A 55,397-nucleotide genomic window follows, 5' to 3' on the forward strand; every position below is an offset into this window, starting at 1 on the left:
CCACCCGCCGCGTCACCGACCTGGGCCACGGATCCACGATCTCCGATGATCCGGCCGCGCGCCTGCTGGCCGCCCTGGTCGCCGACGTCGACGTGGACGCACCGCCGCTGCCCGCCCCGGCCCGCATCTCGCGCGCAGGCGCGAAGACGTCGGGGCGTCCGGTCGTCCGGGCGTTCGTCACGTTCGGCGCGGTGACGGTCATGCTGACGACGGCGGGCGCCGCCGTCGCCGGCGGCGGGGGTGATCGCGCGCCGAAGGCCCATGCGCACTCGGCACGTCTCGAGGTGTCAGAACGCTCCAAGCCCCGTCTCGAGGCGATCGTCCGGGCGTTCCCCGGCGGGCCGCGCCCTCAGCCCGCCGCCGACAGGACGCCCGAGGCGAACCCCTCACCGCGGCCCTCCCCGACGAAGACGTCCGAGGCGCCGGCGACCCCGTCTTCGGGACCGACCAAGAAGGGGAGCGGCCTCGGGGGGCCCCGCGGGTCCCGTGGACCGCGTGCGGGGCACTCCGCAGATCCGTCGCCGACGCTGTCCCCGACCGCGCCGGCCGATCTCTCACCGACTCCGTCCACGCCCTCCGCCACGTCGAAGCCGCCGGACGAGACGTTCGTCACGCCTTCCGACCGGTCGCGGCGGCGCACCTCGGCGAGGAAGGGACGGTCTCGCGATGCCGGAAGCTAGGGCGTGTCTGGCTCAGCTCGACTGGCCTCAGCTCGACTGGCCTTCCTCGCTGTCGATGACGCCGTCGACGTAGCCGCGGGCGTACTCCCAGCTGACGTAGTCCTCCGGCGCGGCTGCGATGGCGGGCTCGTGGACCCGGGGCAGCCCCTCGTCGAGCAGGTGGCGCAGGTTGCCGTGCAGGAGATCCCAGTCGATGTGGTGAGCCCTGCCGCAGTCGCCGCAGTCGACGGTCAGACCCTTGATGCCGAGGGGTTCGAGCAGGGCGCGGAAGACCTCCAGGTCCGCGAGGTCGGCCAGCACGTCCTCCCGCTCGGTCGTGCTCAGCGGAGCGGTCTCGTCGCTCGGATCGCCGAGCGCGGCGGCCGGGTCTTCGGGATCGTTCGCGAAGGGATCGAGCGGAGCGTCATCGTGCACAAACCCACGCTACCCGAGTATCGGCCGCCGATTCGTTCCTTGTCGCGACCCTTCGCGGCCGTTCGCCGGCCCCGACTAGGATGGGGGCAACGCTCCGCTGATCAGGCCCGACACCGCGACCCTTACCGGATGATGCCCATGAGTTCCGCGCCCGAGTCCGCCAAGTTCGCCCCGCAGGGCCTCACGTACGACGACGTGCTGCTCGTGCCCGCGTACTCCGATCTCGCGCCGGGTGACGCCGACACGACGACGCGCCTGTCGCGGTCGATCACGCTGCGCATCCCCCTCGTGTCCGCCGCCATGGACACCGTCACCGAGGCGCGGATGGCCGTCGCCATGGCTCGCCAGGGCGGGCTCGGCGTGCTCCACCGCAACCTGCCGATCGACGAGCAGGCCCAGCAGGTCGATCTGGTCAAGCGCTCCGAGGCCGGCATGGTCAACAACCCGGTGACCTGCTCGCCGGACGACACCCTCGCCGACGTCGAGGGGCTCTGCGCCCACTATCGGATCTCCGGTGTGCCGGTCACCGACGCAGACGGCGTCCTCGTCGGCATCGTCACCAACCGGGACATGCGGTTCGAGACCAATACCGCGCGCCCGGTCCGCGAGGTCATGACCAAGATGCCGCTGGTCACCGCGCCGGTCGGGGTGTCCCGCGACGAGGCGTTCGCGCTGCTGCGCGCGAACAAGGTGGAGAAGCTCCCGCTCGTCGACGGCGCCGGGCGCCTGCGCGGCCTGATCACGGTCAAGGACTTCACCAAGAGCGAGCAGTACCCCTTCGCCACCAAGGACGCCGCCGGGCGGCTCGTGGTCGGGGCGGGCGTCGGCGTGGGCGAGGAGGCCGAGCTGCGCGCGAAGGCGCTGGTCGAGGCCGGTGTCGACGTCCTGGTGGTGGACACCGCGCACGGACACTCGCGCGGCATGATGGAAATGGTCGCCAAGCTGAAGGCCAACAGCGGCGCCGACGTCATCGCGGGCAACATCGCGACGAGGGCCGGCGCGCAGGCGCTGGTCGACGCCGGCGCGGACGGGGTCAAGGTCGGGGTCGGCCCCGGCTCCATCTGCACGACGCGGGTGGTCGCCGGCGTCGGGGCGCCGCAGGTCACCGCCATCTACGAGGCGGCGCTGGCGTGCCGCGCCGCGGGTGTTCCGGTGATCGGCGACGGCGGCCTGCAGTACTCCGGCGACATCGCCAAGGCGATCGCCGCGGGCGCCGACACGGTGATGCTGGGGTCGCTTCTCGCGGGCTGTGAGGAGAGCCCCGGCGAGCTGATCTTCATCAACGGCAAGCAGTACAAGACCTACCGGGGCATGGGCTCGCTCGGCGCGATGAAGAACCGCGAGCGCGGCGGGTCGTTCAGCAAGGACCGCTACTCCCAGGAAGATGTCGCCGGCGAGGACAAGCTGATCCCCGAGGGCATCGAGGGCCAGGTGCCCTACCGCGGGCCGGTCGCGGCCGTCGCCCACCAGCTCATCGGCGGGCTGCGCCAGGCGATGTGGTACGCCGGCTCGCGCACCATCGGCGACCTGCAGGAGAACGGCGTGCTCATGCCGATCACCGGGGCGGGCCTGCGGGAGAGCCACCCGCACGACATCCAGATGACCGTCGAGGCGCCCAACTACCAGGTCCGCTGAGAGTTTTCCCGGCCGTGCCCCGTCGTTGTCACGGCCGAAGCATGGGAGAGGACGTACATGGCTGAGGTCGAGATCGGGCGGGGCAAGAGCGGCCGTCGGGCGTACGCGCTCGACGAGATCGGCATCGTCCCGTCGCGGCGCACCCGTGACCCGGAGGAGGTCAGCGTCGCGTGGCAGATCGACGCCTACCGTTTCGAGATGCCGCTGGTCGTCGCCCCGATGGACAGCGTGGTCAGCCCGGCGACGGCGATCGCCATCGGGCGGCTCGGCGGCCTGGCCGTGCTCGACCTCGAGGGGCTGTGGACCCGCTACGAGAACCCCGAGCCGCTGCTGGCCGAGATCGCCTCGCTCGACGACGCGGCGGCGACGCGGCGGCTGCAGGAGCTGTACGCCGAGCCGATCAAGGAGGAGCTGATCGGGCGGCGCATCGAGGAGATCCGTGACGCGGGGGTGACGGTGGCGGCGCGGCTGTCGCCCCAGCGCACCGCCCAGTACCACAAGGCGGTCATCGACGCCGGGGTCGACCTGTTCGTCATCCGCGGCACCACGGTCAGCGCCGAGCACGTCTCCGGGCGGGCCGAGCCACTCAACCTCAAGCAGTTCATCTACGACCTCGACGTCCCGGTGATCGTCGGTGGCTGCGCGACCTACACCGCGGCCCTGCACCTCATGCGCACCGGCGCGGCCGGGGTCCTCGTCGGGTTCGGCGGCGGCTCGGGCCACACGACCCGTACGGTCCTCGGCGTGGCGGTGCCGATGGCGACGGCCGTCTCCGACGTCGCGGCGGCCCGGCGCGACTACCTCGACGAGTCCGGCGGCCGGTACGTCCACGTCATCGCCGACGGCGGCATGCGGCAGTCCGGCGACATCGCCAAGGCGCTCGCGGTCGGTGCCGACGCGGTCCTGGTCGGTTCGCCGTTCGCCCGCTCGACGGAGTCGCCCGGCCGGGGCTACCACTGGGGCAGCGAGGCGCACCACGAGGAGCTGCCGCGCGGCAAACGCGTCGAGCTGGGCTCGATCGGCACGCTCGAGCAGATCCTGTACGGCCCGTCCAACGTCGCCGACGGCTCGATGAACCTCATCGGCGCGCTCCGGCGCGCCATGGCCACCGCAGGCTACTCCGACCTGAAGGAGTTCCAGCGCGTCCAGGTCGTGGTGGCGCCCCACTGACGCCCTCCGTCCTTTTTAACGCGCTCCGCCGCTGGGTAAGCGTTTTGTGACGGACGGGATAGCGACGTAGCGTGGTCAGCGCAGACGTCCAAGGGAGTGCGCCATGGCGGTTGAGGAGCCTGAGAACGAGGTGAACCGGTCGCGTCTCGGTCCGGTCGAGCGCGCGGCCGCGCTGGACCGGCTCGGGGGCGGTGAGGAGTTCGACGTCGTCGTGGTCGGCGGCGGCATCGTCGGCGCCGGCGTGGCGCTCGACGCCGTGACACGGGGCCTGACCGTGGCCCTGGTGGAGGCCCGCGACTTCGCCTCCGGGACGTCGTCCCGGTCGTCCAAGCTGATCCACGGCGGGTTGCGCTACCTCGAGCACCGCGACTTCGAGCTGGTCCGTGAGGCGCTCACCGAGCGCGGGCTGCTGCTCGGCCGCATCGCGCCGCACCTCGTCCGGCCCGTGCCGTTCCTGTTCCCGATGACCCACCACGTGTGGGAGCGCGCCTACATCGGGGCCGGCGTGGCGTTGTACGACGCGATGTCCCTCTCCGTGGGGCAGGACCGCGGCGTGCCCCACCACCGGCACCTGACGCGTACGCAGGCGCTGCGCATCGCGCCGTCGCTGAAGCGTGACGCCTTCGTCGGCGCGATCCAGTACTGGGACGCCCAGGTCGACGACGCCCGCTACGTGACGACCGTGCTGCGCACCGCGGCGGCCTACGGCGCCCAGATCGTCTCGCGGGTCCAGGCCGTCGGCTTCCTGCGGGAGGGCGAGCGGGTGACCGGCGTACGGGTCCGGGACCTGGAATCCGAGCAGGACATCGAGGTGCGCGCCAAGCAGGTCGTCAACGCGACCGGCGTGTGGACCGACGACATCCAGGAGCTCGTCGGCGGGCGCGGCCAGATCCACGTCAAGGCGTCCAAGGGCGTGCACCTGGTGGTGCCCAAGGACCGCATCCACTCCTCCAGCGGTGTGATCCTGCGCACGGAGAAGTCCGTGCTCTTCGTCATCCCGTGGGGGCGGCACTGGATCATCGGCACCACCGACACGGCCTGGGACCTGGACAAGGACCACCCGGCCGCGTCCAAGGCCGACATCGACTACGTCCTCGAACACGTCAACGCCGTGCTCAACACGCCCCTCACCCACGACGACGTGGAAGGCGTGTACGCCGGGCTGCGCCCGCTCCTGTCCGGGGAGTCGGAGGAGACCTCGAAGCTGTCCCGTGAGCACGTGGTCGCGCACCCGGTGCCCGGCCTGGTGGTCGTCGCGGGCGGGAAGTACACCACATACCGGGTCATGGCCAAGGACGCCGTGGACGCGGTCGCGCACGGGCTGGACGGCAAGGTGCCGGCGTCCTGCACCGACCAGATCGCGCTGGTGGGCGGCAACGGCTTCCAGGCGCTCTGGAACGCCCGCCACCGCCTGGCCGAGTCCTCAGGGCTGCACGTCGCGCGCATCGAGCACCTGCTGCGGCGCTACGGCACGCTGACGGAGGACCTGCTCGCCCTCATCGAGGAGCGCCCGGACCTCGGGCGCCCGCTGGAGGGCGCGGAGGACTACCTGCGCGCGGAGATCGTTTACGCCGGGAGCCACGAGGGGGCCCGGCATCTCAACGACGTGTTGACCCGGCGGACGCGGATCTCGATCGAGACGTGGGACCGCGGGGTCGGCGCGGCGCGGGAGACCGCCGAACTCCTCGCGCCGGAACTCGGCTGGTCCCCGGAGCAGACCGAGCGGGAGATCGAGTACTACCACAAGCGCGTCGAGGCGGAGCGTGACTCCCAGGCGCAGGTGGACGACCAGGAGGCGGACGCGACCCGTCGCGGGGCTCCGGAGATCGTCCCGACCGCCTCTCCCTGAGGCTTTCCGGAATGTGAGCACTAACTAGGCGGCCGGTTCCGGCCGCCTAGTTCTCGTCGAATACCCCTTTTTGTCGATATTTGCTCCAAGAAACTCCTGTATCGTTTGCGGGCTAAAGCCGCTAATTCCCGCATAATGGACAGGAGTTCGTGTGGCGAAGTCGCTGACGCGCACGGTTGGAGTACTCGCGACCGGTCTGCTGGTCGCCGGCGTCGCGACGGAGGGAGACGCCGCGACGCCCGCCTCCGGGCGCGCCGCCGCCGCCGTACGCGCGGCCGGGTCCGGCATCGACGCTCAGGCGCTCAGCGAGCGCGAGCTGCTCGGCGACCAGGCCGCCCGGCGGAAGGCCATCGTACGGACCGGCCCCATCTTCAACGCCCCGACCGGGGGCAAGACCAAGCAGCACGCGATCGCGACCCAGATCGCCCAGCTGATCTCCGGCGCTCCCAAGGGCGCGGTCATCTACGTGGCGATGTACCACTTCTCGACGCAGGACCTGGCCAAGCAGCTCGCCAAGGCGAAGAAGCGCAAGGTCAACGTGCGTGTGGTGCTGGACTACGAGTCGTCGCGCTACAAGGCGTACAAGACGCTGAAGAAGGCGCTCGGCACCAACCGCAGGAAGTCCTCCTGGGTGACCCTGTGCGCCAAGGGCCGCGGCTGCATCGGGCCGCGGTTCAACCACAACAAGTTCTTCCTTTTCTCCACTACCCGGCGGGCCAAGAAGGTCGTGCTGCAGACCTCGGCCAACGCGACGTACAACTCGCGCGATCTGCAGTGGAACGACGCGCTCACGCTGAAGAGCGCGGGGGTGTACGCGGCGTACCGGCGGTACTTCTACGGCCTCGCCAAGCAGCACCACACCGGCAATTACCACCGGATCGTGCACACCGGGAAGTACACGCTGGACTTCTTCCCCTGGTCGTCGGGCGACCCGGTCAGCCAGTCCCTGGACAAGGTCTCGTGCGCCGGGGGTACCCGCATCCGGCTGGTCATGGGCCACTTCACCTGGCGGCCGATCGCGCAGCGGCTGTGGCGACTGGACAACGCGGGGTGCCGGGTCCAGGTGGTGTTCGGCCACGTGGGCCAGGGAGTCCTGCACGACCTGACGAAGTCCGGCGGTAAGCACGGCGGCCCCGAGCTGCGGTACCTGCCGGAGAACGGCCACGCCTACGAGCACTCCAAGTACCTGCTGATCGACGGCCGGTACCGGGGCAAGAAGCAGAAGATCGTCTCCACCGGCAGCAGCAACTACACCGACCCCGGTTTCCACGGCCACGACGAGACGTTGCTCACCGTCACCGACGCCGCCCTAGAGAAGCAGTACGTGGCGAACTTCGGCACGGTGTTCGGCCACGGCAAGGCGATCAAGTCCGCCGACGCCCGGTCCGTGGCGCCCGGCGTCGTCGAGCCGGACAACGCCGACGACACCTCCGAGAACGACAGCTGACGCGGGCCGCCGGGGGCACGCGCGTGCCCCCGGCGGCGGCCGCTCGGGGCCGAGCGACCGTCATCCTCCGTCGTCGCCGAACGGCCCGGGGCGCTCGGCGCCGGACGACGGTCCCAAAAGGAGGCCGACGCCGGAGCCGTACAGCTCGGCAGGCACCCGCTCGGGGTCGAGCAGGTGCTGCAGCGCCAGCCCGAACTCGATCGCCATGGCGAGTGAGGCACGGTCCTCGGGCGACATCTCCGAAGAGCCGGTCGCCAGGTCGGCGGCGAGCTCCTCCCGGCGGGCGTGGTACCAGTCGGCGATCCGCCAGCCCGCCGAGAAGTCGCGCATCCCGAAGAGCCACAGCTCGACCAGCAGGAGCGCCCGCATCCGGGTCTCCTCGTCGGACAGCCGCTCGGCGTAGTGCCGGCCGACGTCGGCGAACCGCTCGTCCGGCGCGCGGTCGGAGTCGTGCAGGGCGGGACAGGAGCCGAGGCCGGGCTCGGCCTGGGTGTAGCGCTCGAGCAGCGCGAGGACCAGGTCGGACTTGCTGGCGAAGTTCGAGTAGACGGCGCCCTTCGTGAGCCCGGCCTGGGCGGCGATCTCGTCGAGCGAGGCTCCGCGGATCCCGCGCTCGGCCCACAGCCGCTCCGCCGCGTCGAGAAGAGCGGCCCGCGTCTGGGCGCGTCGCTCCTGGCGGGGTGTGCGGGCCTCGTCCTTGACAGCGGACTCGTGCGGGTTGGAGATCATTCTGCCCCCTCGTCGTGGTCCATCCGGGCCTGCCTCTCCGGAATACACCGTGGACCGCAATCCGAGCCAGCAAATGCAGAACAAGGTGACTCTGGAACGTGCCGAAATGGCATTGAGGACAGGTACCAACGCGTTGACCACGCAAGTAAGCAATTACCGGACAGTAGCCATGAGGACGTCTCACGTCTTAGAGTGCCCTTCATGAACGCACCCGCAGCGGCGTCCACCGGCACGCGCGTCACCGTTCCGGACATCGCCCCCGAGGTGGTCGAGCGGCTCACCTCCCGCGTCGCGTCCAGCGGCGCGACGGTGCGGATCGCCGCGCCGTTCACCGGAGGGCCGCTCGCCGCACTGCCCGTCTCGACCGGGGCGGACGTCACCGCCGCGTACGCGCGCGCCCGCACCGCCCAGGAGTCGTGGGCGCGGCTGTCACCGGCCCGGCGCGCCGAGCCGTTCCTGCGATTCCACGACGCGATCCTCGACCGCCGGGCGGAGATCCTCGACCTGGTCCAGCTGGAGACAGGCAAGGCGCGCCGGCACGCCTTCGAAGAGGTCGTCGACGCCGCGGGATGCACGCTCTACCACGCGCGGCGGGCCCCGGGGCTGCTGCGGCCGCGCCGCCGGCAGGGCGTCATGCCCGGCGCCACCCGCGTCATCGAGCTCCGCCACCCCAAAGGCGTGGTCGGGGTCATCTCGCCGTGGAACTACCCCCTCGCACTCGGCCTGACCGACGCCGTGCCCGCCCTGCTCGCCGGGAACGCGGTGGTGCACAAGCCGGACACCCAGACCGCGCTGTCCAGCCTGTGGGCGCTCGACCTGCTCGTCGAGTGCGGGCTGCCCGAAGACCTCTGGCAGGTCGTGATCGGCGACCCGGCGGACATCGGCGATCCCCTGATCGAGAGCGCCGACTACGTCGCGTTCACCGGCTCGACCCGGGGCGGGAGGGCCATCGCGGACAAGGCCGCGCACCGCCTGATCGGCTACTCGCTCGAACTCGGCGGCAAGAACCCCATGGTCGTGCTGGACGACGCCGACGTCGAGCACGCCGCCCACGGCGCCATCCGCGCCTGCTTCACCAACGCCGGCCAGCTGTGCATCTCGATCGAACGCCTCTACGTGCACGAGAAGATCTACGACCGGTTCGCCGAACGCCTCGTCCACCGCGTCAAGAACATGCGGCTGGGCGCGGGGTTCGACGCCGACATGGGGTCGCTCACCTCCGAGCGCCAGCTCGACACCGTCGCCCGGCACGTCCAGGACGCGGTGGCCAAGGGCGCGAAGGTCCTCGCCGGCGGGCGGCCGCGGCCCGGCGTCGGACCGTACGTCTATGAGCCCACAGTCCTGGAGGGCGTCACCGACGCGATGGAGCTCTGCGCGGACGAGACCTTCGGCCCGGTCGTCGCGCTCTACCCGTTCTCCTCCGACGACGAGGCGGTGCGCCTCGCCAACGGCACGCCGTACGGGCTCAACGCCAGCGTCTGGACCGGCGACATCGCGCGGGGCCGCCGTGTCGCCGCGCGGATCAAGGCCGGCACCGTCAACATCAACGAGGGGTACGCCGCCGCGTACGGTTCCTACGACGCGCCTATGGGCGGTATGAAGGACTCCGGGGTGGGCCGCCGGCACGGCGCGGAGGGGCTTCTCCGCTACACCGAGGCCCAGACGATCGCCAGCCAGCACGGATTCGGGTTCGAACCGGTCCTCGGCATGTCGTACGAGACGTACGCCGCCGTGATCGCCGGTGGCCAGAAGCTGCTGAAACGCCTTCGCCTCAGGTAGGAGCGCACGCGATGGACTACGACGTCCTGGTGATCGGATCGGGTTTCGGCGGCAGCGTCACCGCCCTTCGTCTCACCGAGAAGGGCTACCGCGTCGCGGTGCTGGAGGCCGGCCGCCGCTTCGACGATCCCGACGGCGCCCCCGGCGAACGCCATCGCGACCTGCCGAAGACGTCCTGGCGCGCGCACCGGTACCTCTGGGCGCCCGCCCTCGGGATGACCGGGGTCCAGCGCATCCACCTGCTGCGCGGCCAGCGTGACTCCCGCGTCCTCGTGCTCGCCGGCGCCGGGGTCGGCGGCGGTTCGCTCGTCTACGCCAACACGCTGTACGAGCCGCCGCAGCCGTTCTTCGACGACCCGCAGTGGCGGCACATCGCCGACTGGAAGGCCGAGCTCGCGCCGTTCTACGCGCAGGCCAAGCGGATGCTGGGCGTCCGCCCGAACCCGACCATGACCCCCGCCGACCGGGCGGTCAAACGGGTGGCCGACCGCATGGGCCGGGGCGACACCTTCCACCTCACCCCGGTGGGCGTCCTGTTCGGCGAGGAGGCGGGAAAGCCGGTCGACGACCCGTACTTCGGCGGCGCCGGACCGCGCCGCGCGACGTGCACCGAGTGCGGATCATGCATGACCGGCTGCCGGGTCGGCGCCAAGAACATGCTCACCGAGAACTACCTCTACCTGGCCGAACACGCCGGCGCGAAGATCATTTCCATGGCGACCGTCACCGCCGTACGCCCCCGCCCCGGGGGCGGGTACGAGGTCACGCTCACCCGCACCGGCCGCCGCGGCGCCCGCTGGCGGCGCACCCTCACCGCCGAGCACGTCGTCGTCGCGGCGGGCACGTACGGCACCCAGCGGCTGCTGCACCGCATGAAGGTCACCGGCACGCTGCCCCACCTGTCGGACCGTCTCGGCGTGCGCACCCGGACCAACTCCGAGGCCATCCTCGGCGTCGAGCGGTTCCGCAGCCGGGGAGAGGACCACTCGCGCGGACTGGCGATCACGTCGTCGTTCCACCCGGACGAGCGCACCCACATCGAGCCGACCCGCTACGGCCCCGGCTCGAACGCCATGGGCGCCCTCCGCTCCCTCCTCATCGACGGCGGCGGGCGCGTGCCCCGCTGGGCGAGGTTCCTCGGCGAGCTGGCCACCCACCCCTGGGACCTGGTCCGCCTGCCGAACCTGCGCAACTGGTCACGTCGGACGATCATCGCGCTGGTCATGCAGACCAACGACAACTCGATCACCGTCGAGCCGTCGCCGTCCGGGCGCGGGCTGCGCGCCCGGCGCGGCCACGGCGAGCCCAACCCCACCTGGATCCCCCAGGCGCACCGGGCGGTCCGCATGCTGGCCGAGGAGATGGGCGGCTTCCCGGGCGGCACCTGGCTCGATCTGTTCGACATCCCGACCACCGCGCACTTCATCGGCGGCTGCGCGATCGGGGACTCACCGGAGGAGGGCGTGATCGACCCCTACCACCGCGCGTACGGCCACCCGGGCCTGCACATCGTGGACGGCTCCACGGTCTCGGCCAACCTCGGTGTGAATCCGTCGCTCACCATCACCGCCCAGGCCGAACGCGCCATGGCCTTCTGGCCCAACCGCGGTGAGCAGGACCCCCGCCCGGCGCTCGGCACGCCGTACACGCGCCTCACCCCGGTCGCGCCGAAGAACCCGGCCGTCCCCGCCGACGCCCCCGCCGCCCTCCACCTCCCCATCACCCCGGCCTGACGACGGCCGGAGGTCCGTCAGTTCGGATAATGGTGGATCTCGGCCAGATGGCCGGCCGCCCCGGCGAACTTCGCATCGTCGGTGAGCAGCGGCAGGTGCAGGGCTTCGGCGAGCGCGACGTACATCGCGTCGTAAGCCGTCAGGTTGTTCCGAAGCTCCAGGACCCGTGGCTGGAGGGGCCGCATGGGATAGCGGGTGATGCTCAGGTCGGCGTAGTCGGTGAGCATCTGCCGTGCCCGTTCGGCGGTGATCCGGACCTCGGGCTTACTGGTGATCGTGAAACCGCGCACGACGCTGGACACCTCCGCGTCGATGGGAGCCGGAGCGTGTACCCGTCGGGCCAGGCGTCGACGCAGAAGATCGTCGCCCTCGAGATTGGCCAGCAACCGGATGATGATCGAGCAATCGACGACGAACGTCATCGGCGACCGTCATCCATGAAGTCCCGTACATCGTCCAGGCTGTACTTGATCGGCGGCCGGGTGGAGATCCGATCCATGACCTCTTCGATCGAAGGGACGGAGGCCGCCTCCGCCATGAGGTCACGCAGATAGGCGGCGAGCGACTGCCCTCGGACCTCCGCACGCTGCTTGAGCTTGGCGATGACATCGTCGGGGACGTCGCGTACCTGGACCACGGTTCCCATGTCTCGAGCCTAGCGCCTCTGCATGCAGTAAGCATGCAGAAATAAGAGACGGGCATTCGGCCTCAGACTGGTCCGAATTACCCCAAAAACGATCTCCTCTGCGCGACGTGCCCGAATGACGACATTCGGGAAGGCTGCCTACTGTGAAGTGATGGTCACCTCGCGAAGTCGACACAGGTGGAGGTGTACGGACGATGCCGGTCTCGGCCGATCTGGACAAGCTGCTGGACAAGGAATACGAGAACACCGACCTCAAGGGGCTGATGAACGCTCCGGTGGAGGCCATCGCCGGAATCAGCGACAGCGATGCGGAGGCGCTGAAGAAGGCGTTCAACGTCAAGACCATCGGTGACCTGGGCCACAACAAGTACATCCAGGCCGCAACGGCCATCACCCGTCTGGCCGACGCCACCAAGTAGCCGCGCCGGGCGGCTTTGCCGTCACCGTTGCCTCTTTGCCGCCGCCCTGGACGCCGGATTGCGCTGTCTGCCTTTTTGGCACGTCAACGGCGGCGGCGAACATCTTATCGATCTTGTCGCCTGACGGTCAGGACCGGTAGGCGGTCAGGAGGGTGTCGCGGTCGGGGAGGTGGCGGACGGCTTCGCGGATGGTAATGCCGGAGATGCGGTCCGTCCGGTCGCGGACCCACGCGGTCACCCAGTCCGGGTCCTTCTTGGAGAGCTCGCGCAGGACCCACCCCAGAGCCTTGCGGATGAAGAACTCCCGCTCCTCGATCAGCGCGTCGCCGTACGTGGACAGCCGGGCCAGGTCGCCGTCGCCGGCGCGGATGCCCGGGAGCAGGGCGAGGAGCGCGGTGCGCCGGATCCAGAAGTTCTCGTCGGCCGACCAGAGGTCGAGTGTGGTGGCGAGCGGCGGATGGCGGGCGACGAGGGCGCCGACCACCTTGATGGCGATGGCGTCGACGTACGCCCACGTGCGTGACTCACGGATCATGTGCTCGGCGACCGTGAGGTCCTCCGCCTCCAGCAGGGGCGTGTTCCGGATCAGGACCTCGACGGCGGCCATCCGGCATTCGTGGACGGGCCTGCGCCAGAGTTCGTGGGTGAGGGCGAGGGTCTGCTCGCGGCCCAGCCCGGGCGCGGCGCGGACGGCGATCTTGCGGATCACCGGGATCGGGACGCCGACGTGCTGCAGATCGCTCTTCAGGTAGCGCTTCTCCTGCTCGGCGCGGGCAGGATCGGCCAGAGTGCGCAGCTCGGCGGTGATGGTGTCCACGGCGTCCACCCGGTCAGTATGGTCCGCGGACACGACGAAGCGGGCGGCGAACGCCGCCCGCTTCGTCGTGTCGGGGTGGATCAGCCGCGGTAGGCGGTCCACTCCTGCTGCATCCGGACGCCCTGTCCGGCGGTGAACTGGGTCATGCAGGTGTCGTAGGAGTAGTCCATGAAGTTGTGGATCGGGTCCTTGCCCGGTGCGGTGCAGCTGTCCTTGCCGGTCGGGCACTTGTAGGCCGGCTCGGACTCGTACGGGGTGTCGTCGACGTAGTCGCCGGGCTTCTGGCAGCCGCCCTCGAACGTGTGGTAGAGCCCGAGCCAGTGCCCGGTCTCGTGCGTCGCGGACTGGCCGAGGTTGTAGTGCGTGATGGAGCCGCCGGGGATCGTGGCGTAGTGGATCACGACGCCGTCCATCGCGGGCTTGCTCTTGTACTGCCAGGGGAAGGTCGCCCAGCCGAGCAGACCGTCGGACAGCGCGCCGCTGTAGATGTTGAGCGTCCCGGCGCCGCCCTTGCGCAGCTTGGTCTTGAGCGTCTTCTCGTACGTGTCGGGCGCGTTGAACCACTTGGTGTTGGTGGTCCAGTCGCGCCCTTTCAGGACGAAGGAGAAGCCGGTCTTCGACCCGCCGTACGCCTTGTTCATGACGGCGATCTGCTGGTCGATGCGCTTACGGCTGATGTCGCCCTTCTTGCCCTTTCCGGCGCGGATGACGTGGAAGTACACCGGGACCTGGTGGGGAGTGGTGGCCTGGATCGACGGCCGGCGGGCGAGGATCGACTTGAGCTCGCGGTCCAGGGCGGCGGCCTGAGCGGGCGAGACGTCGTTCTTGTCGCGCTTGTGAACGCCCGCCGAAGCGGTGCGCGCGGAGGCGGACGGAGTCGTGCACGAGGACACGGCTGCGGCCGTTCCGGGGGTGGTGGTCTTCGCGGCGGCGCCGGTGATCGGCAGCAGGGCGAGGGTGACGGTCGTGAGTCCGGTCAGCGCTGCGGCTGAACGCATATGGGGGGCCTCCTGGCAGGGGGACGGAGGAAAAGCGGGGGAGTCCGAAATACTGCCAAATAAAGATCTCAAAGGGGTGAAAACGCGCCGGAGTGATCACGGCGTGTCGGTGTCCCCCGGCCATCGGTGCCGGGTCGGATCCGACGGCCGCGGCGTTCACGCAGGCAGGAGGCCCCTAGACTGGGGACGATCCGACTTCCGAAAGGCGTTCTCGGTGTCCGTCGAGTCAGTCGAGCAGTCCTTCGACACGGTCCTCGTTGTCGATTTCGGCGCGCAGTACGCGCAGCTCATCGCCCGTCGCGTGCGCGAGTGCCACGTGTTCAGCGAGATCGTGCCCTCGACCATGCCGGTCGAGGAGATGCTGGCCAAACGGCCAAAGGCGATCATCCTGTCCGGTGGCCCCGCGTCGGTGTACGAACCCGGCGCGCCCCCCGTGCCGACCGGCCTCTTCGAGGCCGGAGTGCCCACGCTGGGCATCTGCTACGGCTTCCAGGCCATGGCCAAGGAGCTCGGCGGCACGGTCGCCAACTCCGACATCGCCGAGTACGGCGCGACGCCGCTCAAGGTCCTCGACCAGGGCACGCTCCTGGCGGGTCTGCCCACCGACCAGTCGGTGTGGATGTCGCACCGCGTCACGTGCAGCGTCCCCCCGACCGGCTTCGTGGTGACGGCCAGCACCGAGAGCGCACCGGTCGCCGCCATGGAGGACACCGCCCGCGGACTCTACGGCGTGCAGTTCCACCCCGAGGTCATGCACACCCGGCACGGCCTGGAGGTGCTCAAGCACTTCCTGACCGCCGCGGGCTGCCGGCCGTCCTGGACGATGGTCAACATCGCCGAGGAGTCCATCGAGGCCGTACGCGCCCAGGTCGGTGACAAGCGGGCGATCTGCGCGCTGTCCGGGGGCGTCGACTCGGCGGTGGCCGGGGCACTCGTGCAGCGCGCCATCGGCTCGCGGCTGACCTGTGTCTTCGTCGACCACGGGCTGCTGCGCAAGGGCGAGGCCGAGCAGGTCGAGAAGGACTTCGTGGCCGCCACCGGTGTCGACCTGAAGGTCGTCGACGCGGCCGAGCGGTTCCTCGGGGCGCTCGAGGGCGTCACCGACCCGGAGACCAAGCGCAAGATCATCGGCCGGGAGTTCATCCGCGTCTTCGAGGAGGCGGCCCGCGAGATCGTCGAGGAGCACGGCGAGGCCGTCGAGTTCCTCGTGCAGGGCACGCTCTACCCCGACGTCGTCGAGTCCGGTGGCGGCACCGGCGCGGCCAACATCAAGTCCCACCACAACGTCGGCGGGCTCCCCGAAGATCTTCAGTTCTCGCTCGTGGAGCCGCTGCGCACCCTGTTCAAGGACGAGGTGCGGCGGCTGGGCGAGGAGCTGGGCCTGCCGGCGGAGATCGTGTGGCGCCAGCCGTTCCCCGGCCCCGGCCTGGGCATCCGGATCATCGGGTCCGTCACGCGGGAGCGCCTCGAGGTGCTGCGCGAGGCCGACGCGATCGCCCGCGAGGAGCTCACGCGCGCCGGCCTCGACCGCGACATCTGGCAGTTCCCCGTCGTGCTGCTCGCCGACGTTCGTTCGGTGGGGGTGCAGGGAGACGGCCGCACGTACGGCCATCCCGTCGTGCTGCGCCCGGTGACCAGCGAGGACGCCATGACGGCCGACTGGGCGCGGCTGCCGTACGACGTGCTGCAGAGGATCTCCACGCGGATCACGAACGAGGTCCGTGAGATCAACCGCGTGGTGGTCGACATCACCAGCAAGCCGCCCGGCACCATCGAGTGGGAGTGACGGCCGGGCCCCGTGCCCGGCCTAGGCGGCGCGCCCGGCTCCCGCGAGCCGCGCCCGCCGCCGGTCGGCCCTCGACCTGCGGCTCGCGGCGGGTCACGCCGGGCTGAGCACGCCCTCGGCATCGAGCGTGGCGGCGACCGCGTTGACGACGGCGGCGATGCGCAGGCCCTCGGATCCCGAGCCCTGCGGCGCAGAGCACCGTAGCGCCGCGTCGGAACGGTGTCCCGCTCGGGCGGGGCGTTTCTGGTTGTCGATGTGCTCCTTGATGACGGCGAGGGGCGCCGTCGCGCGAAGCGGCGATATAGGCGGCCGGCCATAAGTGGTCGCCGCACCGGCACGTGCGGGCGTGGTCGGAGACCACGTACGCGTGCAGGGTGTGTGGACGGTACTTCTTCTCTCGCGAATGATCGGGGAGCGACTTCCAGCGATGTGACACAAAGCGATGCTATGGTCACGTCTTGTGAAGGTTGTTGTGCAGGTAAAGCTCTTGCCGGCGCCCGAGCAGGTGGCGGCGCTGAAACACACCCTGCGTACGGTCAATGAGGCTGCGTGCTGGGTATCTGGTGTGGCGTTCGCCCGGGGTGTTCCGCGTGAGTACGAATTGCGCAAGCACACCTATGCCGAGCTCAGGGAATGTGGTCTGGGTGCGCAGGTGGCGCAGCATGTGATCAAGAAGGTGCGGGACGCCTACACCACGCTGCACGCCAACCTGCGTGCCGGCAATCTCGGCAAGGAGGGGTCCAAGCGCCGGATCAAGGCGGAGTCCAAGCCGATCACCTTCCGGTCTCAGGCGGCACACCCGTATGACGATCGGTGTCTCAGCTGGCAGTACGACGCCCAGACGGTGAGCATCTGGACAATGGCTGGCCGGTTGAAGGGAGTGCGGTTCGCCTGCTCACCGAACGCGCTCAAGCAGCTCACCGCGCACCGTAAGGGCGAGAGTGATCTGGTCGAACGCGATGGCGTGTTCTACCTCATCGCAACGTGTGAGGTCCCCGAGGCCCAGACCGGTGAGCCGGACGGGTTCATCGGGGTGGACTTGGGCATCGTCAACATCGCCACCACCTCCACCGGCCACAAGGCCGCCGGGCGCAACCTGAACCGCTACCGCAGGCGGCAGCTCGCCTTGCGGGCCAAGCTCCAGAAGAAGGGCACCAAGTCCGCCAAACGGCTGTTGAAGAAACAGCGCCGGAAGGAATCGCGGCGGGCCAAAGACATCAACCACTGTGTTTCCAAGACGATCGTGACCGAGGCTGAACGCACCGGGCGCGGCATCTCCCTCGAACAGCTGACGGGGATCCGTGAACGGGTACGGCTCCGCAAGCCCCAACGGGTCGCCCTGCACTCCTGGGCCTTCGCCCAGCTCGCAGACTTCATCGTCTACAAGGCACGCCGGGCCGGTGTCCCTGTCGTGTTCGTCGACCCGGCGTACTCCTCCAAGGAATGCGCCGGGTGCGGGCACATCGACCGGCTCAACCGGGTGTCTCAAGCTGTGTTCACCTGCCGGGGCTGCGGCGTCGTTGCGCACGCGGACCGGAACGCTTCCCGCGTCCTGGCCCGAAGAGGCCAGAACGCGTGGGATGCGGGGCGGAAGTCACACGTCCCGGCCACCAGCCCACACGGCTGAGTGGCCAAGACGCGGCAGACCACCTCACAGCCAGTGAGGCTCTAGCCGCAAGCTCGGTCCTTCAGGACCCTTCAGGACCGAGAAGCTGACAGTGTCGATACCGCTCATGCTCCATTGCTCCGACGTCACGACGACGGCCGGCCGTGGCACCGGCGGCCGGCCGGATGATCCGTCGATCAGACGCCCGCCATCAGCTTCTTGGCGTCGAGCGTGGACTCGCCCTTGTTCCAGTTGCAGGGGCAGAGCTCGGTGGACTGCAGCGCGTCGAGGACCCGCAGGACCTCCTTGACGCTGCGGCCGACCGAACCCGCGGTCACCATCGTGAACTGGATCTCGTTGTTCGGGTCGACGATGAACGTCGCGCGCTGGGCCACGCCCTCGTCCGTGAGGACGCCGAGCGCCGTCGACAGCTCACGCCTGACGTCCGACAGCATCGGGAACGGCAGCTCGCGCAGGTCCGGGTGGTCCTTGCGCCACGCGAAGTGGACGAACTCCGAGTCGACCGAGACACCCAGCACCTGGGCGTCGCGGTCGGCGAACTCGTCGTTGAGCCGGCCGAACTCCGCGATCTCCGTCGGACAGACGAAGGTGAAGTCCTTGGGCCAGAAGAAGACGACGCGCCACTTGCCCCCGTAGGACTTGTGGTCGCTCTGCTCGAACGCGTTGTCGGCGTCGAGCGAGACGCACGCGGTGAGGTCGTACTCCGGAAAGTGGTCACCGACCGTGAGCACTCGTAGGCCTCCTTGCCAGACGGGTGTGGTTTCATCCCCAGGGCGCCGTAGGCATCGCTGATCGGCGAAAACGGTTCGCCCGGAGGATCTCGATAGGAGATTACTATCGGAATCCAGCTGTCGCCCAGCTTCGGCGTTTCTCGCCCCGGCGGAACACCTGCACTTCGGGAGGCTGCGGCGGCGCTCCGCGCCGTACCGCCAAATAGGCATCACCTATCGCCCAGCGAGTCACAGAGCGGACGATTTCGCAGCTTACTCGGGGGCCGTCCCGGCGGGCAGCGCGGCGCTCGTCGTCGTCCTCGGCATCGGTATAGCGGTGCGCAGCCTCGGAGCGTTCTGATGACCGGCGTCGGCGCAAAAGCGTACGATCCGGGCAGTGCGAGCGGGGAGTGCCCAGTGCCATTGCTGCGAAGACCCGGGGCGGCGTCGCGTGAGCGCACGTCCGAGCTCGACCGGCTGCTCGGCCGGGTCGCCGCCGGCGACACGGCGGCGTTCGAGCGGATGTACGACGAGGTCGCGGGGGCGGTGTACGGCCTGATCCTCCGCGTCGTCCGCGACGCCGCCCACGCCGAGGAGGTCGCTCAGGAGGTGCTGATCGAGGTCTGGCGTTCGGCGCCCCGGTACGACCCCTCACGCGGCGGCGCCATGGCCTGGATCATGACGATGGCGCACCGCCGTGCCGTCGACCGGGTGCGCTCCGAGCAGGCGGCGAGCGACCGCGCGGACCGCGCCGGGCGGCGCGAGATCACTCCGGCCCACGACGAGGTCGCCGAGAACGTCGAGAAACGCCTGGAGCACGAGCGGGTCCGCCGCTGCCTCGACACGCTCACGCCCCTGCAGCGCGAGTCCATCACCCTGGCCTACTACGAGGGATACTCCTACCGGGAGGTCGCCGACATGGTCGCCACTCCGCTCGGAACGGTGAAGACCCGGATGCGCGACGGCCTCATCCGCCTGCGGAACTGCCTGGGGGTCGCGTGATGAGCGATGACCTCCACCTGCTCGCCGCCGCCTACGCTCTCGACGCGGTGGCCGACGAGGACGAGCGGCGGCTCTTCGAAGCGCATCTGACGGGGTGCGCGTCCTGCGCCGCCGAGGTGCGCGGCTTCCGGACGACCGCGGTCCGGCTCGGCGCCGCCGCCGTGCGCACTCCGCCGCCGGGGCTGCGCGAGCGCGTGCTGGCCGAGATCCGCGAGGTGCCGCAGGCGTCTCCCGCGACGGCCGGAGCCGACGTGATCCCGCTGCGGTCCCGACGGCCCGGGAGGACGCGGTTCGCCGTCGCCCTCACGGCCGCGTGCCTCGTGGTCGCGGCCGTCTCGGTCGGGGTGGCACTGAACGCGCAGCGATCGGACCGGCCCGGGCCCGCGGATCGCACCGTGGCCGCGGTGCTCTCCGCGCCCGACGCCCGTACCGTGACCGGATCGGTCACCTCCGGCGGCACCGTCACCGTGGTGTTCTCCCGGTCCCGGGGCAGGGCGGTCCTCACGTCCTCCGGGTTGCGCTCGCTGCCGACGGAGAAGACGTACGAGATGTGGCTCATCGGCCCCCATGGCGTTCGCGCCGGGGGACTGGTCCGGCCCGGCGCCGACGGCCGCGTCCGCACGCTCGTGGCGGGCGTCCTGGCGGACGCGAACAAGGTCGGGCTGACCGTCGAGCCCGCCGCCGGCTCCCGGCAGCCGACCACCAGGCCCATCGCGCTCCTGGGCATCTGAGGGCGGTCGGCCGCGCGCCGGGAGCGGCCGGGGCCAGGGGCTGTTTCATGAGTCCGCTGCCGGCCGCGCTACGAGACCACGCCCTATCGGCGCCGCCGGATGAGGCGCCACAGGGTCAGCAGCAGGGCCAGGCCGACGATCAGGGGTGCGGCCCGCTTCAGGACGGACGGCCCGGCGACCTGCAGCAGGTCGATGGGCTCGGCCTCCGGCCTGCGGGACGGCGCGCCGGTGGCGGTCGCCCGCGCGGGCTCGGCCGGGGCGGCGGAAACCCCCCGCTCGGCGTCGCTCTCCTCCTTGGCGGCGGCCTGCCCGGACGGGAATCCCGTCCCGCGACCGTTCTGCGCGGGGACGCCGGTCGTGTCCTCGCCCGTACCGGGGGTGCCGCCGGTCTCGTCCCGGTCGGCGACCGCCTCCTCGGCCGTGGCGGCACCGGCGGCGTCCGTCGCGGCCCTGGCCTCGGCAGGAGCCTCGGTCCCCTCCGTCACGAGGGGCTCGGCACCGGTCGGCGCCTCGGCGCCCGCGGTCTTCTCGGCTCCCTCGGCGAGCTCGGCGGCGAGGTTGTCGGCGAACCGGCCGATCAGCTTGCCGCCGACCTCGCCGAGGATGCCCCGCCCGAACTGCGCCGGACGACCGGTGACGTTCAGCTTGGTGTGGACGGTGACACGCGTCCGGCCGTCCTCGTCGAACAGTTGTGCCTGGACCGTGGCGGAGGCGGTGCCCGGCCCTCGCGCCTCCTTGCCGGAGGCCTCGATCGTCACCGTACGATCGCTTTCGTCCCGGGACGCGATGCGGGCCGTGCCCCGGTAGGTGATGGTCATCGCGCCGAGACGCACCTTGAGGCGGCCGGTGAACTCGTCGGCGTCGGCCGCGTCCAGCGTCGCTCCGGGCATGCAGGGCGCGATGCGCTCCACGTCGAGCAGCACCCGCCACGCCTGGTCCACCGGCACCGGAACGGTGAACTCGTGGTCGAGTTCCATGCCTTGCCTCCTCGCGATCGGTGGTCTGCGGGTGACATTACGGCCGTGTTCGCCGCATACGCCAGCGAATAGGGCGAGACCGTCGTGATCACCGGTCCGGCGGACCCGTCGCTCCGCTCACCCGGGCGCGTTCCGGTGCATACCCGGGGTGAGCGGGGCGAACCTGCTGAGCGAACAGCGGATCAGTGCGTCGAGGTCCTAATGCTCATCCAACGACGCAGGCCAAGGGCACCCAGCCCTTGATGCCGCGGTAGTTGATGAGGTCCCACCTGTTGTCATTCTTCCAGCCGCAGAGCGAATAGTTTCCCGCGATGGTGACGATTGCACAGGGGTGGACCCTCTTCGCGCGCTTCCCCTTCGGAAGCAGGCCGAGGTATGTGCTCTTCACGTGTGCGGTCTTGCGGATCTTCACGCTCTCGTGCGCCTTCACCGTTTTCCGGGGAAACTCACACGCGACAGACGCGGTGCCGGAAGCCGGGTGGTTCGGCGTAACGGCTGCGGCTGAGGTGGCACCACCCGCGAGCAGGATTCCGGTGATGGCTGCGGCCGATGCCAAGCTCTTGTACCTCAAAAGACCTCCATGACTGAAGTGGTATTTCGGCCAGACCATATGAGTCTGTAGCGGTCAGACGCAATCGATCCCGACACGGTTCCAGCCGATATCCTGGTCGCCACCGACGAACCCACCAAAGCCGCGCACGCGGCGGCCACTACCGGCGACGCTGGGGCAAACACCTACCGCGCAATATCAGACGCCTGCGGCCGTCGCGAGGGCGCGGGCGGTCAGCACCTGCGCGAGATGCCGCCGGTACTCCGCGGACCCGTGCAGGTCGCTCGGCGGATTCGTGCCGTCGGGAGCGTCCCGGGCCGCGCTCTGGAACGCCTCGCGGGAGGCCGGGCCGTCCGCGACGGCCGTCTCCACGGCGTACGCCCGTACGGGCGTCGACCCCATGTTCGTCAGGCCGATCCGCGCGTGGGCGATCTCGCCGTCCGTGCGCCGGACGAGGCACGCGACCCCGACCACGGCCCACGCCTGCGCCGTACGGTGGAACTTCTCGTAGTGGAACCCCCAGCCGGTGTACGTCTTCGGCAGGCGTACCCCCAGAAGGATCTCGTCCGGCTCCAGCGCCGACGTCAGGTAGTCGGCGAAGAAATCACGGGCCGGGATCTCCCGGGCCGACGTCACGAACAGCCCGTCCATCGTGAGCACCACCGCCGGCAGGTCGCCCGCCGGGTCGGCGTGCGCGAGCGAGCCGCCGAAGGTCCCCCGGTGCCGGACGGCGGGGTCGGCGACGGTGGAGGTGGCCGCGGCGAGGAGCGGCGCGTGGGCCTGGACCAGCGGATCGCGCATCACCTCGTAGTGCGTGGCCATGGCCCCGACGACGATGGAGTCGCCGTCGTCGCGCACGCCGCGCAGCTCCGGCAGGCCGGAGACGTCGATGAGCACCTCGGGGTAGGCGAGGCGCAGGCGCAGGAGCGGCATCAGGCTCTGCCCGCCTGCCAGCACCTTGCCCTCCTCGTCCGCCTCACGCAGGGCCGTGACGGCGTCGTTCAGCGTGGACGGCCGCACGTAGTCGAACGGCGCCGGGATCATGCCGCACCTCCCGCCGAGCCGAGGCCGCCGCCCGCTCCGGGCTCGGGTGAGCCGCCGGGCGGTGCCTGTCCGCTCTGGGCCGCGCGCAGGGCCCGCCAGACGCGCTCCGGCGTGCACGGCATCGGCACGTCGTCCACGCCGTACGGGCGCAGCGCGTCGACGATCGCGTTGACCACGGCCGGCGTCGAGGCGATCGTCCCGGCCTCGCCGACGCCCTTGACGCCCAGCGGGTTGGTGGTCGCCGGTGTCTCCGTACGGTCGGTGGTGAACGTCGGCAGGTCGGCCGCCGAGGGCACCAGATAGTCGGCCATCGTGGTGGTGGTCAGGTTGCCGTCGGCGTCGTACACCGCCTCCTCGTACAGCGCCTGCGCGATGCCCTGAGCGAGGCCGCCGTGCACCTGCCCCTCGACGATCAGCGGGTTGACGACCTTCCCGACGTCGTCGACGGCGACGTACGAGCGGATCTTGACGAATCCGGTCTCGGTGTCGACCTCGACCGCGCACAGGTGCGTGCCGTGGGGGAAGGAGAAGTTCTCCGGGTCGTGGGTGGCCTCGGAGTCCAGGGACGGCTCGAACCCTTCGGGCAGGTCATGGGCGGCGAAGGCGGCGAGCGCGACCTCCTGCAGCGTACGGGCCTGGCCGGGCACGCCCTTGACCGAGAACGACCCGCCGGAGAACTCGAGGTCGCCTTCGTCGGCCTCCAGCAGGTGCGCGGCCATCCGCCGGGCCTTGTCGACGACCTTGTCGCAGGCGTTGTAGAGCGCGACCCCGCCGACCGCGAGCGAGCGCGAGCCGTAGGTGTCCATGCCCTTCGGTGAGACGCTCGTGTCGCCGTGCAGGACCCGGACGTCCTCGAAGGGCACGCCGAGCCGGTCCGCGGCGATCTGCGCCCACGCGGTCTCGTGCCCCTGGCCGTGCGCGGACGACCCGGTCACCACCTCCACCTTGCCCGAGGGCAGGACCCGTACGGACGCGTGCTCCCAGCCGCCGGCGCCGTACGACAGGGAACCGAGGACCCGCGAGGGCGCCAGCCCGCACATCTCGGTGAAGGTGGACACGCCGATGCCGAGCTGGACGGGGTCGCCCCGGTCGCGCCGGTCGGCCTGTTCGGCGCGCAGCTTGTCGTAGTCGAACAGCCGCATCGCCTTCTCGGTGGCCGCCTCGTAGTTGCCGGAGTCGTACGTCAGCCCGGAGATCGTGTCGTACGGGAACTCCTCGTGCGCGATCCAGTTGCGCCGGCGTACCTCCAGCGGGTCCAGGCCGAGCTCGGCGGCCAGCTCGTCCATCATCCGCTCGATGCCGAAGGTCGCCTCGGGCCGGCCCGCACCCCGGTACGCGTCGGTCGGCGTCTTGTTCGTGAACACGCCGGTGCAGCGGAAGGAGTACGCGTCCATCTTGTAGATGCCGTTGAACATGAACGCGCCGAGCAGGGGGATGCCGGGGGTGACGAGCATCAGGTAGGCGCCCATGTCGGCGAGCAGGTCGACCTTCAGCCCGCGGATCCGGCCGTCGCGGTCGGCGGCGAGGGACAGGCGCTGGATCTGGTCGCGGCCGTGGTGCACGGCCATGTTGCCCTCGCTGCGCGACTCGGTCCACTTGACCGGGCGGCCGAGGCGCCTGGCCAGCAGCAGGCAGACGACCTCCTCGCCGTACACCTGCAGTTTCGAGCCGAACCCGCCGCCGACGTCGGGCGCGATGACCCGCAGCCGGTGCTCGGGGATGCCGGTGACCGTGGCGAGCATCAGCCGCAGGATGTGGGGGATCTGTGTGGCCGACCACAGGGTGTACTCGTCGCCGACGGCCGAGCAGACGACGGCGCGGGGCTCCATCGCGGTCGGGATCAGGCGTTGCTGGACGTACCGGCGCTCGATCACGACGGGCGCGTCCCGGAACGCCGCGTCCGGTTCGCCCGCCTCGAAGACCCAGGTATAGCTCGTGTTCGTGCCCTTGTCGGCGTGGACGAGGCCGGTGCCCTCCTCGATCGCGCGTTCCATGTCGACGACGGCCGGCAGCGGCTCGTAGTCGATGTCGATGGCCTCCAGCGCGTCGACGGCGGCGTACCGGTCCCGGGCGACGACGGCGGCCACCGGCTCGCCGACGTAACGGACCTCGTCGACCGCCACGGGCGGGTGGTCGGGCAGCACCATGTCCTCGGTGACCGGCCATGCGCAGGGCAGACTGCCCTGTTCGCCGGCGAGGTCGGCCCCGGTGACGACGGCGATCACGCCCGGCCGCCTGCGGGCGTCCTCGGCGTCGATCCGGGTGATCCGGGCGTGGCTGATCGGGCTGCGCAGGAACGCCACGTGCAGCAGGCCGGGCAGCTGGATGTTGTCGGTCCAGGTGGTCCGCCCGGTGATCAGCCGGGCGTCCTCCGTGCGCAGGCGGGCCCGGCCGACCTCCGCCGTCGCGTCCGGTGTGCTCGGCGTGACCTGCTCGGCGACCGCCTCCGGAGCGATCTCACTCATGCGGCCTCCTTCGTCGGAGGAGTGACCGGGCGCACTGTGCTTTCGATCCGCTCGCTCGGCTCGTTCATGCGGCCTCCTTCGTCGGAGGAGTGACCAGGCGCGCCGTGTTTTCGATTCGCTCGTTTCGCTCGCTCATGAGCGCGCCTCCTCCGGCCGCTCGGCCTGCCGCATGCCGTCCGCGGCCCGGCGGACGGCGCGGACGATGTTCTGGTAGCCGGTGCAGCGGCACAGGTTGCCCTCGAGCCCGGCGCGGATCTCCTCGTCGGACGGATCGGCGTTGTCCCGCAGCAGGTCGAGCGCGGCCATGATCATGCCGGGGGTGCAGTAGCCGCACTGCAGCGCGTGCTCCTCATGGAACGCCCGCTGCATCGGATGCAGGTCCTGTCCGTCGCCCAGGCCCTCGACGGTGGTGATCTCGTGGCCGTCCGCCTGTACGGCGAGGACGGAGCAGCTCTTGACGCTGAGGCCGTCCATTAGGACGGTGCAGGCCCCGCAGTTGGACGTGTCGCAGCCGATGGGGGTGCCCACCTTGCCCAGCCGGTCGCGGAGGTAGTGCGTGAGCAAGAGGCGCGCCTCGACCTCGTCCTCGTATCTGACGCCGTCGACGTCCACCGACACATGCGGCATTCGTCCTCCCAGGTCTGTTTCGGATATGGGTGGTCCGCGGGAGGGTCCGAGCGCCGTCGTGCGGCCCGTGACCGGCGCGCTCTCCTCAGTGAGGGGCGTCGTCGGCCGGGCCCGGCCGCTCAGGGCCGTCGGCCCGCACTCGTCCGGGCGGCGGCGCTCGACGCGCCGCCGCCGATCGGGCACCGGACCCCGTCCCGCGGGCGTCAGTCCTGGTTGAACTGGTGGTGGGTGTTCACCTTGTGGCTGCGCCGGGCGCCCTCACGGTGCCTGCGGCGGATCTTGGCGGCGGCTCGTCTGATGCGTTTCGCACGGCTACGCGACATCGCTGGCTCCAGTGGCAGGAGGCGTGTTTTTCAACGTAAGCCCGGAATGACGGGTTAGGCCAGAGGGGTGACAAAACCTGGACACGGGGTTGACCGTGCCTCGGCACCCAAGTGATGTTCGTGGCGGCGTCCTCGGCGGGCACCGCCACGAACATCACGGGCGGACATGCCCGCCGCGCGGGACGCGTCCGCCCCGTCAGTAGCGCTCGTGGGGGACCTCTCCCACGATCACGATGACCGAGTTCGCACTGCGGGCTGACGACCTCGCCGACCCGGTCGGTGGGCTTCACACTGCTCGCGGACGCCTCGTCTTCCGTGAAGCCGCCCCCGTCCCCGAGGGACGTGCTGCGGCGGTAGCCGGCGACGGACAGATGGTGCTGACGCAGCAGCGCCATCACCTCCGCCAGCGTGTGCCCCTCGATCCGGGCGCCCTGAAGGGCCTCTCCCTTGGCCGTCACATCACCCCGGCCGCCGTCCCGGTCGTAGACCTCGCCGGGCCTGGCCCTGCGGCCGAGCAGCACTTTGATCGGGATCCGCGGGTTGGTCGTGGAGATCTGCAGGCCGAGTGGGCATTCGTGCGGCGCGGTGTAGCACTTGACGGGGTAGTCGTCGACGCTCGTGTCGCCCCCGTCGTCCTTCGGTCCCTTCGGGGAATCACCGACCGATACCCCGAGGAGCCGTCCCGCCAGCGACGGTGAGGCCGGCACGACCGACAGGTCGACGGTCAGCCCGGCCTTCCGGAGCTCCTTGGCGTACTCCCGGCGATCGGCGAAGGCGTCGTTGACGAGGACCGTGTAGACCTTGCCCCGGTGCTGGATGGCCAGAACCGCACTGACGTTCCGGGTCTTCGGGTCGTGCCGGCTCGGGTCGTGCGGGCCGCCCAGGCCGATCCCGATGACGGCGCCGATCGCCAGGGCGGCCGCCGTCGCGCTCAGGACCAGGCGCCGTGGAAATCGGCGCGCGGGCGCCGTCCGGCCGGTGGCCGCGGTGACCTGATCGAGCAGCGCTCGCGCGGCCGGGCGATGGCGGGCCCCGGCCAGGTCGCCGTCCCGTACGCGGGCGAGCCGGCCGACCAGTTCGTCGATGTCGTTCACAGCGACCTCCCCTCGGTCAGCGGGGCGGTCGCACCGGACCGTCCCGGTGGAACCTCCACACCGGCGTCCGCCAGCGTGCGTGCCAGGCGCTTGCGCGCACGGTGCAGCCGGACGTGCACGGCGCCCCGCGAGCAGCCGAGGACCCGCGCGATCTCGCCGTGGTCCAGGTCTTCCCACAGCACCAGCGACAGCGTTCACGGTCGCGGTCGGACAGCGTCCGGAACGCCTGCCCGACGGCCCGCAGGTCCGGCCGGTCCTCCGGGGACGGCACCGCGCCGTACAACTGCGCGAGCTCCTCATGGAGCGGGAGGTTCCGCGCCCGGCGGCGCTGCTCGCCTCGCCGATGGTTGGCCAGGACCTTCCGCGCCACGGCGTACAGCCAGAGCCGCGCCTCATCACCGGCCGGCAGCTTGTCGATCTTCCGCCAGGCGATCGTGTACGTCTCGGCCACCGCGTCGGCGGCGTCCTCGGGGGAGTCGCACCGGCGCGTGGCGTAGCCCAGGATCGTTCGTACGTGTCCATGTAGACGGCCTCGAACCGGGCCCGTCGGTCATCTGCCACGGGGGACCCTCACGTCGGCCTCCTTCGCTGGTCGGGATGTGATCACCCCTTCCATGTCGGGAGCGCCGCCGGCCTTACACCTCGGGGTCACGGCCTGCACCGCGGCGGTCGTCCGCGTGTCGTGACGGCGGCTCGCGGGACACGACCGCCGGATTCAGGCTGCTCGGCGGGTCGGCACGTGGCAGCTGATCATTGACACGGTGATCTGGTCTGTCAGGATCCTCCCTGGCACCCCGGAGTCGAACAACCCACCGGCGCGGAGCACCCAGGCGGTGAACCGCGATCCTGAGGCTGTTCCGGCCCGGACCAGCAGGAGGCGGCCTCCAACGGGCTTTCGCGGAAGGATTCCGGATCGTCTAAAACGCTGGCATTGTGTTCCTTCGTCGCGTTTGAACGGGGGGAGGGATTTTGACCAGTGTCGAGGAGCGGGTCGCCGATGATCCGGGCCCGGTGGTGGTGGACGGGGACGGACCCGGCCGCCTGAGCCGTGGCCTGGGGTTCGCCCGCCGGCACCGCGTCTTCCTCGCCGTCCTAGTCCCCGCGGTGGCGCTGCGCCTGATCACGATGCTCGGCTATCGCGGCGCGCTGTGGTTCCCCGACTCCTACGACTACGTCAGCGGGGCGGTATCCCTCACGCCCAACCTCATCCGCCCCAGCGGCTACTCCCTCTTCCTCTGGCTGCTGTCCCCGTTCCACAGCCTGACCCTCGTCGTGCTCGTGCAGCACGCGATGGGCGTCGCGGTCGGCGTCATGGTGTACGCGCTGCTGCGCCACCGCTTCGGGCTGCCCGCCTGGGCGGCGTCCGCCGCGGCGGTCCCCGCGCTGTTCGACGCCTTCGGCATCCAGCTCGAACACCTCATCCTGTCCGACTCGCTGTTCACCTTCCTGGTGACGCTGGCGGTGACCCTCGCCCTGTGGCGGAGGGCGCCGAGCACCCGGCGGACGGCCGCCGTCTGCCTGCTCGTCGGTCTCGCCGCGGTCACCCGCTCGGTGGGACTCCCGGTGCTCGTCCTGGTCCTGGCCTGGCTGGCCGTACGCCGGGCCGGTCTGCGCGCCATCGCCGCCGGACTGGTGGCCGGGCTGCTGCCCGTCGTGCTGTACGCCGGGTGGTTCTCCTCGCGTACGCACCAGTTCGGGCTCACGTACAGCACAGGGATCTTCCTCTACAGCAGGACCATCCCGTTCGCCGACTGCCGGAAGATCAAGCCACCGGTCGACGAGCTGCCGCTGTGCATCGACACGCCTCCGGCGAAGCGCGGGCGGTCGCAGTTCTACATCTGGGGCCGGACCTCGCCGTTCCACCGGCTCGGCGCGCGCAAGTTCACGCCCGACATCGAGGGCCGGGCGGGCGACTTCGCCAAGCGGGCGATCATCGCCCAGCCGGGCGACTACGCCGAGACGGTGGCCTCCGACCTGCTGCGGACGTTCCGCTGGCACCACCCGCCGTTCCCGGAGCCCACCACCTACGGCTACTACCTCTTCCAGGTCCACCCGCCGCAGCCGCCGCCCGTCGCGGTGGCGAGGATGCGGCCGTACGACCCGGGACACCTGAATACGAAGGTCGTCCGGCCGTACGCCGGGATCATGCGGGCCTACCAGCGCTACTTCTTCCTGCGCGGCACGATGTTCGGCCTGATCCTCCTCGTGGGGCTGGGCGCGCTGCTGCGCCGGCGGTGGGAGGCGCTGCTGCCCTGGACCGTGGCGGTCGCCGCCATCGTCGTGCCGCCGACCACCGCCGAGTTCGACTACCGCTACGTCATCCCCGCGGTCCCCGCCGCCTGCATCGCCGCCGCCCTCGCCCTCACCCGGCGAGACGGCGACACGGATGACGCCAACCGGAGCGACGGGTCCTCGTGGTGTGATGTGCCGACCAGAGTCGGCGGTGGTCGAACGACTCGGCCATCGCTCGGCATCCAACCAAGGATGCCCCGGCGGCGGAGGCGGCATGAGCCGGGTCAGACGGGTCCACTATGCGACGAGTGCAGGTCAGTGGAGCTCGTAGCGCATCTCGTAGTCGCCCACCTTCAGGCCGGCCGTGACACCCGTGACGTGGGCGTAACGAGCGCCCCCGTCTGCTGGTGCACGTCGGTCTGGACCTTGGTGATCGCATCCTTGGCGCTGTCGGTCTAGACGCGCGCGGGCCAACATGGCAACGGCTCGGGCGACTACCTGGCCCCCGACACGCAGCGCGCGCCGGGGGCCAGTGACTTGGCTAGCTGGGCTGCTCGTCCTCGTCGGGGATCTCCTCGGTGAAGATCTCGACCAGGTTGCCGCCTACGTTGTAGGAGGCCTCGAGGGTCCTGTCCTCGCCGCTGGTGGAGGGCTCGTTACTGGACATTTTTGCCCCTTTTCGGTTCGCCTAGTTTTTGTCCCTGCCACGAATGGCGGGGACGGTCCGGTCTCTGATGGCCGAAACCGAGTAGGACTGTCCAACGCTGCGGAGATCCGGCAAGTAATGATGGTCCGCAAGACGGAACCGGATCGCATGCAAGTCGTCGCCGCACACACCCAGACCGGGACTGTACGGTCAACGGTTTGCGCCGTGAGGCGCTGTGATTCGTGTGCGGGTGTGAGACCCGCGGGGACGGCGCGGGTCCGGCAAACGAGACGGGAAGGTGGACGCGAAGAACCAGCGGTGTAAAGCCCCTCAAGACCTCCGTCAGCTCAAACCCGGTGGATGCGGGCTGGATCGCGGTGCGCATCGCCCGTAAGGGTGGAAGCTCTTGCTACTTCTTCCTGCGTGGCACGGTGTTCGGCCTGATCCTCCTCGTGGGGCTGGGCGCGCTGGTGCGCCGGCGGTGGGAGGCGCTGCTGCCCTGGACCGTGGCGGTCGCCGCCATCGTCGTGCCCCCGACCACCGCCGAGTTCGACTACCGCTACGTCATCCCCGCGGTCCCCGCCGCCTGCGTCGCCGCCGCTCTCGCCTTCACCCGCCGCGACCCCGCCGAAGGGGCACCGGCCGCCGCAGCCGCGTCGGCCGACGGTGGCCCGCCATGCCGGGACGGGAAGGCAGAGGCGTAGGCCGTCCCGGTCGTACGCGGGTCCCGGGGCTGACTGGAGAGGCGTAGGCGCTCCTGGCCGCAGCACGTGGTCCCGCCTGCACACAAACGACCTATCGATCTTCCATTCGCCCAGGAACCTGTGATCGTCGACTCGCATTTGTGTGCGGACGGACCTCCGCACCGCCCGTGGTCACCTCGGACGATCACGCTGCGGCGGTCGGCCGAGCGAAATGCTCGGCGAAGGGTCGGCGTGTCCGGCGGTCTGACGTGTTTTGTCGGTGCCTATCGCAACGGTTGCCGAGCGTTCGGTACGCCTGCCGTCCGCTCACCCGGCGCCAACCGCGAGAGGGCGTCGCGGCCCCCGGCCGATTCGTGTGGCCACTGCCGGGGGACGCGGCACATCTAGGGCTCCGCCCGGTCGGGGCGGAACTGCCGGTCGTAGAGCTCGATGCTCTTGCGCGCGGCCTCGGGATACCGCCGTACGAGCCGGTCGAGCTGCGTCAGCTCGACGGCCTGGGACACTCCCTGCGAACCGATCGAGTCCAGGGTCGCGAGGAATTCGTTGACCGAGCGCATGAGCTCGTCCGGCGAGGTCATTTCCGAGGTGGGAGTGGAACGGAGACGACCTTCTTGATCAGCTCCACGGCCTTTTCGATCTCTTCCGCGCCGCAGATCGGCTTGTCCCAGGACCACCACCAGCAGAGCCTTTCGTTGTGGTCCGGTTTCGCCGTGACGATCTCGGCGAGGTGATTGCTGGTCCCCGGAGCGTGAACGTAGACCCGTGTCGGTCCCTGCTGCTGGGCGTCCAGCCCGGCCTGCTGGCAGGCGATGGTGAGTTTTCCGGCGAGTTCGTGAACGTCTTCGGCGGTGTTGATGGTCATTGTGACTCCCTGTTGTCGTTCGACTCCACAGATTGACTGAGAAGTCGTACGCTGGGAGCCCCCAACGCGTGGAGCACGAGGAGACAAGAGGCACGTCCCGCGTTTGTACGGAAGGTGTACGGCCAATGTCGGGAAACCACATGACGGCGCGGCAGTTCGTCGGCAGGGAGATCCGCCACGCCCGCGAATCCAAGCAGCTCACCCGTGCCGAACTGGCGAAGACCTTCCCGGTATCCGAATCCCTCGTCGCATCCTGGGAAACCGGACGTCTTATCCCGAAAACGGAATATATTCCTCACCTAACGGGCATTTTGGGCCTACCGGATGTAATCCTGCGTATACTCGATGATCTGGTCAGTAGGGAGGTCGCACCGGAGTGGCTCGACAAGTGGACCAGAGTGGAATGCGAAGCCACGACGTTGCTCTGGTACGAGTCGACGGTCATTCCCGGACTCCTGCAGACGGAGGAGTACGCGCGTGCGGTGCTCCGCCTCGGGAAGCCGTCTCCCCTTGATCTTGAGGGGCAGGTGAGTACACGGCTGGCAAGGCAGAAGGCTCTGACGCGCGAAGATCCCCCGCTCTACCACGCCGTACTCGACGAGGCGGTGATCAGGCGGCCGGTAGGCAGTCCGAAGACGATGCGTGATCAATTAATTCGGCTGGTCGAGCTCTCGGAACGAGACGAGGTCATCATTCAGGTGATCCCCTTCGAGGTCGGGGCGCACGCTGGATTCGCCGGACCGATCGTTCTCGCGAGTATCAACGGCGCCGAGGTCGCGTATGTGGACAATGCGCTCCGCGGGGAAGTGGTAGAAAAACCGGAAGACGTCGCGGCGATCCGGCGACTCTGGCAGATGCTGAGCGCCAAGGCGCTGCATGAAGACGCATCGATCGAGCTCATCACGAAGGCAGCACACGAATGGGTAACCTGAGCTGGCGCAAGTCGACGCGAAGCAGTAACAACGGTGGCGCTTGCGTCGAGGTCGCCGTTGCCGAGAAGAGCAGCGAGTAGTAAACCCCCCTGACGTCCCCCGTCCTTGCTTACCGGAGCCAAGGGCGGGGGACTCTTTGTGTCGCAGGTTCAGCGCCGGCGGACGAGGAGGGGCTGGGCGACGGTTCCGAGTTGGCCGTCGGGGTCCGACAGGGTGGCGTGGGTGAGGCCGAGGCCGTCGTCGGACAGGTCGGTGCGGCAGTCCAGGTGCACCCAGTCGCCATCCGGGTGGCGCAGCAGGGTGGTCGTCATTGTGGGCGGGATGGACAGCCACTGCTGGAGAGGAAGAGTCGCCGACAGGCCGTTGGCGGAGTCGGCGACGATCAGCGTGCGGGCCAGGCCGGTCAGCTTCTGTCCCGCGATCAACGGGAGGCGGACGCGGGTCCAGGCCTGCGCCCGGCCGAGGGTGTCGTAGCCGCCCTGCGTGTAGCGCCATTCGATGGCCTGCCCGTAGCCCCAGTCGGTCAGGCCGTGGAAGTAGTCCTGCTCGGCCCGGGCCGGCGGCAGCGGAGGCGGTGCGACCTGCTCGGTCTGTGCGGGAGGAGTCGGCCCCGTCGCGATGTGCCAGGCGCGGGCGGTGACCGCCACCCGCCCGTCGACGATCATGTGTGCCTCGGTGAGGCGGACCTGCCGGCCGGGCCGCAGCGGGGTGACCTCGATGCGGGCGCGGCGGCGCGGGATGGGGGCGAGGAAGTCCACCGAGATCCGGGCCATCCGCATGCCGGGCGCGACCGTGGCATCGATGGTGTGAGCCAGCAGCGCGGTGGGGGGCCCGCCATGCTGCGCGTCGCGGTCCCAGGGGCTTTCGGTGGCGCGCGTCGGCTCATAGACGTCGTCGTCGGCAGGCAGGTAGAAGGCCTCGGGCTGATCGCTCATGGAACGCTCCTCGGGCAGGGGACTGCGTCGTGCCGAACCCCCGACATCCCTCGCCTTCGGTGTGGCGGGTCGTCTCGAGGTGAGCGTAACGCTCGGCAAAACGCCGATTCGCATGGCGTCTTGAGGTGATCCGTCCCGGTTTGTCGGTGCGGTTGCCGAGCCTTCCGCACGCGCCGGCGAGGCCGTTCAGCCGCACCACCGGGGGTGCGCTCCCTCGATGGGCGGCCGGTCGCGCGCTGGGGCGCGATTCGTCGCGGAAGCAGACGGAACGCTCGGTGAAGGAACGATCCGCGAAATGATCCTGGGCGCTGTGTCCCGGCCTCGCCCTGCGATTGCCGAGCATTCCGCTCGCCGGCGGGTCGGCGCGTCCGGTGGGAAACCTGAGGTCGCTTTTCCGCCAGCGGTCGGCGGCGCCGTGCGGCAAGGTCATCCTCGGTCGATGCCGCGAAGATCGAGGACGGGGAGCATGCACAAGGTCGCCGAGCTGAAGGTGCTCTACTTCGGGACTCCGGTGGTCCTGATCGGCTCACGGAACGAGGACGGCTCCGCCAATCTCGCGCCGATGTCGTCCGCGTGGTGGCTGGGTGACCGCTGCATGCTGGGTCTCGGCAACAGCGGACAGACGACGGCGAATCTCCGGCGTGAGCGTGAGTGCGTGCTGAACCTCGCGTCCTCGGTGATGGTCGACGCGGTCGACCGGCTCGCGCTGCTCACCGGGAAGCCCGAGGTCCCGGAATACAAGCGACGGCAGGGTTACCGCCATGAGCGGGACAAGTTCGGGGTGGCGGAGCTGACCGAGCAGCCCGCCGATCTGGTGCTGGCACCGCGCGTCGCCGAGTGCCCGATCCAGCTGGAGTGCGTGGTCGAGGCGATCCACCCGTTCGAGGGTCCGGATCTCAATGCGACGGCGTTCCACGTGAGGGTCGTCCGCAGCCACATCGAGGAAGAGCTGATCATCCCGGGGACGCACTACGTCGACCCGCTGCGGTGGGATCCGCTGATCATGAAGTTCTGCGAGTTCTTCGGCGGCGGGGAGAACATCCACCCGTCGCGGCTCGCCGAGGGCTGGAACATGCCCCACCGGTCCGAGCGCGCCCTCGGCTGAGCGGCGGCAGCGTTGACTTTGGGATTATCGCCGTTCGCAGGGCCTTCCAAAGGGCGATAGTCCCAAAGTCAACGGCCGCGCGGGAGCACCGGACCGGCTGGGCCTCTCGGCCAGAGCGGGATGGGGGAAGTGCGGCGCGGCGTCGACCTGCGCCTCCGCCGTCCGGCGCAGTCGAGTTCCTTCCGCCGCACCTCGCGTGTCCGACGAGGCGGCGGCGGCGCGGCCACCGCGACCGTCTCGCCCCGGTGCGGCACCGGTCACCGCAGGTGGGCGGAAGCTTCGAGCCACGGGCCCTCGACCGACAAAGGCGTCGTCGTTGACTCTTTGCCGCCGCCGTGGACGTGCAGGTGACCGAATCGCCCGGGTTGGGACGTCAACAGCGACGGCAAGCACTCAGATGCGTTGCCCCACGCCGCCCGCGCCGCCGCCGAAACCGTCCGGGGTCCGTCACCGTCCGGGGCCCGTCACGGTCGGGGGTCCGTCACGGTCGGGGGTCCGTCACGGTCGGGGGTCCGTCACGGTCGGGGGTCCGTCGCCGTCCGGCGTCTGTTCGCCGCGCGCGTTCGCCGTTCGGTGTTCGGGACGGCGCGTGCGGTTGACGGCGCGTGCCGGGCGCCTGCACACTGGATTCCATGCCAGCGCGCCGGATCCCGACCGCCCTCGTGGCCTCTCGCCACGCGGTCGCCGCGCTGTGCCCTTCGTGTTGTTGTCGCTGACCCCGCTCAGACCGACTGTCAGCCTGCGGCATGCGCCGCGCCACGAAGGACTTCTCGGTGAATCTCTCCGTCATCCCGGATCTGACCATGCAGGGCGACGACAGCCCGTACTCCGCCGGTCCGACCGTCACGATCGGCCGCCTGGCCGGGCTCGTCCGTGAGCTCGCCGCACGCCCCGGCGACTGGTGGGACCTCGCCCGCTTCGACGGCGTGCCCGTACGGCTGCCGGGCGAGCAGGCGATCTGGCTGTCCGCGTGGCCTCCCGGGCATCGCGCCGCTCCCGCCGCCGATGTGCTCGCGGTTCTCGCCGGGGAGCTGTCCGAACGGACGATCACCGACCAGGGTGTCGCGGAGCGCGCGCTGCGGGCGAACCGCATCCGCGTGTACGGCGGCGGGCACCCCCGTGAGCTGGTGAACCCGGGCCCGGCGTACGCGCTCAGCCTGCACGCGACCGTCAGATGAGCGTTCGGTGAACACCGCGTCCGACCCGCTGCAACCCCGATATTCCGGCCTTAACGTCATGTTCCATGTCCCGCGTCCTTTCCTGGGTGATGCTGGGGGTGAGCATCGTCGCGATGGGCGCGGCGATGGTGCTCGGCACCTCGGCGGCCGTGCCGTACTTCGGACCGACCTGGCCGTTCCTGACGTTCGGGGGATCCCCGTCCTCGGCGACGGTCACGACCCTGACGTGGATCGCGGCGGTGAGCGCCGGAGCCGGAGTGCTGTCCGGGCTGTACGCCCTGCGCGGGGGCGCGTGGGTGAGCCCGCGCCGGCTGCTCGTCGCCGGGGCGGTCGTCGCCTGCGTCTACGCGCTGCTCCCGCCCACCGGCTCCGTCGACATGATGAACTACGCCATCTACGGGCGGATCACCGACCTGGGCCGGGACCCGTACGTCACGACGCCGCTGCGGCTCGCCCACACCGGTGACCCGGTCGGCCTGCTGCTGCCGAGCGGCTGGCAGCGGGTCCCCACCGTGTACGGGCCGGTCATGACGGCCATCCAGTGGTTCGCCGCGCACCTCGGCGGCAACTCGATGGCGCGGATCATCTTCGTCCTCAAGTGGGCCAACGCGGCGGCGTTCATCGGGACCGGGATCATCCTCGACCGGATGACCGGCCCCGACCCGGTCCGCCGGCTCCGTGCGTGCCTGCTGTGGACGGCCAACCCGCTCATCCTGTTCTGGATGGTCGGCAGCGGCCACGCGGACGCCTTCGCGGTGTTCTTCCTCGTCGCCGCGCTGTACGCGGCGCGGCGCTCGGCGTTCGCGGGCGGGCTGCTCGGCGGGGCGGCGGTCGCCGTGAAGGCGTCGTTCCTCTTCCCCGCCGCGGGGCTGGTGATCGCCGCCTGGCTGTCCCCGGCGAGGTACCGGCGCGCGGTGGCGACCGTGGTCGGTCTCCTCCTGGTCGCCGGTGGCGGCTACCTGCTGGCCGGGCCGGCGGCGCTCCACTCGCTCAATGCCCGGCTCGGCCGGAAGAAGGACCGGTACCTGCCGGTCCCGCAGTTCATCCTGACCCACCACGGCCTGTACATGGTGTGGATGGCCGCGCTCGCGGTCGCGCTGACGGCGTTCCTGTGGTGGCGGTCGGGCCTGCCCTTCGCGCTGTGGCGGCGGCCGTCCCCGGAGACGCAGCGGCTGCCGCTCGACGTGCTGCCCGTGGCCGTGCTGGCGTTCGGCACCACGCTGGTCTCGCCGCTGCAGTACCCCTGGTACGACGCCATGCTGCTGCCGATGCTGGCCCTGCTGCCGTACCGCCGGATGGACTGGACGGTCATCGTCCGCGGCGTCATGCTCGGGGTGTTCACCCTCCCCGGCGTGCGTGTGAACGGGTACCAGCACCTCGGTGTGCGCTGGGCCAACCTGATCTGGCTCGCCGTGTTCGTCCTCGTCGTGTGGCGCGGGACCCGGCGCACCGCCGCCGACCCGCCCGCCCTCGCGGGGACGCCCGGCAAGCCCGCACCGATCTCGTCGCCCGGGCCGCCCTCGTCCGCATCGTCTCCCGCCCCGGCCGCCTGAGCCACCCGGCGCGCCCTCCCTCGGCGGCCGGCCGGTGTCCCGCCGGCTCGAAAGACGCCGGAGACCCAGGGCAGTCCGCCCCGGGTCTCGCCACCATGGCAAGGCGTGCCACAGCGTTCCGCGCCGAGTGTCCCGGGCGGGCGCCGGGCGTGCCACGGCGCGCGGCGATGCTCTACGGGCGGGGGGTGTAGTAGGCGGTCTGGCCGGTGAAGATCCAGTACGACCCCTTGCCGTCGCCCGCGACGTCGTGGCCGATGTGACCATGACCCCAGTACCTGCGCTTCTTCACGGGCTTCAGGGTCAGCTTGCAGTGGTACTCGACGTAGTCACGGTGACGAGTGATCTGCGCGCGGACCGCTTTGGTGATGTCGCACTCGTGCTTCGTGCCGCCGCCATTCCAGTTGACGAAGACTCCGATGACCACCTTCGCCGGCGCGCTGCGGGTCCTGTTGCGACTGTTGCACTTCGTGCCGCTCTTCACGTTGCACAGCAGGAGGTACCCGCTCATCTCCCCGGTGAGGTGGGCACCGTCGCCGTCCACGTCGATGCACGTCTCCGCGTTCACCCAGAGGGGGTCGGGGCCCTTCGGCACCGGGATGGTCTTCGACTTGGCGGTGCCGCACGGCGTCCAGGCGCCGGCCGCGGGGAGACCGTCGCGAGGCCGCCCAGCAGCATGGCCGCCGTCGCACCCGTCACTCCGATTCGCTTGGCGAGATTCATTCGATGTTCCTTCGGGCAGGGGGCGGCCACCTTCCCGCGTTCCACGGCGCGCGGGAAAGAGGCTGCGGCCTCAATCGCCGATGGGCCTGGAGACCCATCCGGCCGAGGCCTTCCGCACGCCGGGAGCACCGATCCGCGCAGCCGGAGTACGCGTCCATTCGCCGAGTCGCCCCGGCCGGGACTCGCGTCGTACGCGGCGGGCGTCGCTCACAGGTCGCGGTGCCGGGAACGGAACACCCGGCGCAGCACGGCGACGACCACGAGGGCCCCGAGCACGCCCCGGACCACCGATGGGGCGGCTGACCATCCCCCGGCGAGGTAGCCCCAGGCGATCCCGAGGAAGACGACCGCCGCCACCAGCGACGACGGGTCGAACCTATGCCGGAACACGGGCGACCTCCATGTCGCCGACCGTGCTGCGCAGGCGCAGCGCGATGACCGGAGCCGCGCCCGCCGGAGGCACCTCCGGGTCGAGGACGCGGTTCACGCGGGCACGCGGGCCGCTGGTGATCTGACGGTCCACGGTGATGTCGCCGAGGAACGCCTGGGCGTCCAGTTCGACCCGTGCCGTCGCGGGCAGCCTGACCGTGAGCACCCCCAGCCTCACGGTCGCGGTGACGCGCAGGCGCTGCCCGGGAACGAGTGGCACCGAGGTCAGGTCGACGGTGCCCTCGCCGATGAGGACCTTGTGCGACTGCTCGGCCTGGGACACGTCGGCGGGCCGCCAGGCCGTGGCGTGCGTCCGGCGCGCGATGGCCGGGTCCCCGGCGATCGAGGTCGATGCGAGGGCGAGAGACATGATCGCTCCAACGGTGATCAGCTTGCGGTCCCGGCCGAACCAGGAGCCGACGAAGAGGCCGGCCGCGACCACGACGAGTGCGCCGGCGATGATGATCTGGAGGCGGCCGAGGTCCGGTCGCCGGTCACCGGCGGCGTACAGCACGCTCGCCACCAGGACCGCGGTCACCAGGGTGCACACCGTCAGGTACGACCTGCGCCGGGGTGTGACGATCGGCGAAGGCGTCGGCGGCGAGGGGGGAGGCGGTTCCGCTTCGAGCGGTTCCGTGCGCGCCAGACGAGCAAGATCGATCATACCGTCGGGTGCCCGATAGGGCGGCGGCGCGGGGGCCGCAGGGGGAGTCCACGACGACAGGGGCCGGCCCTTGGCCCGCTCCGGCAGGCCGCGGGCGAGCCCCACGAGGTCGACACCGCGGGAACGGGCGGCGAACAGCACGAGCACGAACACGACGACCGCCGCGAGCGCGTTCGGCGAACCCCAGTCGCCCACGGTGCCGAGCAGCGTGCCCGCGCCCAGCGCCGCGCCGAGCAGCGCCAGCGCGGTGTCGCCGTCGAACAGCCGATGGCCGAGCCGCTCGATCTTCGAAGGACCGCCGTCGGGCGCGGCCATGAGCAGGAACGCGCCGATGTACAGCAGGACGCCGACCCCCGTGGTGAGGACGAGCAGCGCGAACCCGAGGCGAAAGACCACCGGGTCGATCCGCGTGTAGCGCGCCAGTCCGGCACACACCCCCGTGATGAGCCGGCCCTCCTGCGAGCGGGTCAGCCGCCGCGGCGGCGCGCCGCTGTCCTCCGTCATGGGGACATCGTCGCGAATCGCGTCCCCGGCCACCATCCGGGAGACCCCTGACCCGTCCCTGAGGAATGCTCAGGGGACGGCCCCGATGCGATCCGGCACGGAACGTGTGACGATCGGCGTGTGCCCGAAAACCCCGGTGAGGACGGCGATGGCCCCCCGCGCCTCGAACGACGCGCCGACGGACGGATCGTCGGTGGCGTCTGCCGTGGCCTGGCCGAACACCTGGGGATCGACCTCGTTGTCGTCCGCGTGGCGTTCACGGTGCTCGTCGCGGCCGGCGTGGGCGTCATCGCCTACGTGGCGCTGTGGCTGCTCGTCCCCCAGCGGATCGAGACCCGGGCGCGCCGCGACTGGCCACAGATGCTCGCGTACGGCGTGCTCGTCTGCGCGCTGTCCGCGTTCACCCTGAGCTCGGCCACGGAACGCCAGGCCCTGTGGCCCGTGGTGGCCGGCGGCGTCGGCGTCGGCCTCATCTGGCAGCAGGCCGATCCCGAACGCCGGCGGCGCTGGGTCCGCAACACCCGCTCCCTGTGGATCCGCAGCGTCGTCGGCGCCGCCCTCGTCATCGCGGGACTGGCCGCGTTCCTCATCCAGAACATCGCGCACGTCGGGCAGGTGCTGCTGGGCTCGACCATCGTCCTCGCCGGGGTCGGCGTCATCGTGACGCCCTGGCTGCTGCGCATGTGGCACGACCTCGACGACGAGCGCCGGGAGCGGATCCGATCACAAGAGAGGGCCGAAGTGGCCGCACACGTACACGACTCGGTGCTGCACACGCTCACGCTGATCCAGCGCAACGCGCACGACCCGAAAGAGGTCCAGCGGCTGGCACGCGCCCAGGAACGCGACCTTCGTGCGTGGCTGTACCAGCCGAAGGCCGACGCCGAGCAGGCGCTCGCCGCCGCCGTACGAAAGGTCTCCGCCGAGGTGGAGGACCGTCACGGCGTGCCCATCGAGGTCGTGTGCGTCGGCGACTGCCCGCTGGACGAGCGGCTCGGCGCGATGCTGCAGGCCGCGCGGGAGGCCATGGTCAACGCCGCGAAGTACGCGGGGAGCGAGAACGAGCCGCCCTCCGTCTCGGTCTACGCCGAGGTGGACGGAGACGATGTGATGATCTTCGTACGGGACCGGGGACGGGGATTCGACCTCGACGCCGTCCCGGCGGACCGCATGGGCCTCCGGCAGTCCATCATCGGACGGATGGAGCGCAACGGCGGCAAAGCCGAGATCCGTACGGCTCCGGGCGAGGGCACCGAAGTGAGACTGGAGCTGAAACGCATATGAGGAGTGAGACTGGAGTTGAAACGCACATGAGGAGTGAGACTGGAGTTGAAACGATGACCCGTGTGGTGCTGGTCGATGACCACCAGATGTTCCGCACCGGCGTGAAGGCGGAGCTCGGCGACTCGGTGGAGATCGTCGGCGAGGCGGGCGACGTCGACGAGGCCGTCGCGGTGATCACGGCGACCCGGCCCGACGTCGTGCTGCTCGATGTCCACCTGCCCGGCGGCGGTGGCGTCGAGGTGCTCCGCCGGGTGCTCGGCGGCGCGGCCCGGCCGCGCGGCGGTGAGCCGCCCGCGCGCGCCGCCGACCGTACGGGGGCCGCTCCGGCGCGGACCGCCACGGGATCGGCGCCGAGCGGCGCCCGGGCGGAGGCCGTGCCCGCGAGGAGCGGCGACCGTGCGGCCTCCGGGCGGAACGACGCGGCCGAGGGCCGGGGCGGCGGCGCACCGGAGACGCGGTTCCTCGCGCTGTCGGTGTCCGACGCGGCCGAGGACGTCATCGGCGTCATCCGCGGCGGTGCCCGCGGCTACGTCACCAAGACGATCTCGGGCCCGGAGCTGACCAGCGCGATCGGCCGGGTGGCCGAGGGTGACGCCGTCTTCTCACCCCGGCTCGCGGGGTTCGTGCTCGACGCCTTCGCCGCGACCGACGCGCCGCCCATCGATCCTGAGCTGGACCAGCTCACCCAGCGCGAACGCGAGGTGCTCCGGCTGATCGCCCGGGGCTACGCGTACAAGGAGATCGCCAAGGAGCTGTTCATCTCGGTCAAGACCGTCGAGACCCACGTGTCGTCGGTCCTGCGCAAGCTCCAGCTGTCGAACCGCCACGAACTGTCCCGCTGGGCCGCCGCCCGCCGCCTCGTCTGACCAGGCCCTAAGGGGCGACCTCGCGGAGCTCGCCGCTCTTGACGTCGAAGACGAAGCCGCGGACGGAGTCCTTGTGCGGGATGAACGGGTCGGACGTGATCCGCGCGATTGACTCGCGCACGTCCTCGTCCAGGTCGGTGAACGCCTCGACCGCCCAGTCGGGCTCGATGCCGGTGTCGGCCTTGAGCTGCGCGCGGAACTCCTCATCGGTGATGTTGAGCAGGCCGCACCCGGTGTGGTGGATCAGCATGATCTCCCTGGTGCCGAGCGATCGCTGACTGATCGCCACCGAACGGATCACGTCGGCGGTGACCACGCCGCCCGCGTTCCGGACGATGTGCGCGTCACCGATCTCCAAGCCGAGCATGCTGAACAGGTCGAGCCGGGCGTCCATGCACGCCACGACGGTCAGGTGCCGTTCCGGCGCCGCCGACAGACCGCCGGTCGCGAAGTGGTCGGGGTAGCGCCGGGCATTCGCCAAGAGTGCGTCGGTGACGGACATATGATCACTCCTCGGTTCATATCGCTCGCCACATTCCATCACGAAGCACGTTTCCTGAATTTACCGCCCACTGTCCACATGCGACACCGCGCCGGCCGGCTCAGTCGGTGACCGGCACGCGTACGACGACGTCGGAGGCGTGGAAGGAGTGGCCGGGCACCGGCGCCGACAGGGCACCCTTTGTGATCGCATGACTACTGCGCTCTACTGCGTACGTAGGTACAATCAAGTTGATGTAGGTACATCAAGGGGGAGTGATGAGCACCGTTTCGGTCCGAGAATTCTCTTACAACCCCAGCGCGATCTTCGCTCGCGTCGAGCAGGGTGAAACCATCCAGGTCACCCGGCACGGCAACGTCATCGCTCTCCTACTCCCGGGCAGCGGCACCCTCGGGCGGTACTCCACGCTTGTGGCCAGGGGCCTCCTGAGGTTGAAGTCCACGACGACCAACGACCTCGACCGCCTTCCGCGATACGCCGCACCGGCCGACGTGTCGCCACTGGAACTGCTCCTGGCCGAACGAGAGGAAGACGACCGGTGATCTACCTCGACGCCTCCGCGCTGATCACCCTCATCGCCGGCCGCTCGCACGTCCGTGAGCTACGGAATTTCCTGTCGGGCCGGCCCGCGGTGCCCATGGGGACAAGCACCATCGGATTCGTCGAGACGGTTCGTACTCTTGACCGCGTCGGCGACTTCCCGCACGTCATGCAGGAGCTGACCCGAGATTTCACGGAGATCCTGGTCACCGATGAGGTACGGGACGCCGCCGCGCTCCTGCCCCTGGGGATCAGAACGCTCGACGCAATCCACGTGGCCAGCGCACAGATCATCGGTGATGCGCTCGAGGTCTTGGTCACCTATGACAAGCGCATGCTGGAGATCGCTCGGTCCGTCGGGCTGCCGGCCGAGGCGCCTGGGCTCGCGTGACGGCCTTGGGTCAGCGGCGGACCATGGGGACGTGGGGGATGCCGTCCTCGACGTACTCGGGGCCGTCGACGACGAAGCCGTACCTCGCGTAGAAGCCCGCGACGTGCGTCTGCGCGTCGAGCCGGACCGTACGGTCGCCGATGGCCTCCAGTGCGGCCTCCATGAGGCGTCCCGCCAGCCCGCCGCCGCGCGCGTGCGGCGCCGTCACCACCCGCCCGATCCGCGCGCCGCCGGCGTCGTCCAGCACGCGCAGGTACGCCTCCGGGGTCCCCGAGTCATCGGACAGCCAGACGTGCCGGGTGCCGGGCTCGGTGTCCCGCCCGTCCAGTTCCGGGTACGGGCACTCCTGCTCCACGACGAAGACGTCCACCCGGAGCTTCAACAGTGCGTAGAGCGTGCCGGAATCCAGTTCCGTGAACGTCGCCACGTGCGGTTTCGTGTCGCCCATGACGTCCGATCTTAAGGATCCCGCCGCAATGCTCCTGACCGAGGTGCAGGCGGCAGACGCCTGCGGGGAAGCGCCGCGGCCCCGGGCGGGACGCTCCGGAGCCGCGGGTCGTGCGCGGTGCTACGTCGGCGTCACACCTCGATCTCCTCCTCGATGCCCTTGAGGTGGTGGCGGGCCAGCGCCAGGTTCGCCCGGGACCGGTCGAGTGCCAGGTAGAGGAACAGGCCTTTCCCTTTGCGTCCGGTGATGGGACGGATGATGTGGTACTGGGCGGACAGGGTGATGAGGATGTCCTCGATCTCCTCCTTGATGCCGAGCTGTTCCATCGTGCGCAGCTTGGCGCGTACGACCTCGGTGTTGCCCGCCGCGGCGATCTGGAGGTCGAGCGTCTTCGAGCCGCCCAGGATGCCGAGGGCCATCCCGCTGTTGTAGTCGACGACGGCGGCGCCGACCGCGCCGTCGACCGCCATCATGCTCTTCAGGGCCAGATCCAGGTTGGACATGCGTGATCCTTTCGGTTACGGGAGTGCGGGGCGCTGGGTGCCAGAGGCCGCGTCGACCAGGTGATCGGCGATGTGGTGGGCCACGGGCCGGGATTCGAGGTGCAGGCGGCCGACGTTCGCGCCGGGGTCCGCCAGCACCGTGAGGGAGGCGGTCGACCCGGCGGCGTAGATCACGGCGTAGCCGTTGGTGCTCTGGACGACGACTTCGCGGAAGGCGCCGTCGTTCGCGATGGAGACCATCCGCTGTGACAGCGAGAGTTCGCTGGCGGCCAGGGCCGCCATGCCCTCGGGTTCGATCGAGGCCGGCAGATCGTGCGCGATGAGCAGTCCGTCCGAGGAGGCGACCAGGCTGCCGGTCAGCTGGGGGAGGCGTCCGCGCAGCGTCCTGAGCACCGCCAGCACGACGGGGTCGGGCACGCGGTTCAGGCCGTGGGCCGGGTCGGACATCGCCACCTTCGTCAACCTTTCTCGCAGACCACCGAGCCGGCGCTTCGTCATGTCAGCTCCTCGAGCCCTGCCCGGAGCCGGACCAGCACGTCGAGTTCGACCGGCGCCCAGGGACCGGACGCCGCCCCCTCGTCGCCGTCCGGTCCCTGAGGTGGCGGACGCCGCCGCCTGACCGGAAGCGCCTCGGGCTCGTTCCGGGCCGGCCGGACCAGTTCGGCGGCGGTGAGGGCGCGGACCGCCGTGAGGCATCCGAAGGCCGTACGTCCCAGGTCGCGCGCCAGATCGGCGGGCGTGCGGCGGCCGTCCGCGTTGAGGATGACCTCGATCTGCGGGGCCGTCAGGACGATCCGCCGCCGGCGCACCGTGCGGACCGGGACGACCGGGGCCCGGTCCACCAGCGTCGACGGCCACCCGGCGTCGGGCTCGTCGCGTCGGCGCGCGCACTCGCGCAGCAACGCGGTGGGGGAGATTCGGCACTCCGGGACGGGCCGGTGCGGCGGGCGTTCGGTGAAGGACGGGGCGGCGTCCGAATCGAGCAGGAAGTACATCGCGTCGAAGATCGCCAACAGCACCCTTGTCTCCCGGTGCCATCCTGCGGGGTCATCCGGGACGGGCCGGGGCGCGCCATCGGTCCGCCCGGGTGCCGGCCACCGGTCCGATGGAGCCGGCGGGCCCGCGTCGGGTGCGGGGGTCCAGCGGCTCTCGGCGAACGTGACGGCCCCGTCGGTGAGGTGGAGCACTCCGTCGTCGCCGGCCCGCAGCACGCCGGTGCGGCGGCCCTCCTCGATTCGGCGTAATGCCGCGATCAACCCGTTCTCCGGCGGAGCCAGGGCCGGAACGACCGCCCCGGCCGCGGTGTGCGGTGGTTCGCGAACGGTTCCCGCCGGTCGCGCCTCATCACCGCGCACGTTCGGGCGCCGCCATTTCCTGAACCATTCTCTGCAGGCGATGCCGGGCCAATGCCAGATTCCCCTGCGCGCGGTCGATCAGTAGGTGCAGGAAGAGTAATGCGTCGACGCTCGTGTCGACGGCCGCGAGCAGGTGATATCCGTTCACGTCGCAGACGATGATCTCCTCGATGTCATCGCCGGCGGAAGTGCTGCTCATCGCCGGGTCGGCCAGGATCGCGCGGACGACCTCGGTGGTACCCGCGGCGTTCTCATGCCGGTCGACCACGTCCTCGCGGCCGGCCGACGCGACACAGAGACCGGTGGCGCAGTCGACGAGGGTCACGCTCCGCGCGCCGGGAACACCCATGAGCCGGGAAAGGCACCCGTCGATGCTCACCACGCATTTCCTCCCGATCGGACCGAGCCTTCCAGAAGGCTGAGACGCTACATCGCCTTGGGCTGGCGCGCGGGGGAATAGCGCGAATTCGGTTTGTTAACCGAGAAAAAGACGGATTTCAGCCGTTCGGGAGAAGAATACCTTTCGGTATTTATATTCGGCCGTCTTATGATGCCGAGGGCCCGGCCACGGACGCGATTCAGGCCGGAGAGGCGCCACCGCCCCTCCACTGGCCTGAGCGCTCATAGCAGGCTCGCCAGCAGACGATCCTGGAAGGCCGTGACGTCCGCGCCGACGGCGACTCGGACGACGGGGCGGTCGCCCTCGTCGGCGTACGAGCGGCGGTCCCACAGCGTCGTGCCGCGGGTCCGCTCGCCGCGCAGCTCCACGCGTACGGGCCGCTCGGCGTACTCCCCGAGGGACGGGTCGACGGCCAGCATCGCGGCCAGCGCGTCGTGGATCACCGCGCCCCGCGTACCGAGCGAGCGGGTGTAGGCGGTGGCGTAGAACTCCAGGATCCGGGCGGCGAACCGGGCGACCTCGGAGTCGGCCTCGGCCAGCCGGTCCAGCCACGCGCCGTCCACCGCGGTCGGGTGGGTGGCGTCGAGCGGCACCAGCGTGATCGGCCAGCCGGCGCCCAGGACGAGCTCGGCGGCCTCCGGGTCGTGCCAGATGTTCGCCTCGGCGTGGCTGGTGATGTTGCCCTGGTGGTCGAACGCGCCGCCCATGACGACCACCTCGCGGAACAGCGTCGGCAGCGACGGCTCCAGCAGCAGCGCGATGGCGAGGTTGGTCAGGGGACCGACGGCCAGGAGCGTCAGCTCGCCGGGCCGTTCCCTGCCGAGCCGGATGATCTGCTCCGGCGCGGAGATCTCCACCGGGCGGCCCACGGGCTCGGGCAGGCCGGTCTCGCCGAGTCCGTCCGTGCCGTGCCACTCGTCCGCGTAGGCGACGTCCTGGGCCATGGGGCGGACCGCTCCCACGGCGACCGGCACGCCGGTCAGGCCGGCGCGTTCGAGGACCCGCAGGGTGTTGAGCGCGCCGATGTCCGGAGCGACGTTGCCGTGCACGGTGCCGATGGCGACGAGTTCCGCGTCCCCGGTCTTCACCAGGGATGCCAGGTACAGCAGGGTGATCGCGTCGTCGATGCCGGTGTCGCAGTCCAGCAGGATCTTCGGTGCCACGTCGTCCATTTCCTGGGTTCTTCTTCGGCCGGTACTGAGGGGCTGTCCGGCGGAGTTCAGGGTCGGTGCGGCCGGGCCGCGATCCGCCGGTGGAGGGGGCGCGGTCGAGCCCGCGATCCGTCCGGCCGCTCCGGCTATTCGGCCGGAACGACCTGGAAGACCTCGGCCAGGCGGCCTTCGGCGAGCCCGCCGCGGCGGCCGTTGGCGCCCATCCAGGTGCGGAGCATCTCCTCCAGGTCGTCGCGGTGGGAGACCTGGCTGACGTGCGCGCGCAGCGCCGCGAGCTTGCGGTCGAAGACGTCGGTGACGTCGACGTAGTGGTCGGGCGAGGGACCGCCGCCGATCCACATCTCCCGGGCGGTCCAGGCCTCCAGCCCCTCGTCGCGAAGCTCCGGGAAGGCGTACGGGTTGCGGGCGTCGGGGTAGACGGCGTCGAACGCGGCCGATCCGACCGCCCGGTGGTCCGGATGACCCGCGTAGATCCGTTCGTAGTTCCGCTCGGGGCTGGGGATGACGACCCGGTCGGGGCGGACCTGCCGGATGACGCGCGCGATGTCGCGGCGCAGGTCGAGATTGGCCTCCACCCGGCCGTCCGGATAGCCGAGGAAGCGCACGTCGGTGACGCCGACGCACTTGGCGGCCGCGGTCTGCTCGGCCCGGCGCAGCGGGCCCATCTCCTCGCGCGGGAGGTCGTCGTCGAAACCGCCCGCGTCGCCGTCGGTCACCAGCAGGTACGCCACCTCGATGCCCGCGTCGACCCACGTCGCGACCGTTCCGGCGCAGGAGAAGTCGATGTCGTCCGGGTGGGCCATCACTACAAGCGCGCGCTCAACGTCGTCGATCACGCTCGTCATCTTAGGAACATTCCCGCCTTAACCCATCAATCAGCCACAACTCTGGCGTCCGAGGGGTGGACAGGGGTATCCCGGAGAGCATGAAGAAACTGATCGGTGACGTCGACGACGTCGTCCTCGACACCCTGCGCGGCATGGCGGCCGCCCATCCCTCCCTGCGGGTCGACCTGGACCAGCGGATCATCGTCCGGGCCGACGCCCCGCGTACGGGCAAGGTCGGGCTGGTCTCCGGAGGCGGCTCCGGGCACGAGCCGCTGCACGGGGGCTTCGTCGGGTACGGCATGCTCGACGCCGCCTGTCCCGGCGAGGTGTTCACCTCGCCGGTGCCCGACCAGATCCTCGCCGCGACCACCGCGGTCTCCGGCGGCGCCGGGGTCGTGCACATCGTGAAGAACTACACCGGTGACGTGCTGAACTTCCAGATGGCTGCCGAACTGGCCGAGGACGAGGACATCGAGGTCGTGCCCGTCGTGATCGACGACGATGTGGCGGTCCAGGACAGCACGTACACCGCCGGGCGCCGGGGCACCGGCGCGACCCTCTTCGCGGAGAAGACCGCCGGTGCGCTCGCCGAGTCCGGCGGGACGCTCCAGGACGTCGCCGCCGTCGCCCGCGAGGTCAACGAGCGGACCCGCTCGTTCGGGGTCGCGCTGACCGCCTGCACCGTCCCGGCCGCCGGACGCCCCACGTTCGAGCTCGGCGCGGACGAGATGGAGCTGGGCATCGGCATCCACGGCGAGCCCGGCCGCGAGCGTACGAAACTGCGCCCGGCACCCGAGATCGTCGACGTGTCGCTGTCGGCGATCGACGACGACATGCCGCTGTCCGGTTCGGAGGTCCTCGTCCTGGTCAACGGCATGGGCGGGACGCCGCTCATGGAGCTGTACATCGCGTACGCGGCCGTGGCCGACTGGCTCGGCGGGCACGGCGTGACGGTGGCGCGGTCGCTCGTCGGCAACTACGTGACGAGCCTGGAGATGGCGGGCGTCATGATCTCGGTCCTGCGGCTGACGCCGCAGCTCACCGAGCTGTGGGACGCGCCGGTGCAGACGCCCGGCCTGCGGTGGGGGCGCTGATGGACACGCGCCGCTGGATCGAGCGCTTCGCCGAACTCGTCGCGGCGGACGCCGACCGCCTGACCAGGCTGGACGCCGCGATCGGCGACGGAGACCACGGCACCAACCTGAACCGCGGCCTGAAGGCGGCGACCGAGGCCCTCGAACCGGGCCTGCCGCCCGGCAAGGTGCTGATGACCGCCGGCCGGGCGCTCGTGTCCAAGACGGGGGGCGCGTCGGGACCGCTGTACGGCGGCGCGTTGCGCCGGGCCGGAAAGGCCCTCGGCGACGGCGCCGACGTGGACGCCGCCGCGCTCGGCGCGGCCCTCCACGCCGCGCTGGACGCCGTACAGGAGCTGGGCAAGGCCGTCGAGGGGGACAAGACGATGGTCGACGCGCTCGCCCCCGCCGTCGCGGCGTACGAGGCCGCCGCCGGCGATGGAGTGGCGGCCGCCGCCCAGGCCGCCCTGGACGCCGCGGAGAAGGGCGCAGAGGGCACCGTGCCGCTGCAGGCGCGCAAGGGCCGGGCCAGCTACCTCGGGCCGCGCAGCGTCGGCCACCTGGACCCCGGAGCGGCCTCGACCGTTCTGCTCTTCCGCGCCCTCGCCGAGGCGGCCGCCGACGGATGACCCGGCCCCGCGACGGCGGCGGTTCCACCGGCGCATCGATGGTCGCCGCATGCCTGCGCGACCGTGCCGCTCCACTGCTGAAGCGCGTCCGCGGCTTGCACCTGACGCGACGTCACGGCCTAACGTCCCGGCCATGACGCCGACAGACGCGGAAGCCGGCCGGACCATGTCGGTGGGGGAGCCGACCCGGACGACCGGGCCGACCGGCCGCCGACCGGACGGGGGGGCGTGTAACAAAAATCCCGATGTGCGGCAATATCGGGGTCATGAGCACTGTGGGAATCGTGCTGATCTCGCACAGCCGGGCCCTCGCCGAAGGGGCCGCCGAACTGGCCTCCCAGATGGGCGTAGGTGAGGTCACCGTCCGGCCGGCCGGAGGTGACGGCGAGGGCGGCCTGGGCACCAGCATCGACCTCGTCGAGCAGGCCGTGCGGGACGCCGACGGCGGGGCCGGGGTCGTCCTGATCGCCGACCTCGGCTCCTCCGTCCTGACCGCCCGTACGTACCTGGAAGAGCTCGAGGACGCCCGCGCCGGCCGCCCCGGCGAGCCCGAGACGGACATCGTGCTGGCCGACGCGCCGTTCGTCGAGGGCTCCGTCGCGGCGGCCTCGGCCGCGGCGGGGGGAGCCGACGTCACCGCCGTCGCCCGCGCCGCCCACGAGGCGTACGCCTTCCGCAAGACCTGACCGGCGATCCGCGGCCGGACGCCTCCGTCGTCGCTCACGAGGCGCACGCCTTGCGCAGGACCTGACCGGCGCCCCGCCGCCGCCTCGCCGCGTACGGCCTCACCCGTTCGATCCGGTGAACCGGATGGGCGCATCGGACTCGGAGTGCCGGCGTCAGGGAATAACCTTCATTGGGTGTCGACGCTCGTAAGCCATCCTCTCCTCGACGGCCTCAATGACGCCCAGCGCGCGGCGGTCGCCCACCAGGGCGGTCCGCTGCTGATCGTCGCGGGCGCGGGGTCGGGCAAGACCCGGGTCCTCACCCACCGCATCGCCTACCTGCTCGCGGAGCGGGGCGCGCAGCCCGGCGAGATCCTCGCGATCACGTTCACCAACAAGGCCGCCGGAGAGATGAAAGAGCGCGTCGACGCGCTGGTCGGGCCCCGGTCACGGGCGATGTGGGTGATGACCTTCCACTCCGCGTGCGTGCGCATCCTGCGCCGCGAGGCGAAGCGGCTCGGCTTCCCCTCCAGCTTCTCCATCTACGACCAGGCCGACTCGCAGCGGCTGATGGCGCTGGTCTGCCGCGAGCTCGACCTCGATTCCAAGCGCTACCCGCCCCGGAGCTTCTCCGCCCAGGTCTCCAACCTCAAGAACGAGCTGATCGACTACGAGACGTTCCGCGGTCAGGCCTCGACGCACATGGAGAAGACCCTCGCCGAGGCGTACGAGACCTACCAGACCCGGCTGCGGCAGGCCGGCGCGATGGACTTCGACGACCTGATCATGACGACGGTCAACCTGCTGCAGGCCTTCCCTGACGTCGCCGAGCACTACCGGCGGCGGTTCCGGCACGTCCTCGTCGACGAGTACCAGGACACCAACCACGCGCAGTACACCCTGGTCCGCGAGCTGGTCGGGCAGCCGGGCGACGAGGACGACCTGCCGCCCGCCGAGCTGTGCGTCGTCGGTGACGCCGACCAGTCGATCTACGCCTTCCGCGGCGCGACGATCCGCAACATCCTGGAGTTCGAGCGCGACTACCCCGACGCCGCCGTCATCCTGCTCGAGCAGAACTACCGCTCGACGCAGACGATCCTGTCGGCGGCCAACGCGGTGATCGAGCGCAACGCCGACCGCAAGCCCAAGCGCCTGTGGTCCGACCAGGGCGACGGCCCGAAGGTCAGCGGGTACGTCGCCGACAACGAGCACGACGAGGCGGCGTTCGTCGCGCAGGAGATCGACCGGCTCAGCGACGAGGATGGCGTCGCGCCCGGCGACGTCGCGGTGTTCTACCGCACCAACGCCCAGTCACGTGTGTTCGAAGAGGTCTTCATCCGGGTCGGCCTGCCGTACAAGGTCGTCGGCGGCGTCCGGTTCTACGAGCGCAAGGAGATCCGCGATCTGCTCGCCTACCTCCGCGTGCTCGGCAACCCCGAGGACACCGTCAGCCTCCGCCGCATCCTCAACGTTCCCAAGCGCGGCATCGGCGACCGCGCCGAGGCGTGCGTCGAGGTGCTCGCCGGCCGTGAGCGCATCTCGTTCTGGCAGGCGCTGCGCCGCGCCGAGGAGGCGCCCGGCATCGCCACCCGCTCGCTCAACCAGATCAAGGACTTCGTCGCGCTCCTCGACGAGCTGGGCGACATGGTCGAGACCGCGACGCCGACCGAGCTGATCGAGGCGATCCTGACCAGGAGCGGCTACCTCGCCGAGCTGGAGGCATCGCGCGACCCGCAGGACGAGACCCGCGTCGAGAACCTCCGGGAGCTGGAGTCGGTGGCGGCCGAGTTCGAGGAGCGTCTCGCCGCCGGGGTGGTCGCTCCGGCGGCCGGGCCGACCGGCGACGAGGGCGAGGACGACGGCGACCGCGAGGGGGAGGGCGACCGCGAGGGTGACGGCGAGCAGACCGTGCCCACCGGAGCCGAGGGGCGGCTCGTGGAGTTCCTGGAGCAGGTGGCCCTGGTGGCCGACGCCGACCAGATCCCCGGCGGGGAGGCGGGCGTCGTCCCGCCGAGCGACCGCGGACAGGAGGGCGTCGTCACGCTGATGACCCTCCACACCGCCAAGGGGCTGGAGTTCCCGGTCGTGTTCCTCAGCGGGATGGAGGACGGCGTCTTCCCGCACCTGCGCTCGCTCGGCGACGCCAAGCAGCTGGAGGAGGAGCGGCGGCTCGCCTACGTCGGCATCACCCGCGCCCGGCAGCGGCTGTACGTCTCCCGCGCGACGATGCGCAGCTCCTGGGGCGCCCCCTCCTACAACCCGCCGTCGCGGTTCCTCTCCGAGATCCCCGACAAGCTCGTGGAGTGGAAGGGCGGCGGCCAGGGTGCCCACGCCGCCCCGGCCATGGCGTCGCTCGCCCAGCGGCCCGGCGTGCGTTCCCCGGGCAACCGCGCCGTGCCCGCACTGTCCTCCGGCGACCGGGTCTCCCACGATTCGTTCGGTCTCGGCACCGTCGTCGCGGTCGACGGAGCCGGTGAGAAGGCCGCCGCCACAGTGGACTTCGGCGGCGAGTACGGGGTGAAGCGCTTCGTCCTCCGCTACGCGCCGATCGAGAAGCTGTAAAAGGTTGCGCGGCCGATGTGGCCGGATGCGGGCGTCGACATGAGACGCGTGGACCTGCATGATGCACGTGGGAGCACCTGCGGCCCGTTGGGAGGAAAATGGGGCGGTTCGCGCGGCGTCTCCTCGTCGCGGTCGTGTCCGCGCTGAGCACGACCGTTCTCACGTCATCGGTTCTCGTGTCGTCCGCCGAGGCCTCGGCGGCCCGGCCGGTCGCGCCTCCGGCCGGCACCTACCGCATTCCCGCCTACCGGCCGGCTCCGGCCATGCAGCGGCTGGTCGTCTGCAAACCGGGCGGTCATCTGACCGGCCTGGCGCAGCAGCTGGCCCGAGAATGCGCCTACCACGACATTCAGGCGGCCGTCGACGCCGTCCGGCAGCGCGGCATCACGATCTACGTCCTCCCCGGCACGTACCGTGAGCAGCCCAGCCTCGCCGCGCCGTCCGTGCCGTGCCGCGCGCTCGCCCACCAGGGCACGCTGTCGTACGAGCAGCAGCAGGCCTGCCCGCATCTGCGGAACCTGATCAGCGTCTCCGGCATGGACGACCTGCAGATCGAGGGTGTCGGCGCCGGGGTCGTCGTCGAGGGCGACAAGCCGGTCGGCGTCCGCGCCGACCGCGCCGACGGCTTCTACCTGCGCAACGTCACGGTCAAGGGGTTCGCCGAGGACGGCGTGGCCGTCGTCGAGACCGACGGCTTCGTCCTCGATCGGGTCGCCGGGCTGAAGAACCGCGGGCACGGGCTCGCGGCGTACGCCACCGATCACGGCGTGATCGCCGACTGTGAGGCGTCCGGCAACGGCGACGCGGGCATCGCCACGGCCTCCGCCTCGGACCAGCGCGGCAACCGGCTGTCCGTCGAGATCCGCGGCTGCCGCTCCCACGGGAACCTGGTCGGCTACTCGGGGACGGCCGGCGACTCGGTGTACGTCCACGACAACGAGTTCTCGGCGAACGCCACCGGCGCGGTGCTCGACAGCAGCATGCAGGCGGTGGGCATGCCGCAGAACCACGCGATGTTCGTCGCGAACCGGGTGTTCGGCAACAACGCCGACCCCTACCGCGACTGCGGCTCACACTGCCCGTCGCACGCGGTGCCGGTCGGCACCGGCATGCTGCTGGCGGGCGGCGACGAGAACACCTACGCGGGCAACTTCGTGTACGACAACTGGCGTTACGGCATCGCCCAGCACTGGATCCCGGCCGGCCGGCGCGGCGAGACCGACCCGGCCAAGCAGCGAGACACCTCGCACGGCAACCGGTACGTCGGCAACCTGATGGGCGTCACGCCCTCCGGCGCGCGGGCGCCGAACGGCGCCGACTTCTGGTGGGACGAACAGGGCGACGGCAACTGCTGGCAGAACAACGCCTCCTCGTGGGGCCGGCCGCGCAGCGACCCGGCGGCCCTGCCGGACTGTGAGCACCCTTCGTCCGGTGGGCCGTACGCCCAGTTGGGCAACCCTGCCAAGACCACGGTCGTGACGGCCTGCGCCACCTACACCCCCGGCCGCCGGGAGCCGAACGGCTGCACCTGGCTCACCGCGCCGTCGCGTCCCGGATCCTGACCCGCCGGGATCCGGATCGCACCGGATCGCACCGGATCGCCCCGGGGACCAATCTTGACCTGCCGGGATCCGTCTCGCACCGGATCGCCCCGGGACGGATCGTGCCGCGCGAGGCCGGTCGGCGCCGTCCCCGCGTATTACGGCTAGTCTGCGGAACATCTCATGCACCCCGGTAGGAGGCAGTAATGGCGGGTCCGATCCGCGTCGTCATCGCCAAGCCCGGTCTCGACGGCCATGATCGCGGCGCGAAGGTCGTGGCTCGCGCCCTGCGCGACGCCGGCATGGAGGTCATCTACACCGGGTTGCACCAGACCCCTGAGCAGATCGTCGAGGCGGCGCTGCAGGAGGACGCCGACGGCATCGGGCTGTCCATCCTGTCCGGCGCCCACATGACGCTGTGCGCCAAGGTCGTCGAGCTGCTCAAGGACCGCGACGCACTCGACATCACGGTCTTCGTCGGCGGCATCATCCCCGACGCGGACATCCCGGAGCTGGAGAAGCTCGGCGTCGCGAAGATCTTCACGCCCGGCGCGACCACCCAGGAGATCGTCGAATGGGTGCGCGCCGGCGTCGGGAAGGACTGACCCCGCGAAGGCATCGACCGCGGGCGAGACCCGCGCGAACGTCGGGCGGACCCGGCCGCGCCTGAGCGCATACGGTCCGGGCTTCCCCTCCTGCGTCTGGGCGCACGCCGGCCGGTCTTCCCCCGCGCCTGAGCGCACACTGGCCGGTCTTCACCGCCTGACCGCCGGAGCGCTGCTCCTCAGCCTGGCGGGACGGGCAGGGCGGAGCGGTCGGTCGCGAGGGAAAGGACGACGAGCGCCGACGTCCAGCCGAGAGGGGCGACCCCGGCCTGGCGGCCCCGGGCGTCGACCTTCTCCGGGAACGACCCCAGCGAGGTC

59 protein-coding genes and 1 pseudogene (2 of these 60 cut by a window edge) are annotated in these 55,397 nt (G+C 70.7%); 29 read left to right on the forward strand and 31 right to left on the reverse strand.

Features of this window, described 5'->3' with window-relative positions; genetic code table 11:
* Positions 1-680, forward strand: the 3' portion of a protein-coding gene (locus NE236_RS06575; RefSeq protein ID WP_252840898.1) for a hypothetical protein. Its footprint begins 82 nt before the window's first position; the window shows 680 of its 762 coding nt (coding positions 83-762); the start codon falls outside the window, past its left edge; it ends in the stop codon at positions 678-680.
* Positions 681-707: 27 nt separating this feature from the next.
* On the opposite strand, the gene NE236_RS06580 is transcribed toward NE236_RS06575, so the two are convergent.
* Positions 708-1,094: a DUF5319 domain-containing protein gene (locus NE236_RS06580; protein WP_252840899.1), complete on the reverse strand. Its 387-nt coding sequence runs from the start codon at positions 1,092-1,094 to the stop codon at positions 708-710.
* 138 nt (positions 1,095-1,232) lie between these two features.
* Here NE236_RS06580 and guaB point away from each other — a divergent pair, with 138 nt between their 5' ends.
* From guaB to NE236_RS06600, 4 genes are all read left to right on the forward strand, one after another.
* On the forward strand, positions 1,233-2,729 hold the full coding sequence (gene guaB, locus NE236_RS06585) for an IMP dehydrogenase (RefSeq protein ID WP_252840900.1): 1,497 nt from the start codon (positions 1,233-1,235) through the stop codon (positions 2,727-2,729).
* Positions 2,730-2,786: 57 nt separating this feature from the next.
* The gene (locus tag NE236_RS06590; protein WP_252840901.1) at positions 2,787-3,899 is read left to right on the forward strand and encodes a GuaB3 family IMP dehydrogenase-related protein; all 1,113 of its coding nucleotides are present in this window, start codon (positions 2,787-2,789) and stop codon (positions 3,897-3,899) included.
* A gap of 103 nt (positions 3,900-4,002) precedes the next feature.
* Positions 4,003-5,748, forward strand: coding sequence for a glycerol-3-phosphate dehydrogenase/oxidase (locus tag NE236_RS06595; protein ID WP_252840902.1), 1,746 nt, complete (start codon positions 4,003-4,005; stop codon positions 5,746-5,748).
* Between the two features lie 151 nt (positions 5,749-5,899).
* Positions 5,900-7,195, forward strand: coding sequence for a phospholipase D-like domain-containing protein (locus tag NE236_RS06600; protein WP_252840903.1), 1,296 nt, complete (start codon positions 5,900-5,902; stop codon positions 7,193-7,195).
* A 60-nt stretch (positions 7,196-7,255) separates the two neighbouring features.
* On the opposite strand, the gene NE236_RS06605 is transcribed toward NE236_RS06600, so the two are convergent.
* Positions 7,256-7,924, reverse strand: a complete 669-nt coding sequence (locus NE236_RS06605) for a TetR family transcriptional regulator (RefSeq protein WP_252840904.1) — start codon at positions 7,922-7,924, stop codon at positions 7,256-7,258.
* Between the two features lie 201 nt (positions 7,925-8,125).
* On the opposite strand from NE236_RS06605, the gene NE236_RS06610 reads away from it, so the two are divergent.
* On the forward strand, positions 8,126-9,703 hold the full coding sequence (locus NE236_RS06610) for a succinic semialdehyde dehydrogenase (RefSeq protein WP_252840905.1): 1,578 nt from the start codon (positions 8,126-8,128) through the stop codon (positions 9,701-9,703).
* An 11-nt stretch (positions 9,704-9,714) separates the two neighbouring features.
* A complete protein-coding gene (locus tag NE236_RS06615; protein ID WP_252840906.1) occupies positions 9,715-11,436 on the forward strand; it encodes an FAD-dependent oxidoreductase in 1,722 nt (573 codons plus the stop codon).
* 17 nt (positions 11,437-11,453) lie between these two features.
* On the opposite strand, the gene NE236_RS06620 is transcribed toward NE236_RS06615, so the two are convergent.
* Positions 11,454-11,858 (reverse strand): type II toxin-antitoxin system VapC family toxin, encoded by a 405-nt coding sequence (locus NE236_RS06620; protein WP_252840907.1) that lies wholly within the window; start codon positions 11,856-11,858, stop codon positions 11,454-11,456.
* The gene (locus NE236_RS06625) at positions 11,855-12,082 is read right to left on the reverse strand and encodes a FitA-like ribbon-helix-helix domain-containing protein (protein ID WP_252840908.1); all 228 of its coding nucleotides are present in this window, start codon (positions 12,080-12,082) and stop codon (positions 11,855-11,857) included. Before NE236_RS06625 ends, NE236_RS06620 begins: the two co-directional genes overlap by 4 nt.
* Positions 12,083-12,276: 194 nt before the next feature.
* On the opposite strand from NE236_RS06625, the gene NE236_RS06630 reads away from it, so the two are divergent.
* The gene (locus NE236_RS06630; RefSeq protein ID WP_252840909.1) at positions 12,277-12,501 is read left to right on the forward strand and encodes a hypothetical protein; all 225 of its coding nucleotides are present in this window, start codon (positions 12,277-12,279) and stop codon (positions 12,499-12,501) included.
* Positions 12,502-12,628: 127 nt separating this feature from the next.
* Here NE236_RS06630 and NE236_RS06635 read toward each other — a convergent pair whose 3' ends face one another.
* Together NE236_RS06635 and NE236_RS06640 are read right to left on the reverse strand one after the other, a co-directional pair.
* A complete protein-coding gene (locus tag NE236_RS06635; RefSeq protein ID WP_252840910.1) occupies positions 12,629-13,420 on the reverse strand; it encodes a DNA alkylation repair protein in 792 nt (263 codons plus the stop codon).
* Positions 13,399-14,316: a zinc metalloprotease gene (locus tag NE236_RS06640; RefSeq protein WP_252840911.1), complete on the reverse strand. Its 918-nt coding sequence runs from the start codon at positions 14,314-14,316 to the stop codon at positions 13,399-13,401. The genes NE236_RS06635 and NE236_RS06640 overlap by 22 nt, the downstream gene beginning before the upstream one ends.
* Positions 14,317-14,530: 214 nt before the next feature.
* Here NE236_RS06640 and guaA point away from each other — a divergent pair, with 214 nt between their 5' ends.
* Complete coding sequence (guaA, locus tag NE236_RS06645) at positions 14,531-16,102, forward strand: glutamine-hydrolyzing GMP synthase (protein WP_252840912.1); 1,572 nt, start codon at positions 14,531-14,533, stop codon at positions 16,100-16,102.
* A gap of 442 nt (positions 16,103-16,544) precedes the next feature.
* Positions 16,545-17,729, forward strand: a complete 1,185-nt coding sequence (locus tag NE236_RS06650; protein ID WP_252840913.1) for an RNA-guided endonuclease InsQ/TnpB family protein — start codon at positions 16,545-16,547, stop codon at positions 17,727-17,729.
* A gap of 176 nt (positions 17,730-17,905) precedes the next feature.
* Here the strand turns inward: NE236_RS06650 and NE236_RS06655 are convergent, their stop codons facing one another.
* The gene (locus tag NE236_RS06655) at positions 17,906-18,460 is read right to left on the reverse strand and encodes a peroxiredoxin (protein WP_252840914.1); all 555 of its coding nucleotides are present in this window, start codon (positions 18,458-18,460) and stop codon (positions 17,906-17,908) included.
* A gap of 405 nt (positions 18,461-18,865) precedes the next feature.
* Between NE236_RS06655 and sigK the strand changes: the two genes are divergently transcribed.
* On the forward strand, positions 18,866-19,441 hold the full coding sequence (gene sigK, locus NE236_RS06660; protein WP_372494264.1) for an ECF RNA polymerase sigma factor SigK: 576 nt from the start codon (positions 18,866-18,868) through the stop codon (positions 19,439-19,441).
* A complete protein-coding gene (locus NE236_RS06665) occupies positions 19,441-20,172 on the forward strand; it encodes an anti-sigma factor (protein WP_252840916.1) in 732 nt (243 codons plus the stop codon). The genes sigK and NE236_RS06665 overlap by 1 nt, the downstream gene beginning before the upstream one ends.
* Before the next feature lie 83 nt (positions 20,173-20,255).
* Here the strand turns inward: NE236_RS06665 and NE236_RS06670 are convergent, their stop codons facing one another.
* The 8 genes and pseudogenes from NE236_RS06670 to NE236_RS06705 all read right to left on the reverse strand — a co-directional run.
* Positions 20,256-21,149 (reverse strand): SRPBCC family protein, encoded by an 894-nt coding sequence (locus NE236_RS06670; protein ID WP_252840917.1) that lies wholly within the window; start codon positions 21,147-21,149, stop codon positions 20,256-20,258.
* A gap of 205 nt (positions 21,150-21,354) precedes the next feature.
* Positions 21,355-21,720, reverse strand: a complete 366-nt coding sequence (locus tag NE236_RS06675; protein ID WP_252840918.1) for a hypothetical protein — start codon at positions 21,718-21,720, stop codon at positions 21,355-21,357.
* A 177-nt stretch (positions 21,721-21,897) separates the two neighbouring features.
* Complete coding sequence (locus NE236_RS06680) at positions 21,898-22,743, reverse strand: FAD binding domain-containing protein (protein ID WP_252840919.1); 846 nt, start codon at positions 22,741-22,743, stop codon at positions 21,898-21,900.
* Entirely contained in the window at positions 22,740-25,208 is a 2,469-nt protein-coding gene (locus NE236_RS06685; RefSeq protein ID WP_252840920.1) for a xanthine dehydrogenase family protein molybdopterin-binding subunit, read from the reverse strand. The genes NE236_RS06680 and NE236_RS06685 overlap by 4 nt, the downstream gene beginning before the upstream one ends.
* A 132-nt stretch (positions 25,209-25,340) precedes the next feature.
* The gene (locus NE236_RS06690) at positions 25,341-25,835 is read right to left on the reverse strand and encodes a (2Fe-2S)-binding protein (RefSeq protein ID WP_252840921.1); all 495 of its coding nucleotides are present in this window, start codon (positions 25,833-25,835) and stop codon (positions 25,341-25,343) included.
* A gap of 232 nt (positions 25,836-26,067) precedes the next feature.
* Positions 26,068-27,252 carry a hypothetical protein gene (locus tag NE236_RS06695; RefSeq protein ID WP_252840922.1) on the reverse strand — a complete coding sequence of 395 codons (1,185 nt, stop codon included), beginning with the start codon at positions 27,250-27,252 and terminating at the stop codon, positions 26,068-26,070.
* Positions 27,249-27,434 carry an RNA polymerase sigma factor gene (locus NE236_RS06700; RefSeq protein ID WP_252840923.1) on the reverse strand — a complete coding sequence of 62 codons (186 nt, stop codon included), beginning with the start codon at positions 27,432-27,434 and terminating at the stop codon, positions 27,249-27,251. The genes NE236_RS06695 and NE236_RS06700 overlap by 4 nt, the downstream gene beginning before the upstream one ends.
* Before the next feature lie 200 nt (positions 27,435-27,634).
* Positions 27,635-27,757, reverse strand: a pseudogene (locus NE236_RS06705) (sigma factor); the annotation flags it as partial.
* Between the two features lie 464 nt (positions 27,758-28,221).
* Here NE236_RS06705 and NE236_RS06710 point away from each other — a divergent pair.
* Positions 28,222-29,943, forward strand: a complete 1,722-nt coding sequence (locus tag NE236_RS06710) for a hypothetical protein (RefSeq protein ID WP_252840924.1) — start codon at positions 28,222-28,224, stop codon at positions 29,941-29,943.
* A gap of 82 nt (positions 29,944-30,025) precedes the next feature.
* Here NE236_RS06710 and NE236_RS43340 read toward each other — a convergent pair whose 3' ends face one another.
* A complete protein-coding gene (locus NE236_RS43340) occupies positions 30,026-30,151 on the reverse strand; it encodes a hypothetical protein (RefSeq protein WP_289849972.1) in 126 nt (41 codons plus the stop codon).
* 335 nt (positions 30,152-30,486) lie between these two features.
* On the opposite strand from NE236_RS43340, the gene NE236_RS06715 reads away from it, so the two are divergent.
* Entirely contained in the window at positions 30,487-30,834 is a 348-nt protein-coding gene (locus tag NE236_RS06715) for a hypothetical protein (protein WP_252840925.1), read from the forward strand.
* 383 nt (positions 30,835-31,217) lie between these two features.
* Here NE236_RS06715 and NE236_RS06720 read toward each other — a convergent pair whose 3' ends face one another.
* Both NE236_RS06720 and NE236_RS06725 read right to left on the reverse strand, forming a co-directional pair.
* Complete coding sequence (locus tag NE236_RS06720) at positions 31,218-31,412, reverse strand: hypothetical protein (protein WP_252840926.1); 195 nt, start codon at positions 31,410-31,412, stop codon at positions 31,218-31,220.
* On the reverse strand, positions 31,409-31,696 hold the full coding sequence (locus NE236_RS06725) for a hypothetical protein (RefSeq protein WP_252840927.1): 288 nt from the start codon (positions 31,694-31,696) through the stop codon (positions 31,409-31,411). The genes NE236_RS06720 and NE236_RS06725 overlap by 4 nt, the downstream gene beginning before the upstream one ends.
* 125 nt (positions 31,697-31,821) lie before the next feature.
* Between NE236_RS06725 and NE236_RS06730 the strand changes: the two genes are divergently transcribed.
* Positions 31,822-32,628: a helix-turn-helix domain-containing protein gene (locus tag NE236_RS06730; protein ID WP_252840928.1), complete on the forward strand. Its 807-nt coding sequence runs from the start codon at positions 31,822-31,824 to the stop codon at positions 32,626-32,628.
* Positions 32,616-32,708, forward strand: a complete 93-nt coding sequence (locus NE236_RS44990) for a DUF397 domain-containing protein (RefSeq protein ID WP_372494252.1) — start codon at positions 32,616-32,618, stop codon at positions 32,706-32,708. Before NE236_RS06730 ends, NE236_RS44990 begins: the two co-directional genes overlap by 13 nt.
* Positions 32,709-32,777: 69 nt before the next feature.
* On the opposite strand, the gene NE236_RS06735 is transcribed toward NE236_RS44990, so the two are convergent.
* The gene (locus NE236_RS06735; protein WP_252840929.1) at positions 32,778-33,563 is read right to left on the reverse strand and encodes a thioesterase family protein; all 786 of its coding nucleotides are present in this window, start codon (positions 33,561-33,563) and stop codon (positions 32,778-32,780) included.
* Between the two features lie 466 nt (positions 33,564-34,029).
* On the opposite strand from NE236_RS06735, the gene NE236_RS06740 reads away from it, so the two are divergent.
* From NE236_RS06740 to NE236_RS06750, 3 genes are all read left to right on the forward strand, one after another.
* Positions 34,030-34,668, forward strand: coding sequence for a flavin reductase family protein (locus NE236_RS06740; protein ID WP_252840930.1), 639 nt, complete (start codon positions 34,030-34,032; stop codon positions 34,666-34,668).
* A 773-nt stretch (positions 34,669-35,441) separates the two neighbouring features.
* The gene (locus NE236_RS06745) at positions 35,442-35,846 is read left to right on the forward strand and encodes a cupin domain-containing protein (protein ID WP_252840931.1); all 405 of its coding nucleotides are present in this window, start codon (positions 35,442-35,444) and stop codon (positions 35,844-35,846) included.
* Between the two features lie 65 nt (positions 35,847-35,911).
* Positions 35,912-37,399, forward strand: a complete 1,488-nt coding sequence (locus NE236_RS06750; protein ID WP_252840932.1) for an MptA/MptB family glycosyltransferase — start codon at positions 35,912-35,914, stop codon at positions 37,397-37,399.
* 172 nt (positions 37,400-37,571) lie between these two features.
* Here NE236_RS06750 and NE236_RS06755 read toward each other — a convergent pair whose 3' ends face one another.
* From NE236_RS06755 to NE236_RS06765, 3 genes are all read right to left on the reverse strand, one after another.
* Positions 37,572-37,991, reverse strand: coding sequence for a hypothetical protein (locus NE236_RS06755; RefSeq protein WP_252840933.1), 420 nt, complete (start codon positions 37,989-37,991; stop codon positions 37,572-37,574).
* A gap of 335 nt (positions 37,992-38,326) precedes the next feature.
* On the reverse strand, positions 38,327-38,509 hold the full coding sequence (locus NE236_RS06760) for a hypothetical protein (RefSeq protein ID WP_252840934.1): 183 nt from the start codon (positions 38,507-38,509) through the stop codon (positions 38,327-38,329).
* Positions 38,496-39,716, reverse strand: coding sequence for a PspC domain-containing protein (locus tag NE236_RS06765; protein WP_252840935.1), 1,221 nt, complete (start codon positions 39,714-39,716; stop codon positions 38,496-38,498). The genes NE236_RS06760 and NE236_RS06765 overlap by 14 nt, the downstream gene beginning before the upstream one ends.
* Before the next feature lie 120 nt (positions 39,717-39,836).
* On the opposite strand from NE236_RS06765, the gene NE236_RS06770 reads away from it, so the two are divergent.
* Positions 39,837-41,000, forward strand: a complete 1,164-nt coding sequence (locus NE236_RS06770) for an ATP-binding protein (RefSeq protein ID WP_252840936.1) — start codon at positions 39,837-39,839, stop codon at positions 40,998-41,000.
* A gap of 53 nt (positions 41,001-41,053) precedes the next feature.
* Positions 41,054-41,866 carry a LuxR C-terminal-related transcriptional regulator gene (locus tag NE236_RS06775; protein ID WP_252840937.1) on the forward strand — a complete coding sequence of 271 codons (813 nt, stop codon included), beginning with the start codon at positions 41,054-41,056 and terminating at the stop codon, positions 41,864-41,866.
* A gap of 7 nt (positions 41,867-41,873) precedes the next feature.
* On the opposite strand, the gene NE236_RS06780 is transcribed toward NE236_RS06775, so the two are convergent.
* Positions 41,874-42,368 (reverse strand): beta-class carbonic anhydrase, encoded by a 495-nt coding sequence (locus tag NE236_RS06780; protein WP_252840938.1) that lies wholly within the window; start codon positions 42,366-42,368, stop codon positions 41,874-41,876.
* 257 nt (positions 42,369-42,625) lie between these two features.
* Between NE236_RS06780 and NE236_RS06785 the strand changes: the two genes are divergently transcribed.
* The gene (locus NE236_RS06785; RefSeq protein ID WP_252840939.1) at positions 42,626-42,910 is read left to right on the forward strand and encodes a type II toxin-antitoxin system Phd/YefM family antitoxin; all 285 of its coding nucleotides are present in this window, start codon (positions 42,626-42,628) and stop codon (positions 42,908-42,910) included.
* Positions 42,907-43,299: a type II toxin-antitoxin system VapC family toxin gene (locus NE236_RS06790; RefSeq protein WP_252840940.1), complete on the forward strand. Its 393-nt coding sequence runs from the start codon at positions 42,907-42,909 to the stop codon at positions 43,297-43,299. Before NE236_RS06785 ends, NE236_RS06790 begins: the two co-directional genes overlap by 4 nt.
* Positions 43,300-43,309: 10 nt before the next feature.
* Here the strand turns inward: NE236_RS06790 and NE236_RS06795 are convergent, their stop codons facing one another.
* The 7 genes from NE236_RS06795 to NE236_RS06825 all read right to left on the reverse strand — a co-directional run bounded on the left by NE236_RS06795 (position 43,310) and on the right by NE236_RS06825 (position 48,022).
* Positions 43,310-43,747, reverse strand: a complete 438-nt coding sequence (locus tag NE236_RS06795; protein WP_252840941.1) for a GNAT family N-acetyltransferase — start codon at positions 43,745-43,747, stop codon at positions 43,310-43,312.
* Positions 43,748-43,878: 131 nt separating this feature from the next.
* Positions 43,879-44,250 (reverse strand): hypothetical protein, encoded by a 372-nt coding sequence (locus tag NE236_RS06800; protein WP_252840942.1) that lies wholly within the window; start codon positions 44,248-44,250, stop codon positions 43,879-43,881.
* A gap of 15 nt (positions 44,251-44,265) precedes the next feature.
* Complete coding sequence (locus NE236_RS06805; RefSeq protein ID WP_252840943.1) at positions 44,266-44,748, reverse strand: roadblock/LC7 domain-containing protein; 483 nt, start codon at positions 44,746-44,748, stop codon at positions 44,266-44,268.
* Positions 44,745-45,605 (reverse strand): hypothetical protein, encoded by an 861-nt coding sequence (locus NE236_RS06810; protein WP_252840944.1) that lies wholly within the window; start codon positions 45,603-45,605, stop codon positions 44,745-44,747. Before NE236_RS06810 ends, NE236_RS06805 begins: the two co-directional genes overlap by 4 nt.
* A complete protein-coding gene (locus NE236_RS06815; protein WP_252840945.1) occupies positions 45,595-45,930 on the reverse strand; it encodes a hypothetical protein in 336 nt (111 codons plus the stop codon). The genes NE236_RS06810 and NE236_RS06815 overlap by 11 nt, the downstream gene beginning before the upstream one ends.
* Positions 45,931-46,226: 296 nt before the next feature.
* Complete coding sequence (locus NE236_RS06820) at positions 46,227-47,177, reverse strand: nucleoside hydrolase (protein WP_252840946.1); 951 nt, start codon at positions 47,175-47,177, stop codon at positions 46,227-46,229.
* Positions 47,178-47,302: 125 nt separating this feature from the next.
* Positions 47,303-48,022, reverse strand: coding sequence for a PIG-L deacetylase family protein (locus tag NE236_RS06825; RefSeq protein ID WP_289849973.1), 720 nt, complete (start codon positions 48,020-48,022; stop codon positions 47,303-47,305).
* Between the two features lie 80 nt (positions 48,023-48,102).
* On the opposite strand from NE236_RS06825, the gene dhaK reads away from it, so the two are divergent.
* The 6 genes from dhaK to icmB all read left to right on the forward strand — a co-directional run bounded on the left by dhaK (position 48,103) and on the right by icmB (position 55,079).
* Positions 48,103-49,098: a dihydroxyacetone kinase subunit DhaK gene (gene dhaK, locus NE236_RS06830; protein ID WP_252840948.1), complete on the forward strand. Its 996-nt coding sequence runs from the start codon at positions 48,103-48,105 to the stop codon at positions 49,096-49,098.
* Positions 49,098-49,706, forward strand: a complete 609-nt coding sequence (dhaL, locus tag NE236_RS06835; protein ID WP_252840949.1) for a dihydroxyacetone kinase subunit DhaL — start codon at positions 49,098-49,100, stop codon at positions 49,704-49,706. Before dhaK ends, dhaL begins: the two co-directional genes overlap by 1 nt.
* A 266-nt stretch (positions 49,707-49,972) precedes the next feature.
* The gene (gene dhaM / locus NE236_RS06840; RefSeq protein WP_252840950.1) at positions 49,973-50,392 is read left to right on the forward strand and encodes a dihydroxyacetone kinase phosphoryl donor subunit DhaM; all 420 of its coding nucleotides are present in this window, start codon (positions 49,973-49,975) and stop codon (positions 50,390-50,392) included.
* A gap of 174 nt (positions 50,393-50,566) precedes the next feature.
* Complete coding sequence (locus NE236_RS06845) at positions 50,567-52,933, forward strand: UvrD-helicase domain-containing protein (protein WP_252840951.1); 2,367 nt, start codon at positions 50,567-50,569, stop codon at positions 52,931-52,933.
* A gap of 98 nt (positions 52,934-53,031) precedes the next feature.
* Entirely contained in the window at positions 53,032-54,495 is a 1,464-nt protein-coding gene (locus tag NE236_RS06850; RefSeq protein ID WP_252840952.1) for a right-handed parallel beta-helix repeat-containing protein, read from the forward strand.
* Between the two features lie 185 nt (positions 54,496-54,680).
* Positions 54,681-55,079, forward strand: coding sequence for a coenzyme B12-dependent isobutyryl CoA mutase small subunit (gene icmB, locus NE236_RS06855; RefSeq protein ID WP_252840953.1), 399 nt, complete (start codon positions 54,681-54,683; stop codon positions 55,077-55,079).
* A gap of 179 nt (positions 55,080-55,258) precedes the next feature.
* On the opposite strand, the gene NE236_RS06860 is transcribed toward icmB, so the two are convergent.
* Positions 55,259-55,397: the 3' portion of a glycoside hydrolase family 15 protein gene (locus NE236_RS06860; RefSeq protein ID WP_252840954.1), read on the reverse strand. The gene runs 1,265 nt beyond the window's last position; 139 of the gene's 1,404 nt are visible here — the last part of the coding sequence; its start codon lies off the right edge, out of view; its stop codon occupies positions 55,259-55,261.

This window comes from Actinoallomurus purpureus, from assembly GCF_024055795.1.
Lineage (GTDB): Bacteria > Actinomycetota > Actinomycetes > Streptosporangiales > Streptosporangiaceae > Actinoallomurus > Actinoallomurus purpureus.

Bases quoted from the DNA above. Each gene is read 5' to 3' on its own strand.
- guaB (WP_252840900.1), top strand. From the start codon at position 1,233: ATGAGTTCCGCGCCCGAGTCCGCCAAGTTCGCCCCGCAGGGCCTCACG.
- NE236_RS06590 (WP_252840901.1), top strand. From the start codon at position 2,787: ATGGCTGAGGTCGAGATCGGGCGGGGCAAGAGCGGCCGTCGGGCGTAC.
- NE236_RS06595 (WP_252840902.1), top strand. From the start codon at position 4,003: ATGGCGGTTGAGGAGCCTGAGAACGAGGTGAACCGGTCGCGTCTCGGT.
- NE236_RS06605 (WP_252840904.1), bottom strand. From the start codon at position 7,924: ATGATCTCCAACCCGCACGAGTCCGCTGTCAAGGACGAGGCCCGCACA.
- NE236_RS06610 (WP_252840905.1), top strand. From the start codon at position 8,126: ATGAACGCACCCGCAGCGGCGTCCACCGGCACGCGCGTCACCGTTCCG.
- NE236_RS06615 (WP_252840906.1), top strand. From the start codon at position 9,715: ATGGACTACGACGTCCTGGTGATCGGATCGGGTTTCGGCGGCAGCGTC.
- NE236_RS06620 (WP_252840907.1), bottom strand. From the start codon at position 11,858: ATGACGTTCGTCGTCGATTGCTCGATCATCATCCGGTTGCTGGCCAAT.
- NE236_RS06625 (WP_252840908.1), bottom strand. From the start codon at position 12,082: ATGGGAACCGTGGTCCAGGTACGCGACGTCCCCGACGATGTCATCGCC.
- NE236_RS06630 (WP_252840909.1), top strand. From the start codon at position 12,277: ATGCCGGTCTCGGCCGATCTGGACAAGCTGCTGGACAAGGAATACGAG.
- NE236_RS06640 (WP_252840911.1), bottom strand. From the start codon at position 14,316: ATGCGTTCAGCCGCAGCGCTGACCGGACTCACGACCGTCACCCTCGCC.
- NE236_RS06650 (WP_252840913.1), top strand. From the start codon at position 16,545: ATGCTATGGTCACGTCTTGTGAAGGTTGTTGTGCAGGTAAAGCTCTTG.
- NE236_RS06665 (WP_252840916.1), top strand. From the start codon at position 19,441: ATGAGCGATGACCTCCACCTGCTCGCCGCCGCCTACGCTCTCGACGCG.
- NE236_RS06670 (WP_252840917.1), bottom strand. From the start codon at position 21,149: ATGGAACTCGACCACGAGTTCACCGTTCCGGTGCCGGTGGACCAGGCG.
- NE236_RS06680 (WP_252840919.1), bottom strand. From the start codon at position 22,743: ATGATCCCGGCGCCGTTCGACTACGTGCGGCCGTCCACGCTGAACGAC.
- NE236_RS06685 (WP_252840920.1), bottom strand. From the start codon at position 25,208: ATGAGTGAGATCGCTCCGGAGGCGGTCGCCGAGCAGGTCACGCCGAGC.
- NE236_RS06690 (WP_252840921.1), bottom strand. From the start codon at position 25,835: ATGCCGCATGTGTCGGTGGACGTCGACGGCGTCAGATACGAGGACGAG.
- NE236_RS43340 (WP_289849972.1), bottom strand. From the start codon at position 30,151: ATGTCCAGTAACGAGCCCTCCACCAGCGGCGAGGACAGGACCCTCGAG.
- NE236_RS06720 (WP_252840926.1), bottom strand. From the start codon at position 31,412: ATGACCTCGCCGGACGAGCTCATGCGCTCGGTCAACGAATTCCTCGCG.
- NE236_RS06725 (WP_252840927.1), bottom strand. From the start codon at position 31,696: ATGACCATCAACACCGCCGAAGACGTTCACGAACTCGCCGGAAAACTC.
- NE236_RS06730 (WP_252840928.1), top strand. From the start codon at position 31,822: ATGTCGGGAAACCACATGACGGCGCGGCAGTTCGTCGGCAGGGAGATC.
- NE236_RS44990 (WP_372494252.1), top strand. From the start codon at position 32,616: ATGGGTAACCTGAGCTGGCGCAAGTCGACGCGAAGCAGTAACAACGGT.
- NE236_RS06735 (WP_252840929.1), bottom strand. From the start codon at position 33,563: ATGAGCGATCAGCCCGAGGCCTTCTACCTGCCTGCCGACGACGACGTC.
- NE236_RS06740 (WP_252840930.1), top strand. From the start codon at position 34,030: ATGCACAAGGTCGCCGAGCTGAAGGTGCTCTACTTCGGGACTCCGGTG.
- NE236_RS06750 (WP_252840932.1), top strand. From the start codon at position 35,912: ATGTCCCGCGTCCTTTCCTGGGTGATGCTGGGGGTGAGCATCGTCGCG.
- NE236_RS06765 (WP_252840935.1), bottom strand. From the start codon at position 39,716: ATGACGGAGGACAGCGGCGCGCCGCCGCGGCGGCTGACCCGCTCGCAG.
- NE236_RS06775 (WP_252840937.1), top strand. From the start codon at position 41,054: ATGACCCGTGTGGTGCTGGTCGATGACCACCAGATGTTCCGCACCGGC.
- NE236_RS06780 (WP_252840938.1), bottom strand. From the start codon at position 42,368: ATGTCCGTCACCGACGCACTCTTGGCGAATGCCCGGCGCTACCCCGAC.
- NE236_RS06785 (WP_252840939.1), top strand. From the start codon at position 42,626: ATGAGCACCGTTTCGGTCCGAGAATTCTCTTACAACCCCAGCGCGATC.
- NE236_RS06795 (WP_252840941.1), bottom strand. From the start codon at position 43,747: ATGGGCGACACGAAACCGCACGTGGCGACGTTCACGGAACTGGATTCC.
- NE236_RS06800 (WP_252840942.1), bottom strand. From the start codon at position 44,250: ATGTCCAACCTGGATCTGGCCCTGAAGAGCATGATGGCGGTCGACGGC.
- NE236_RS06805 (WP_252840943.1), bottom strand. From the start codon at position 44,748: ATGACGAAGCGCCGGCTCGGTGGTCTGCGAGAAAGGTTGACGAAGGTG.
- NE236_RS06820 (WP_252840946.1), bottom strand. From the start codon at position 47,177: ATGGACGACGTGGCACCGAAGATCCTGCTGGACTGCGACACCGGCATC.
- NE236_RS06825 (WP_289849973.1), bottom strand. From the start codon at position 48,022: ATGACGAGCGTGATCGACGACGTTGAGCGCGCGCTTGTAGTGATGGCC.
- dhaK (WP_252840948.1), top strand. From the start codon at position 48,103: ATGAAGAAACTGATCGGTGACGTCGACGACGTCGTCCTCGACACCCTG.
- dhaL (WP_252840949.1), top strand. From the start codon at position 49,098: ATGGACACGCGCCGCTGGATCGAGCGCTTCGCCGAACTCGTCGCGGCG.
- dhaM (WP_252840950.1), top strand. From the start codon at position 49,973: ATGAGCACTGTGGGAATCGTGCTGATCTCGCACAGCCGGGCCCTCGCC.
- NE236_RS06850 (WP_252840952.1), top strand. From the start codon at position 53,032: ATGGGGCGGTTCGCGCGGCGTCTCCTCGTCGCGGTCGTGTCCGCGCTG.
- icmB (WP_252840953.1), top strand. From the start codon at position 54,681: ATGGCGGGTCCGATCCGCGTCGTCATCGCCAAGCCCGGTCTCGACGGC.